Source organism: Pseudomonas sp. BO3-4, from assembly GCF_034044115.1.
GTDB lineage: Bacteria > Pseudomonadota > Gammaproteobacteria > Pseudomonadales > Pseudomonadaceae > Aquipseudomonas > Aquipseudomonas alloputida.
In genome coordinates this window covers 2,042,537-2,100,207 of the sequence record NZ_CP139018.1, presented here as the reverse complement: position 1 = coordinate 2,100,207, position 57,671 = coordinate 2,042,537, and the positions used below count along the sequence as shown (strand labels likewise).

At 61.9% G+C, this 57,671-nt stretch carries 40 protein-coding genes and 1 pseudogene; 30 read left to right on the top strand and 11 right to left on the bottom strand.

The window, feature by feature from the left end:
- Positions 1 to 428 precede the first annotated feature (428 nt).
- From glgA to REH59_RS09470, 7 genes are all read left to right on the top strand, one after another.
- Positions 429 to 1,988, top strand: coding sequence for a glycogen synthase GlgA (gene glgA, locus REH59_RS09500; RefSeq protein WP_012051800.1), 1,560 nt, complete (start codon positions 429 to 431; stop codon positions 1,986 to 1,988).
- 14 nt (positions 1,989 to 2,002) lie between these two features.
- On the top strand, positions 2,003 to 3,745 hold the full coding sequence (gene treZ / locus REH59_RS09495) for a malto-oligosyltrehalose trehalohydrolase (RefSeq protein ID WP_121783161.1): 1,743 nt from the start codon (positions 2,003 to 2,005) through the stop codon (positions 3,743 to 3,745).
- Positions 3,742 to 5,811 carry a 4-alpha-glucanotransferase gene (gene malQ, locus REH59_RS09490; RefSeq protein ID WP_014860818.1) on the top strand — a complete coding sequence of 690 codons (2,070 nt, stop codon included), beginning with the start codon at positions 3,742 to 3,744 and terminating at the stop codon, positions 5,809 to 5,811. Before treZ ends, malQ begins: the two co-directional genes overlap by 4 nt.
- Positions 5,808 to 8,582 carry a malto-oligosyltrehalose synthase gene (locus tag REH59_RS09485; RefSeq protein WP_014860819.1) on the top strand — a complete coding sequence of 925 codons (2,775 nt, stop codon included), beginning with the start codon at positions 5,808 to 5,810 and terminating at the stop codon, positions 8,580 to 8,582. The genes malQ and REH59_RS09485 overlap by 4 nt, the downstream gene beginning before the upstream one ends.
- A gap of 14 nt (positions 8,583 to 8,596) precedes the next feature.
- Entirely contained in the window at positions 8,597 to 8,863 is a 267-nt protein-coding gene (locus REH59_RS09480; protein WP_014860820.1) for a DUF2934 domain-containing protein, read from the top strand.
- Between the two features lie 134 nt (positions 8,864 to 8,997).
- A complete protein-coding gene (gene glgX / locus REH59_RS09475; RefSeq protein WP_012051795.1) occupies positions 8,998 to 11,151 on the top strand; it encodes a glycogen debranching protein GlgX in 2,154 nt (717 codons plus the stop codon).
- A gap of 121 nt (positions 11,152 to 11,272) precedes the next feature.
- A complete protein-coding gene (locus tag REH59_RS09470) occupies positions 11,273 to 12,067 on the top strand; it encodes an endonuclease/exonuclease/phosphatase family protein (RefSeq protein WP_014860821.1) in 795 nt (264 codons plus the stop codon).
- 3 nt (positions 12,068 to 12,070) lie between these two features.
- Here REH59_RS09470 and REH59_RS09465 read toward each other — a convergent pair whose 3' ends face one another.
- Positions 12,071 to 12,196, bottom strand: a complete 126-nt coding sequence (locus REH59_RS09465) for a hypothetical protein (RefSeq protein ID WP_014860822.1) — start codon at positions 12,194 to 12,196, stop codon at positions 12,071 to 12,073.
- A gap of 188 nt (positions 12,197 to 12,384) precedes the next feature.
- On the opposite strand from REH59_RS09465, the gene REH59_RS09460 reads away from it, so the two are divergent.
- A complete protein-coding gene (locus REH59_RS09460) occupies positions 12,385 to 13,461 on the top strand; it encodes an autotransporter domain-containing protein (protein WP_014860823.1) in 1,077 nt (358 codons plus the stop codon).
- 326 nt (positions 13,462 to 13,787) lie between these two features.
- On the opposite strand, the gene glgB is transcribed toward REH59_RS09460, so the two are convergent.
- From glgB to REH59_RS09445, 3 genes are all read right to left on the bottom strand, one after another.
- Entirely contained in the window at positions 13,788 to 15,998 is a 2,211-nt protein-coding gene (gene glgB / locus REH59_RS09455; protein WP_003251302.1) for a 1,4-alpha-glucan branching protein GlgB, read from the bottom strand.
- Positions 15,995 to 19,315 carry a maltose alpha-D-glucosyltransferase gene (gene treS / locus REH59_RS09450; RefSeq protein WP_014860824.1) on the bottom strand — a complete coding sequence of 1,107 codons (3,321 nt, stop codon included), beginning with the start codon at positions 19,313 to 19,315 and terminating at the stop codon, positions 15,995 to 15,997. The genes glgB and treS overlap by 4 nt, the downstream gene beginning before the upstream one ends.
- A 154-nt stretch (positions 19,316 to 19,469) precedes the next feature.
- The gene (locus REH59_RS09445; protein ID WP_014860825.1) at positions 19,470 to 21,488 is read right to left on the bottom strand and encodes an alpha-1,4-glucan--maltose-1-phosphate maltosyltransferase; all 2,019 of its coding nucleotides are present in this window, start codon (positions 21,486 to 21,488) and stop codon (positions 19,470 to 19,472) included.
- 139 nt (positions 21,489 to 21,627) lie between these two features.
- Here REH59_RS09445 and REH59_RS09440 point away from each other — a divergent pair, with 139 nt between their 5' ends.
- Positions 21,628 to 21,789: a hypothetical protein gene (locus REH59_RS09440; RefSeq protein ID WP_003251307.1), complete on the top strand. Its 162-nt coding sequence runs from the start codon at positions 21,628 to 21,630 to the stop codon at positions 21,787 to 21,789.
- A gap of 215 nt (positions 21,790 to 22,004) precedes the next feature.
- Here the strand turns inward: REH59_RS09440 and REH59_RS09435 are convergent, their stop codons facing one another.
- Positions 22,005 to 23,687, bottom strand: coding sequence for an AMP-binding protein (locus REH59_RS09435; RefSeq protein ID WP_014860826.1), 1,683 nt, complete (start codon positions 23,685 to 23,687; stop codon positions 22,005 to 22,007).
- A 324-nt stretch (positions 23,688 to 24,011) separates the two neighbouring features.
- Between REH59_RS09435 and REH59_RS09430 the strand changes: the two genes are divergently transcribed.
- Genes REH59_RS09430 through REH59_RS09415 form a run of 4 tightly spaced genes read left to right on the top strand, consistent with a single transcriptional unit; the run spans position 24,012 to position 29,570 of the window.
- A complete protein-coding gene (locus REH59_RS09430) occupies positions 24,012 to 25,175 on the top strand; it encodes an isovaleryl-CoA dehydrogenase (RefSeq protein WP_003251317.1) in 1,164 nt (387 codons plus the stop codon).
- Positions 25,176 to 25,194: 19 nt separating this feature from the next.
- The gene (locus REH59_RS09425) at positions 25,195 to 26,802 is read left to right on the top strand and encodes a carboxyl transferase domain-containing protein (protein ID WP_004576464.1); all 1,608 of its coding nucleotides are present in this window, start codon (positions 25,195 to 25,197) and stop codon (positions 26,800 to 26,802) included.
- A gap of 3 nt (positions 26,803 to 26,805) precedes the next feature.
- Positions 26,806 to 27,621 (top strand): gamma-carboxygeranoyl-CoA hydratase, encoded by an 816-nt coding sequence (locus REH59_RS09420; protein WP_014860829.1) that lies wholly within the window; start codon positions 26,806 to 26,808, stop codon positions 27,619 to 27,621.
- Positions 27,618 to 29,570, top strand: coding sequence for an acetyl/propionyl/methylcrotonyl-CoA carboxylase subunit alpha (locus tag REH59_RS09415; protein WP_014860830.1), 1,953 nt, complete (start codon positions 27,618 to 27,620; stop codon positions 29,568 to 29,570). The genes REH59_RS09420 and REH59_RS09415 overlap by 4 nt, the downstream gene beginning before the upstream one ends.
- A gap of 298 nt (positions 29,571 to 29,868) precedes the next feature.
- Here REH59_RS09415 and REH59_RS09410 read toward each other — a convergent pair whose 3' ends face one another.
- Positions 29,869 to 30,534: a LexA family transcriptional regulator gene (locus REH59_RS09410; RefSeq protein WP_014755936.1), complete on the bottom strand. Its 666-nt coding sequence runs from the start codon at positions 30,532 to 30,534 to the stop codon at positions 29,869 to 29,871.
- A 65-nt stretch (positions 30,535 to 30,599) separates the two neighbouring features.
- Positions 30,600 to 31,253 (bottom strand): LexA family protein, encoded by a 654-nt coding sequence (locus REH59_RS09405; protein WP_003251326.1) that lies wholly within the window; start codon positions 31,251 to 31,253, stop codon positions 30,600 to 30,602.
- 130 nt (positions 31,254 to 31,383) lie between these two features.
- Between REH59_RS09405 and REH59_RS09400 the strand changes: the two genes are divergently transcribed.
- Entirely contained in the window at positions 31,384 to 31,683 is a 300-nt protein-coding gene (locus tag REH59_RS09400) for a DUF6124 family protein (RefSeq protein WP_003251328.1), read from the top strand.
- Between the two features lie 448 nt (positions 31,684 to 32,131).
- Positions 32,132 to 32,647, top strand: a complete 516-nt coding sequence (locus REH59_RS09395; protein WP_014859055.1) for a DUF4880 domain-containing protein — start codon at positions 32,132 to 32,134, stop codon at positions 32,645 to 32,647.
- Here the strand turns inward: REH59_RS09395 and REH59_RS09390 are convergent, their stop codons facing one another.
- Genes REH59_RS09390 through vasI form a run of 4 tightly spaced genes read right to left on the bottom strand, consistent with a single transcriptional unit; the run spans position 32,648 to position 38,490 of the window.
- Positions 32,648 to 32,770, bottom strand: coding sequence for a hypothetical protein (locus REH59_RS09390; protein WP_014859054.1), 123 nt, complete (start codon positions 32,768 to 32,770; stop codon positions 32,648 to 32,650).
- A gap of 10 nt (positions 32,771 to 32,780) precedes the next feature.
- Positions 32,781 to 36,407 carry a type VI secretion system membrane subunit TssM gene (gene tssM / locus REH59_RS09385; RefSeq protein ID WP_014859053.1) on the bottom strand — a complete coding sequence of 1,209 codons (3,627 nt, stop codon included), beginning with the start codon at positions 36,405 to 36,407 and terminating at the stop codon, positions 32,781 to 32,783.
- Positions 36,404 to 37,870 (bottom strand): type VI secretion system protein TssA, encoded by a 1,467-nt coding sequence (gene tssA / locus REH59_RS09380; RefSeq protein WP_014859052.1) that lies wholly within the window; start codon positions 37,868 to 37,870, stop codon positions 36,404 to 36,406. Before tssA ends, tssM begins: the two co-directional genes overlap by 4 nt.
- Positions 37,858 to 38,490 carry a type VI secretion system-associated protein VasI gene (vasI, locus tag REH59_RS09375; RefSeq protein ID WP_173879779.1) on the bottom strand — a complete coding sequence of 211 codons (633 nt, stop codon included), beginning with the start codon at positions 38,488 to 38,490 and terminating at the stop codon, positions 37,858 to 37,860. Before vasI ends, tssA begins: the two co-directional genes overlap by 13 nt.
- A gap of 274 nt (positions 38,491 to 38,764) precedes the next feature.
- Between vasI and tssB the strand changes: the two genes are divergently transcribed.
- The 15 genes and pseudogenes from tssB to REH59_RS09300 form a co-directional block, all read left to right on the top strand.
- Positions 38,765 to 39,268 carry a type VI secretion system contractile sheath small subunit gene (tssB, locus tag REH59_RS09370; protein WP_004576457.1) on the top strand — a complete coding sequence of 168 codons (504 nt, stop codon included), beginning with the start codon at positions 38,765 to 38,767 and terminating at the stop codon, positions 39,266 to 39,268.
- Positions 39,269 to 39,285: 17 nt separating this feature from the next.
- A complete protein-coding gene (gene tssC / locus REH59_RS09365) occupies positions 39,286 to 40,773 on the top strand; it encodes a type VI secretion system contractile sheath large subunit (RefSeq protein ID WP_014859051.1) in 1,488 nt (495 codons plus the stop codon).
- Entirely contained in the window at positions 40,770 to 41,180 is a 411-nt protein-coding gene (tssE, locus tag REH59_RS09360; protein WP_014859050.1) for a type VI secretion system baseplate subunit TssE, read from the top strand. The genes tssC and tssE overlap by 4 nt, the downstream gene beginning before the upstream one ends.
- 3 nt (positions 41,181 to 41,183) lie before the next feature.
- On the top strand, positions 41,184 to 42,950 hold the full coding sequence (gene tssF / locus REH59_RS09355; protein WP_014859049.1) for a type VI secretion system baseplate subunit TssF: 1,767 nt from the start codon (positions 41,184 to 41,186) through the stop codon (positions 42,948 to 42,950).
- Positions 42,914 to 43,930, top strand: a complete 1,017-nt coding sequence (tssG, locus tag REH59_RS09350; protein WP_128573548.1) for a type VI secretion system baseplate subunit TssG — start codon at positions 42,914 to 42,916, stop codon at positions 43,928 to 43,930. Before tssF ends, tssG begins: the two co-directional genes overlap by 37 nt.
- Positions 43,927 to 44,139, top strand: coding sequence for a hypothetical protein (locus REH59_RS09345; RefSeq protein WP_128573547.1), 213 nt, complete (start codon positions 43,927 to 43,929; stop codon positions 44,137 to 44,139). The genes tssG and REH59_RS09345 overlap by 4 nt, the downstream gene beginning before the upstream one ends.
- Positions 44,136 to 44,933, top strand: coding sequence for a type VI secretion system lipoprotein TssJ (gene tssJ / locus REH59_RS09340; protein ID WP_014859046.1), 798 nt, complete (start codon positions 44,136 to 44,138; stop codon positions 44,931 to 44,933). Before REH59_RS09345 ends, tssJ begins: the two co-directional genes overlap by 4 nt.
- Positions 44,934 to 44,982: 49 nt before the next feature.
- Complete coding sequence (tssK, locus tag REH59_RS09335; protein WP_014859045.1) at positions 44,983 to 46,320, top strand: type VI secretion system baseplate subunit TssK; 1,338 nt, start codon at positions 44,983 to 44,985, stop codon at positions 46,318 to 46,320.
- Between the two features lies 1 nt (position 46,321).
- Positions 46,322 to 47,203 (top strand): type IVB secretion system protein IcmH/DotU, encoded by an 882-nt coding sequence (gene icmH / locus REH59_RS09330; protein ID WP_265536630.1) that lies wholly within the window; start codon positions 46,322 to 46,324, stop codon positions 47,201 to 47,203.
- A 133-nt stretch (positions 47,204 to 47,336) separates the two neighbouring features.
- On the top strand, positions 47,337 to 47,852 hold the full coding sequence (locus tag REH59_RS09325; RefSeq protein WP_003251355.1) for an Hcp family type VI secretion system effector: 516 nt from the start codon (positions 47,337 to 47,339) through the stop codon (positions 47,850 to 47,852).
- Between the two features lie 74 nt (positions 47,853 to 47,926).
- Entirely contained in the window at positions 47,927 to 49,912 is a 1,986-nt protein-coding gene (locus REH59_RS09320) for a type VI secretion system Vgr family protein (protein WP_014859032.1), read from the top strand.
- 47 nt (positions 49,913 to 49,959) lie between these two features.
- On the top strand, positions 49,960 to 50,391 hold the full coding sequence (locus REH59_RS09315; RefSeq protein ID WP_014859033.1) for a DcrB-related protein: 432 nt from the start codon (positions 49,960 to 49,962) through the stop codon (positions 50,389 to 50,391).
- 53 nt (positions 50,392 to 50,444) lie between these two features.
- A complete protein-coding gene (locus REH59_RS09310) occupies positions 50,445 to 55,031 on the top strand; it encodes an RHS repeat-associated core domain-containing protein (RefSeq protein WP_014859034.1) in 4,587 nt (1,528 codons plus the stop codon).
- Positions 55,021 to 55,539, top strand: a complete 519-nt coding sequence (locus REH59_RS09305; RefSeq protein ID WP_128573544.1) for a hypothetical protein — start codon at positions 55,021 to 55,023, stop codon at positions 55,537 to 55,539. Before REH59_RS09310 ends, REH59_RS09305 begins: the two co-directional genes overlap by 11 nt.
- A 312-nt stretch (positions 55,540 to 55,851) precedes the next feature.
- Positions 55,852 to 57,387, top strand: a pseudogene (locus REH59_RS09300) (RHS repeat-associated core domain-containing protein); the annotation flags it as partial.
- Between the last annotated feature and the right edge of the window lie 284 nt (positions 57,388 to 57,671).

Below are 57,671 nucleotides of genomic sequence, written 5' to 3'. Positions count from 1 at the left end.
ATGGGGCAATGCCGTCGCCCCTCACCCTCTTCGCGCGCCCTACGTTCACATCCGCTTCAATACGCCAACGTTTGCGTCTATTCCGCGGCATCACAATGGTGACCAGTGGGTCACCTTTTTATCTCTTTCTCTCCTACACTCAGGTTTCGGCCCGCCATTTGCTCAGTGGAAGAGTGACGAAAAAAGTCGAACTTTACGGAAAGCGGGCAGGTCAGGAACTAAGTAGGCCAAACGCAAAGGGACTTCCCAGCCACGGCCACCAACCCAACAGCCCAATCGCTTTCGGCCGGAACGCCGATCGCGCCGTGCGTGCGCGCACGACACTGGGGCATGGAACGCACTACGCAGCATTCAGCAAGCAGAGAGAACCAGCACGAAACATCGCCACGGGTGCCAGCACCCGACCAAGCATAGGGACGGAGAGAAGTATGATCAGTGCCGCTGTCGAGCCTCACGTAGACGCTTTCAAACCGGATAACCGCGAGCCGCTCACCCCGGATTTCGCCACGACAGGCAAGGCACCCGGCGCCCAGCGCCAGCAAAACCCGAACATGCGCAAGATTCTGTTCGTGACCTCGGAAATCGCTGATCTGGTGAAAACCGGTGGCCTGGGTGACGTGTCCGCTGCCCTGCCCCGTGCCCTGGCGCACCTGCACGATGTGCGGGTACTTATCCCCGGCTACCGCCAGGTGATGGAAAGCGACAACCCTATACATATCGTGGGTGAACTGGGTGGTCACGCGGCACTGCCGCCCTGCAAGATCGGGCGCATGGACATGGCCGACGGCCTGGTCATCTATGTGTTGATCTGCCCCGAACTGTACCAGCGCGACGGCACACCCTATGGTGCCAACAATGGCCGCGACTGGCCCGACAACCACATCCGCTTCGCCCGCCTGGGCCTGGCTGCCGCCGAAATCGCTGCCGGCGAAGGCAAGATCCACTGGACGCCGGAAGTGGTGCACGCGCATGACTGGCCCGCCGGCCTGGCCCCGGCCTACATGCACTGGCGCGGCCTGAATACGCCCACGCTGTTCACCATCCACAACCTGGCGTACCAAGGTGTGTACAGCCGCGGTTGCAGCCCGGAGCTGGCGATACCCGAACATGCCATGCAGCAAGAAGGCATGGAGTTCTACGGCAAGCTGTCGTTCCTCAAGGCCGGCCTGGCCTACTCCAGCCACATCACCACAGTCAGCGCCACCTATGCCCGGGAAATCACCACCCCGGAATTCGGCTGCGGCCTGGACGGTTTCCTCGCCAGCAAGGCCCAGCAAGGCCTGCTCGGTGGCATCCCCAACGGCATCGACGAAAGCTGGGACTCGGCCACCGACAAGCACCTGCAACACAACTTCAGCATCAATGACTGGGAGGGCAAAGCGCGTAACACCCAGGAGGTGCGCGAACTGTTCGGCCTGGACGATTCCGAAGGCCCACTATTCGCCGTGGTGTCGCGGCTGGTCTATCAAAAGGGCCTGGACCTGACCCTGGGCGTGGCCGACTACATCGTCGAGCAAGGTGGGCAGATCGCGATCATCGGCCGCGGCGAGCCGGAAGAGGAACAGGCCATGCGCGAGCTGGCGCTGCGTCACCCGGGCCGCATCGGTGTGCGTATTGGTTTCAATGAAACCGATGCCCGGCGCATGTTCGCCGGCAGCGATTTCCTGCTGATGCCGTCTCGGTATGAGCCCTGCGGCCTTAGCCAGATGTACGCGCAACGCTTCGGCTCGCTGCCGGTAGCACGCAATACCGGTGGCCTGGCCGACACCATCGAGTGCGGCGTGACGGGCTTCCTGTTCAACGAGTCCACCGTCGAGAGCTACCGCGAGGCACTCAGCCGCGCCTTCTATGTTTACGGCAAGAAGGACCTGCTGAACGCCATGCGCTGCCTGTCGATGACCCAGCCGTTCAACTGGTGCCAGGCGGTTGAACCCTATGCCCGCCTGTACGAGGACCTGGTCAAGCAGACACAACTGAGCCACTACTGAGCGGGGGTCAGAAGATGCACAGACATGGCGCACACTTGCTGGACGCCACGTCGGCGCGCTTCGCCCTCTGGGCGCCGGATGCGCGCAGCGTGAGCGTGGAACTGGAGCAGCAGCCGGCCATCGAACTGCTGCCGGATGATGAGGGTTGGTACAGCGGCGTGGTGCCATGCAAGGCCGGTGACCGTTACCACTACCGTATCGACGGTGAGCTGCAGGTGGCCGACCCGGCCTCGCGCTACCAGCCCGACGGCGTACACGGGCCAAGCCAGGTCGTGGATGTGGCCGGTTATGCCTGGCAACACCCGTGGCTGGGCCGGCCTTGGCATGAGGCCGTGATCCAGGAGGTGCATGTCGGCCTGCTCGGGGGTTACGCCGGGGTTGCCCGGCAACTGCCGCGCCTGGCCGAACTGGGCATCAGCGCGATCGAATTGATGCCGCTGGGGCAGTTCCCCGGCGAACGCAACTGGGGCTACGACGGCGTACTCCCTTACGCCCCACAGAACACCTACGGCAGCCCCGAGCAGCTGTGCGCACTGGTGGACCAGGCCCACGGCCACGGGCTGATGGTGCTGGTCGATGTGGTGTACAACCACTTCGGACCCGACGGCAATTACCTGCACCAGTACGCCAGCCCCTTCTTCCGTGAAGACCGGCAGACACCCTGGGGCGCGGCCATCGACTTTCGCCGCCCGCAGGTGCGCGAGTACTTTATCCAGAATGCCCTGATGTGGCTGTGCGACTACCGCTGCGACGGCCTGCGCCTGGATGCCGTGCATGCCATCGACCAGCCCGACTTCCTGATCGAGTTGGCCCAACGGGTACGCGCCGCCGTAGAACCAGGCCGGCACGTGTGGCTGGTGCTGGAGAACGAGCACAACCAGGCAGGCCTGCTGGAACAGGGTTACGACGCCCAGTGGAACGATGACGGCCACAATGCCCTGCACGTGCTGCTGACCGGTGAAACCGAAGGTTACTACGCCGACTACCAGCATCGCCCTATCGACCAACTGGCCCGGTGCCTTGGCGAAGGTTTCGTGTTCCAGGGCCAGGCCAACCGGCATGGCAAACCACGCGGCGAACCCAGCGGGCATTTGCCGCCCAGCGCCTTCGTGTTGTTCCTGCAGAACCACGACCAGGTCGGCAACCGCGCGCTGGGTGAGCGCCTGACCCGCCTATGCCCCGCGCCAGCTTTGCGTGCAGCCACCGGCCTGTTGCTGCTGGCCCCCATGATTCCGCTGCTGTTCATGGGCGACGAAGCCGGCAGCTGCCAGCCGTTCCTGTTTTTTACCGACTTCCATGACGCGTTGGCCGACGCCGTCCGCGAAGGCCGTCGTGGCGAGTTCGCCCACTTCACCGCGTTCGCCGACCCCACGCAGCGTGAGCACATTCCCGACCCCAACGCCGAACAGACGTTCGCGTCTTCACGCCCGCAGAACAAGGCGGTGATCGCCGGCTGGCACGGGCTTTACCAGCAACTGCTCGACCTGCGCCGCCGCCACATCATCCCGCACTTGCCCGGCAGCCGTGCGCTGGGCGCCGAGGTGCACGCTGACAAAGCGCTGACCGCGCGCTGGCGGCTGGGCAATGGCAACACACTGCGCATCGACCTGAACCTGGCCGACACCCCGCAGGCGGTCGAACTGCCCGCGCCATCCACACGGCTGTTCGACAGCAGCGACACCCGCCACCCGGATACCCACCTGTCTGCCTACAGCTGTGTGGTCAGCCTGCTTCCCCCTGCCCAGGAGCACCCATGAGCGAAACCGCCCTGCACCGTCTGGCATCCAGCGTCGGGCTGAGCCGCGACTGGATCGACGCCAATGCCAGGCCCCAGCGTGTCAGCGACGACGTGCTGCGCAACGTCCTCGAAGGCCTTGGCCACCCGGCCGGCGATGAAGCGGCCGTTGCCGCCAGCCTGCGTGCGGTGGAAACCGCCGAAGACAGCGAACACCTGCCGCCCTTGCTGACCGCCGACCTAGGCCAGCCGCTAGCGCTGTCGCGCTACTTCAGTGCCGCCAGCGTGGCCCACTGCACCCTGGAAGATCACACCTCGGTCACCCTCAGCCTCGATGACCAGGCGCGCCTGCCCGGCGAGCTGCCCATCGGCTATCACCAGGTGGAAATCGACAGCCGCCGCTTCACCGTGGCGGTGGCGCCAACACGCTGCCACAGCCTGGAAGACAAGGTGCAACAGCCGCCACCACGCTACTGGGGCCTGGCAGTGCAGCTGTACAGCCTGCGCCGCCCCGGCGATGGTGGCTTCGGCGACTGCCTGGCGCTGGAGCAGTTGGCCCGCTCGGCCGCCGAGCGCGGCGCCGATGCCTTGGCTATCAGCCCGATTCACGCCCTGTCGGCCATCGACCAGGAACACTACAGCCCCTACTCACCTTCCAGTCGCCTGCTGCTCAACACCCTGTACACCAGCCCCGCAGCCCTGCTGGGTGAACGGGAGGTGCGCATGGCCATCGAAGCCTGCGGGCTGGAGCAACAACTCGAAGAGCTGGAGCAGCGCCCTCTGGTCGACTGGCCACGCGCCGCCAGCGCTCGGCTGCGCTTGCTTGAAGCGCTTTACCAAGGCTTCAGCCAAGGCGACCACCCGCTACGCACTGATTTTGACAGCTTCCGCGAAGCCGGCGGCCAGACCCTGGAGCACCACTGCCGCTTCGAGGTGCTGCAGGCCCAGGCGGTGGAGCACGGCCTCGGGGCCGACTGGCGCAACTGGCCCAAAGCCTGGCACGACCCCTACCACCCGGAAGTGGAGGCTTTAGCCAATGCCTACCCGGCCAAGGTCGAGTTCCACGCCTTCTGCCAGTGGCTGACCGAACGTGGCCTGCAACGTGCCCACGAAGCGGCCCGCAGCAACGGCATGGCCGTGGGCCTGATCGCCGACCTGGCGGTGGGCGCCGACGGTGCCGGCAGCCAGGCCTGGAGCCGCCAGGACGAACTGCTGGCCGGCCTGAGCGTGGGTGCGCCGCCCGACATCCTCAACCACGTCGGGCAAGACTGGGGCATTTGCGCCTTCTCGCCCGAGGGCCTCAAGCGTAATGGCTATCGCGCCTTCATCGAGATGCTGCGGGCCAACCTCGCCCACGCTGGCGGCCTGCGCATCGACCATGTGATGGGCCTGCGCCGGCTATGGCTGATCCCGCAGGGGGCCAAACCCAGCGAAGGCGCCTACCTCGATTACCCGCTAGACGACCTGTTGCGCCTGCTGGCGCTGGAGTCGGTGCGTCACCAGGCGATCATCCTCGGCGAAGACCTGGGCACCGTGCCCGACAGCCTGCGCGAAAAGCTGGCCGAGAAAGCGGTGCTGGGCATGCGCGTGCTGCCGTTCGAGCAGACCCAGCCGGGCCAGTTCAAGCCCATTCTCGACTGGCCGGACAATGCCCTGGCCACAACCGGTACCCACGACCTGGCGCCACTGGCCGGCTGGCTGGCAAACCGCGACATCGACTGGAGACACCGCTTGCAACTGATTGATGCTGCTGCCGAATTGCACTGGCGACACGAGCGTCAGAAAGAACGCGACGGCCTGCGCCGCATCCTGGAGGCCAACTACGGCGAACTGAAGGACAACGACGCGCTGATCGATGCGGCCATCCGCTTCGTTGGCCATACCCGTGCGCCGCTGGTGCTGGTACCGCTGGAAGACCTGCTGGGCTGCGACGAGCAACCCAACCTGCCGGGCACCACCAATGGCCATCCCAACTGGCGGCGGCGCTTTGCCCTTCCAGTACGCGAACTGCTCGACGACGAGGATGCCGCACGGCGCCTGGAGCTGCTGGCCCAGGCCCGCGAACAGGCGTGGGAGCGCGACCGATGAAGCCACTGACCGCGACCCTGCGCCTGCAATTTCACAGCGACTTCACCCTCGATCACGCCGTACCGCTGGTGCCGTATTTCGCCCAGCTGGGCATCAGCCACCTGTATGCCTCGCCCATCCTCAAGGCCCGCGCGGGCTCGCGCCATGGCTACGACGTGGTCGATCCTACCTGCGTCAACCCGGAGCTGGGCGGCGAGGCCGCGCTGGAGCGCCTGGTTGCCGCCCTGCGCCAGCATGGCATGGGGCTGATCCTCGACACGGTGTCCAACCACATGGCCGTGGGCGGTGCCGACAACCCTTGGTGGCAAAGCCTGCTGGCCTGGGGACGGCGCAGCCCGTATGCAGCGTTCTTCGACATCCAGTGGCACTCCAGCGACCCACTGTTGGCCGGGCAACTGCTGTTGCCGTTCCTCGGCAGCGACTACGGCGTGGCGCTCAAGAAGGGTGAGATACCGCTGCAGTTCGACAAACAGCAGGGGCTGCTGCAAGTGGCCCATTACGCGCATCGTTTCCCGATCTGCCCGGTCGATTACGGCTGGATTCTCGCGCTCAGCCCAGAGCCTGCGCTAAAGGCTCTGGCCGAACGCTTCACTGCTTTGGGCGACTCGGCCAACCCGCTGGCCGATAGCCTGCCGCTCCAAGCCGAACTGGCACGCCTGGTGCGCGAAGGTGCCGACCTCGAATCGGCCCTGGTGGCCTTCGACAGCCGCAGCGAGGCCGGTTTCAAGCGCCTGCACCTGCTGCTGGAGCGCCAGACCTACCGCCTGGCCAGCTGGCGCACCGCCGCCGACGACATCAACTGGCGGCGCTTCTTCGACATCAACGAGCTGGGCGGCCTGCGCGTGGAGCGCGCCGTGGTGTTCGAAGCCACCCATGCCAAGCTGTTCGAACTCATCGAACGTGGCCTGGTGGACGGCCTGCGCATCGACCATATCGACGGCCTTGCCGACCCGCGTGGCTACTGCCGCAAACTGCGCCGGCGGGTTGATGGCCTGCTGGCGCGGCGGCCGCTGAATGCAGGGCTGGAGCACTTCCCCCTGTACGTGGAAAAGATCCTGGGTGCCGACGAGCACCTGCACCGCGACTGGCTTACCGACGGCACCACCGGCTACGAGTTCATGAACCAAGTGTCGCTGCTGCAGCATGATCCGGCCGGCGAAGCGCCGCTGAGCGAACTGTGGAGCAACGTCAGCGAGCGCCCGGCGTTCACCGAAGAAGTGCGCCAGGCCCGTCACCTGGTGCTCAACGCCAGCCTGGCCGGTGACTGCGAGTCGGTGGCCCAGGCACTGTTGCAGGTGGCGCGCAATGACCTGATGACCCGTGACCTGACCCTGGGCGCGATTCGCCGGGCCTTGCAGGCGTTGGTGGCGCATTACCCGGTTTACCGAACCTACTTCAATGCCTGCGGGCGCCCGGCGCAGGACGAAACGTTCTTCCAGCAGGCCCTGACCAACGCCCGGCAAGACCTTGCCGAAGCCGACTGGCCGCTACTGGACCAACTTGAACGGTGGCTGGGCGGGCAAGCCTGGCGGCACCTGCCACCCGGGCGCGCCCGCAAGCAACTGCGCCACGCCTGCGTGCGCTTCCAGCAGCTCACTGCCCCCAGCGCCGCCAAAGCCGTGGAAGACACCGCCTTTTATCGCAGCGCGCGGCTGCTGTCGCGCAACGACGTGGGTTTCGACGCCGAGCGCTTCAGCGCCCCACCCATGCATTTCCACAACGAGGCCCAGCGGCGCCTGCGCGATTTCCCCGACAACCTGCTGACCACCGCCACCCACGACCACAAGCGCGGCGAAGACACGCGTGCACGCCTGGCCGTACTCAGCGAGCGCGGCACGTGGCTGGCCAGCCGGGTGGAGCACTGGCGTGAGCTGGCCGCCCCCCTGCGCGCGCAGTTGGACGACGGGCTGGCACCCAGCCCCGGCGACGAGTTGATGCTGCTACAAACCCTGCTCGGCAGTTGGCCCTTGGACCTCGACCTGAACGACGACAATGCCCTGCGCCAATACGCCGAGCGTGTTCGCCAGTGGCAGCAGAAGGCCCTGCGCGAGGGCAAGCTGCGCAGTAGCTGGAGCGCACCGAACGAGGCCTACGAAGGCGCCTGTGCTCATTACCTCGACGGCCTGCTGCTGGACAGCGAGAACCAGCAACTGCGCAAGTCGCTGGCCGACGCGGCGCAGCTGCTGGCCTGCCCCGGCGCACTCAACGGCTTGGTCCAGGCCCTGTTGCGCATGACCACACCCGGTGTGCCCGACCTGTACCAGGGTAACGAATACTGGGACTTCAGCCTGGTCGACCCGGACAACCGCCGTGCCGTGGACTACGCGTCGAGGCGTCGCACGCTGGACGACGCCACGCCGGCAGCCGAGCTGCTGGCGCACTGGCGCGACGGCCGCGTCAAACAGGCCTTGATCGCGCGGGTGCTGGACTGCCGCCAGGCCCACGCCGAGCTGTTCCGCCGCGGTGCCTACCTGCCACTGACCGTACAGGGCCGGCACGCTGACAAGGTCATTGCCTTTGCTCGCCTGTGGGAAGGCGAGCACGCCATCGTCGTCGCCCCGCGCCTGGCCAGCGGCCTGCTCGGAGGTGCCGCTACACCGTTGATCCCGGCACAGAACTGGGACGACACCCGGCTGGTATTGCCGTTTGCCTTGTCACCTGCCAACTCGACGGGACTTTTCGCCTGTGCGGCGGTCAGCTCTTCAAAGGAGTTGCTGTTGAGCGCCGTGCTGGCGGAGTTTCCGGTCAACGTGTTGATACAACAATCTTGAGCATCAGGAGCGTCATGATGAGTGTCGATGAAAAGCGTATTCGCGAATTTGCCTACCAGATCTGGGAATCCGAAGGTAAGCCCGTAGGGGAGGAAGAGCGCCACTGGGAAATGGCCCGCAAGCTGGCCGAGGCCGAAGCACTGGCGCCCAAGGCAGCCCCGCGCAAGAAAGCAGCGGCCAAGCCGAAGGCGCCTGCAGAACCCAAGGCGTCTGCCCTGCCGGGGGTTAAACCCGCTGCAGCGAAAAAGCCCCGGGCGGTGAAAAAGCCTACTGCCAGTTAAACCTGTCCTGGCCTCTTCGCGGGTAAACCCGCTCCTACAGGCACCTGTGATGACCTGTAGGAGCGGGTTTACCCGCGAAGAGGCCATGCCGGACAGCCCAAATCCCCCTCCATCACGGCCACTCGAGGATCGTCATGAGCCCCCGCACCCCAAAGAAAACCCGCTCGGTCGCACCATCGCGCATCCGCGAAGGCATGCCCTTCCCCCTCGGCGCCACCTGGGATGGCCTTGGGGTCAACTTCGCCCTCTTCTCGGCCAACGCCACCAAGGTCGAGCTGTGCCTTTTCGACTCCACCGGCGAGCAGGAAATCGAGCGCATAGAGCTGCCCGAATACACCGATGAGATCTACCATGGCTACCTCCCCGACGCTCACCCCGGCCTGGTCTATGGCTACCGGGTGTACGGCCCCTACGAGCCGGAAAACGGCCACCGCTTCAACCCCAACAAACTGCTGATCGACCCGTATGCCAAGCAACTGGTCGGCAGCCTGAAATGGTCCGAGGCACTGTTCGGCTATACCATCGGCCACCCCGATGGTGACCTGTCGTTCGACGAGCGCGACAGCGCGCCTTTCGTGCCCAAATGCAAGGTCATCGACCCGGCGTTCACCTGGGGCCGCGACCAGCGCGTGCAGATCCCATGGGAGCGCACGATCATTTATGAAGCGCATGCCCGCGGCATCAGCATGCGCCACCCGGCTGTGCCTGAAGAACTCCGCGGCACCTTCGCCGGCCTGGCCAACGACGAGTTGCTCAAACACATCAAGGACCTTGGCGTGTCGAGCATCGAGCTGCTGCCGATTCACGCCTTCGTCAACGACCAACACCTGCTGGACAAAGGGCTGAACAACTACTGGGGCTACAACAGCATCGCGTTTTTCGCCCCGCACCCGCGCTACCTGGCCAGCGGCAAGATCGCCGAGTTCAAGGAGATGGTCGCGCACCTGCACGACGCCGGGCTGGAGGTGATCCTGGACGTGGTCTACAACCACACCGCAGAAGGCAACGAGCGCGGCCCGACCCTGTCGATGCGCGGCATCGACAACGCCTCGTACTACCGCCTGATGCCGGACGACAAGCGCTACTACATCAACGACTCCGGCACCGGCAACACCCTGGACCTGAGCCACCCCTGCGTGCTGCAGTTGGTCACCGACTCGCTTCGCTACTGGGCCGGCGAAATGCACGTGGATGGCTTTCGCTTTGACCTGGCGACCATCCTTGGCCGTTACCACGATGGCTACAGCGAGCGTCATGGCTTCCTGGTCGCCTGCCGCCAGGACCCGATGCTGAGCCAGGTCAAGCTGATTGCCGAACCATGGGACTGCGGCCCCGGCGGCTACCAGGTGGGCAACTTCGCCCCGGGCTGGGCGGAATGGAACGACCGCTTCCGCGATACCGCACGCGCCTTCTGGAAAGGCGACGAAGGCCAGTTGGCCGATTTTGCTGCCCGCTTGACCGCCTCGGGCGACATGTTCAACAACCGCGGGCGCCGGCCCTATTCCTCGGTCAACTTCATCACCGCCCACGATGGTTTCACCCTGCGCGACCTGGTGTCCTACAACCACAAGCACAACGAAGACAATGACGAAAACAACCAGGACGGCACCGACAACAACCTGTCCTGGAACTGCGGCGTCGAAGGGCCGACCGACGACCCGGGGATCAATGCCCTGCGCATGCGCCAGATGCGCAACTACTTCGCCACCCTGCTGCTGGCCCAGGGCACGCCAATGATCGTGGCCGGCGACGAGTTCAGCCGCACCCAGCACGGCAACAACAATGCCTACTGCCAGGACAGCGAGATCGGCTGGGTGAACTGGGACCTGGACCAGGAAGGCCAGGAGCTGCTGGCCTTCGTCAAACGCCTGACCCGCCTGCGCCTGGCCTACCCGGTGCTGCGCCGGTCACGCTTCCTGGTGGGTGACTACAATGAGGCAATTGGGGTCAAGGACGTGACCTGGCTGGCACCCGATGGCAACGAGATGAGTGTTGAGCAATGGGAAGACCCACACGGGCGTTGCCTGGGCATGCTGATAGATGGCCGAGCACAGGTCAGCGGTATCGCCCGGCCAGGTGCCGAGGCCACCGTGCTGCTGATCGTCAATGCCCACCATGACGTGGTGCCATTCAAGCTGCCGGCTGTGCCCGAAGGCGATTACTGGAGCTGCCTGGTCGATACCGACCGGCCGGAGTTGCGCAAGGGGCAGCACCTGCAGTTCGACAGTACCTTCGAGGTGAAGGGCCGGTCGATGCTGCTGATGGTGTTGCAGCGCGACGAGGAGTGAACCGTGATAACCCAGGCAGGTCTTACGTTTTGATCGCTACGCCATACCTGTGGGAGCGGGTTTGCCCGCTGCCACAGGTTTTAGCGGCGACAGTAAGGCAGGGTTAACTTCAGGAGGATTTGTGAGCCTCGAAGCCGGCAGTAATGGTTTCGCCAGCGTCAGCCAGGCCCCAGCCGTGAAACGCCTGCGGGTACTGACGGTGAACACCCACAAGGGCTTCACCGCCTTCAACCGGCGCTTTATCTTGCCAGAGCTGCGCGAGGCCGTGCGCAGCACCCAGGCCGACATTGTCTTCCTTCAGGAAGTGCTCGGCAGCCACGACCGCCACGCCGCGCGCTACCCCGGCTGGCCACAGACCTCGCAGTACGAATTCCTCGCCGACAGCATGTGGAGCGACTTTGCCTACGGCCGCAATGCGGTCTACCCTGACGGCCACCACGGCAATGCGCTGCTGTCCAAATACCCGATCGTCGAGCACCGCAACCTGGACGTGTCGATCACCGGCCCCGAACGCCGCGGCCTGTTGCACTGCGTGCTGGAGGTGCCGGGGCAAGGCCAGGTGCATGCGGTCTGCGTGCACCTGTCGCTGCTGGAAAGCCACCGGCAAAAGCAGCTGCAGTTGCTGCGTAAACTGCTGGACGCCCTGCCGGCCAACGCCCCGGTGATCATCGCCGGCGACTTCAACGACTGGAAAAGCCACGGCAACCGCACCCTTGGCCTGCAACGCGACTTGCACGAAGCCTTCGAACGCCACCACGGCCACCTCGCCCGCACCTATCCTGCCCGCCTGCCACTGCTGCGACTGGACCGCATTTACCTGCGTAATGCCGAAAGCCATGGGCCGCGGATTCTGGGGCACAAACCTTGGTCGCACCTGTCAGATCACCTGCCGCTGGCCGTTGAAGTGCGGCTTTAGCAATCATTCTTCATAGCCACGGCAGGGCAAATAGCGATCCCCGCTATACCCTGCTGTTTTTACCAATAAAACAACAGGTTGAGCGTTACGACGTACCTTGAACACTTCCTTCACGCTTTCTTGACGCAAGCGGCGACCTCTCCTTAGCTGAACAATACCAAGCTGTAAAAAACTTGCGCCGGGCCTCTAGCTCGCGCCTTCGTGCGAGTTTGCGATAACTGGCGTACTGGTTTGGGTCGCCCACTGTTTTTGCCGTACAGCTCGTGACAACAGGCCAGGTTTCTCGGGCTGCACCACAAAAACAAAGGAGATCCGCCATGAAAAGCACCTCGAACCCCTTGCGCTTCGACAGCATTTTCTACGCGGTTTCCACGTCGCTGCTTCTGGCAACCCCGGTGGAAACGATCGCGTACGAACTGCAGGGTGACCCCACCTCCCCCGGCTTTCTGCAGCAACCTTTAGCGGCGCAACTGTCGCTCGACCCGCTCAGTGCCAGTGGGTTGAGCCTCGGCACCCTCAATGCGTTTTCGCAGCAGATGAGCGAACGCCACCAGCAGCCGGCACCGGACCTGATTGCCAGTCAATGGGCGCAGTTCTTCCCCACCCGTGCGCGCGGCCGCGCGCTGCCCCCGGCACAGCTGGAGGCGCCCAGCCAGCAACTGATGATCGGCCCGGACCTGTTCGTGCGTGAAACAGCAGCGGGCGATGTGCACCGCGCAGGGATTTTCGTGGGGCACAACAACCTGCAAAGCAGCTTCAAAGGCATGCGCCCTCTGCTGGGCGACAAGCAGCGCAAAGCGGTGAACTTGAGCGGAGAAAGCCTGGGGGTGTACTGGAGCATGACCCATGAACAGGGTTGGCACCTGGATGCCGTGGCCATGGGCTCGCGGATCGACGTGATGGGCCGTGGCGAAAACGGCCAGCGCCTGGACGACAGTGGCCATGCAATGACCTTCTCGGTAGAGGGCGGTTACCCGATCCGCCTGGGTGGCAACTGGGTCATCGAACCCCAGGCACAGTTGATCAACCAGCAGTTCTTCCCTGGCAACCAGGTGCAGGAGGAGACCTTGCAAGCCTTCGACAGCCAGCCGAGCTGGAGCGGCCGGGTCGGTGCCAAGTTGTCCGGGCGCTACGAAGTGCGCGGCATGCCCATCGAACCCTATGTGCGGACCAACGTGTGGTATGACTTCAGCAATGCCGATGAGGTGAAGCTGGACCAGGTCGACAAGATTTCCAGCTCGCGCTACTCGACTACCGTGGAGTTAGGGTTGGGGTTGGTGGCGCGGGTGACGCCTTCGGTGGCCATGTTCGTCAGCGCCGATTACAGCAGCGATGTGGATGACAATGACCTGAACGGGTTGATTGGCAGCCTTGGGGTGCGGATGCGGTGGTAGCCAGGGCCGGCCTCTTCGCGGGTAAACCCGCTCCTACAACGATCACCGCCGGGTGCGGTACCTGCGTAGGAGCGGGTTTACCCGCGAAGGGGCCCGTACAGCCAACCAATCACGCGAGCTTCATCACCAAGCCCCCAAGCGGCGTCAGTGGCGGCTGGTGGCGCGGGTAATGAACTGAACGGTTTGATTGCCAGCCTTGGTGCGGATGCGGTGGTAGCCAGGGCCGGCCTCTTCGCGGGTAAACCCGCTCCTACAACGATCACCGCCGGGTGCGGTACCTGTGTAGGAGCGGGTTTACCCGCGAAAGGGCCAGTACAGCCAACCGATCAGGCGGGCTTCATGATCAACACCCCCAGCGGCGGCAGGTTCAGGGCCAGCGATAATGGCTGCCCGTGGCTGGCCACTGCCTCACTGGCCACCGCCCCCAGATTACCCACGTTCGACCCGGCATACAGCTCGGCATCACTGTTCAGCAGCTCCTGCCAACGCTCGCCGAACGGCACGCCAATGCGGTAACCCTCACGGGGTACCGGTGTGAAGTTGGCCACCACCAGCACCGGCTCGCCGCTGCTGCTCCAGCGCAGCCAGGCGTACACGCTGTTCTGCGCGTCGTCACCGATCAGCCACTGGAAGCCCTGCGGCTGGCAATCCTGCTCGTGCAGCGCCGGCACTTCGCGGTACAGGCGGTTGAGGTCGCCCACCAGGCGCTGCACGCCCTGGTGCTCGGGATACTGCAGCAGGTACCAGTCCAGTTCGCTGTCGTGGTTCCACTCACGCCACTGGCCGAACTCGCAGCCCATGAACAGCAGCTTCTTGCCCGGGTGTGCCCACATGAAGGTGAGGTAGGCGCGCAGGTTGGCGAACTTCTGCCAGCGGTCGCCGGGCATCTTGTCGATCAGCGAATGCTTGCCGTGCACCACCTCATCATGGGAAATGGGCAGGATGAAGTGCTCGGAATAGGCATAGATCAGCCCGAAACTCATCTCGTTATGGTGGTAGGTGCGGTGCACCGGATCGTTCTGGATGTAGTGCAGGGTGTCGTGCATCCAGCCCATGTTCCACTTGTAGGCAAATCCCAGGCCGCCCTGTTGGGTAGGCTGGCTGACCCCAGGCCAGGCGGTGGACTCTTCGGCGATGATCAGCGCACCCGGGGCCTCGTGGGCAGCGACGCCGTTAAGGTGGCGGATGAAGTCGATGGCTTCCAGGTTCTCGCGCCCGCCGTGACGGTTGGGTACCCATTCGCCAGCCTTGCGCGAGTAGTCGCGGTACAGCATCGAGGCCACCGCATCGACGCGCAGGCCGTCGATGTGGAAATGCTTCAACCAGTGCAGCGCCGAAGCCATCATGAAGCCGCGCACTTCATTGCGCCCGAGGTTGTAGATCAGCGTGTTCCAGTCCTGGTGGTAGCCCTCCAGGGGGTTGTCGTATTCGTACAGCGCAGTGCCATCGAAGCGCGCCAGGCCATGTTCGTCGGTGGGAAAATGCGCCGGCACCCAGTCCAGCAGCACACCAATGCCTCCCTGGTGGCAGGCGTCGATGAACGCGGCGAAATCCTCGGCACTGCCATAGCGCGAGGTGGGCGCGAACATCGACAGTGGTTGATAGCCCCAGGAGCCGCCGAACGGGTGTTCCATGATCGGCAGCAGTTCGATGTGGGTAAAGCCCAGTTCCTGCACATAGGGCACCAGCCGTTCGGCCAGTTCGCGCCAGTTGTAGAAACGCCCGACTTCGCCCGCTTCGTCCAGCTCGCAGCGCCATGACCCTGGGTGCAGCTCGTAGATCGACAACGGCGCGTTGTAGGCATGGCGCTGGGCGCGTTGCGCCATCCAGTCATGATCCTGCCAGGCGTGGCTGAGTTCACCGGCTACCTTGGACGCCGTGCTCGGCGGCAGCTCGGTGGCACGGGCCAGCGGATCGGCCTTCAGCGGCAGTATGCCGTCCTTGCCAAGCACTTCGAACTTGTAGGTTTCGCCCACGCCCAGGCGCGGAATGAACAGCTCCCACACCCCCGCGCCATGCCGCAGGCGCATGGGGTGGCGGCGGCCATCCCAGTTGTTGAAATCACCCACCACCGACACCCGCCGGGCATTCGGCGCCCAGACCGAGAAACACACACCGTCGATGCCATCGACTTGAGTCGGCTGGGCACCGAAGCGCCCGGACAAATCGCGGTGATTGCCTTCCGCGAACAAGTGAAGGTCCATGTCACCCAGTTGCGGGCCAAAGCTGTAGGGGTCTTCGGTAACCTGTTCGCCACCGGCCCAGACGATATGAAACTGGTAGGGCTGTGCCTCATCGAGGTGCGCACTGAACAACCCAGGCAGGCTGCCCTGCTCCATTTCGGCAAGGACCCGCCCGTCATCCCGGGCCTGAACGCGCACTTTCAGGGCATTGGGCAGAAAGGCGCGGACCACCTGCCCGCCTGCACCGTCGCCGTGGGGGCCGAGTACCGCAAAAGGATCGGCGTGTTCGGCGCGGGCCAGGGCGTCGAGGTCCCGTTGCCGAAGGCCACCGTTTTCACGCGTTGTAACGTTCATTCTGACTCTCCCCAGGTACTGATCAGTCCATGCAGACCATGCAAAGGCACGGCCAGCCAGCTCGGACGGTTTTCGGCTTCGTATGTAATCTCGTAGGCGGCTTTTTCCAGGCAGAACAGTTCCAGCGCCGCGCGCTCGCCCTCGGCGTGCTGCCAGGCGTGTGGCATGGCTGCGGTGGCCAGGCCATAGGCTTCGACAAAGGCATGCCGGGACTGGTGCAGGTACTGCCGGGCAACCCGCTGCCGGGCTTGCCGCGCCGGCTCGGAAAGGTCCACCGCAGACGCGCTGCGCAAGATCATCGCAGCAGCATAGTCGAAGGAACGCAGCACGCCGCTGACATCCTTGTAGGGGCTGTGTTTTGCCCGGCGCTCTTCAAGGGGCCGGGCGGGTTCACCTTCAAAATCGATGAGGTAGGCATCACCCTGCACCACGAGCACCTGGCCCAGGTGCAGGTCGCCGTGCACACGCATCAGCAGGCCACCCTGAGCCTGCTCGGCGAGATTGTCGATGTGCTGTGCCAGGCCGTCACGCTGTTGCTGCAGATCGTCGACCAAGGCCTGGCTGTCGCTGTCCAGCGTGTCGCGATGCTGGGCCAGCAGGTCGAGGGCGTGGGTCAGTTCAGTGCTGATCTGTGCACACCAGCGCTCGCTGTCCTGCGCATCGCTGGGGCGCGGCTGGAAGGCCGGGTCTTCGGTGGGGGCGGCCAGCAGCAGGTGCATCTCGCCCAGGCGCTGGCCAAGCAAGGCCGCAAAGCCGCTGAGTTCGGCCAAGGCGTCAGTGTGCGCTTCGGCGTCGTTGCGGGTGGGCTCCATCTGGTCGCGAATGGCCCTTTCCAACGTGTTCTGGGTCCAGCCCCAGGCGTCGCCCTGGTTACTCAGGTAACCCTGGGCAATCATCAGCAGGTGCGGCGCGTGTTGTTCGTCCACCCGGCTGACCCAGGCCAGCAGCGGCGAAATGTTGGCAAAGCCGGCGGCGGTCAGGTAGGCACTCATTTCCAGCTCTGGATGGATGCCCGGGTTGACCCGGCGGATCAGCTTGAGCACCATGCGGTCGCCGATGACCACCGAACTGTTGGACTGCTCGGCGCTGAGGTAGCGCACTTCGCTCTCCTCGTCGAGCGCCAGGCCGGCCAGCTGCTCTGTGCATTCGAAGCGCAATTCACCCTCAGCGTCGCCACACGGCAGACGCAGGCCATCCTGGCAGGCTTGCATCACGGCGTGAATGAACGGCTCGAGGACGAAGGCGTCTGTGATCAAGCCAACCTGGTGGGTACGGCGCACCCGCGACAATGCCAGTTGCTGCGGCAGCGCGGTGTGGATCTGTTCCTCACGCAGCAGGCCGAAAGGCAGCTGGTAGCGGGTAGCCGTGCCGTCGCTGAGTACTTCGATTTCGCTGAGCAGCACCGGCGTGGTGGCGGTGCCGAAACGCACGCCGTAACACAGGCGCACGGCATCAATCGGCCCTTCCTTGCCGGCGAACCAGCGGCGCTTGGGCAGGTACTGCGGCAGGATGGTGCTTTGCAGCGTATCGCTTGCGGGGGCTTGCAGCAGTTCTTCCATGCGCTTGCGCAATACCAATGTGGTCAATTCGGGTAACCCCTCGGAGGGCTGGATGTGCCAGCTGGGCATGCGATCGCGGCTGGCCAGCAGGAACCAGTAGAACGCATAAGGTGGCAAGGTCAGCAGAAACGGCAGTTGGCCGATTGGCGGGAACGCGCTGCCGCCCAGCATCTCCACCGGTACTTTGTCGGCGTATTGTGACAATTCGAGTTCGGCAGCCTGGGCGGCGCGGGACACGTTGGCCACGCAGAGGATGACCTCGGTATTGCCGTCGGCATCGGTGTACTCGCGGATATAGGCAAGGATGCGCCGATTGCTGGGCGTGAGGGTGCGCAGGCTGCCGCGGCCAAAGGCCTTCTGCTGCTTGCGCACCGCCAGCATGCGCCGGGTCCAGTTCAGCAGCGAATGCGGGTCGTGGCTTTGCGCCTCGACGTTGACCGTCTGGTAACCGTAGAGCGGGTCCATGATCGGCGGCAGCACCAGGCGTTGCGGGTCGGCGCGGGAAAAACCGCCGTTGCGGTCTGGCGACCACTGCATGGGTGTGCGAACGCCATCGCGGTCACCCAGATAGATATTGTCGCCCATACCCAGTTCGTCGCCGTAATACAGGGTTGGCGTGCCGGGCATCGACAACAGCAGGCTGGTCAGCAGCTCTATGCGCCGACGGTCACGCTGCAGCAGGGGCGCCAGGCGCCGGCGAATGCCCAGGTTGATGCGCGCGCGGCGGTCTTCGGCGTAGTAGTTCCACAGGTAGTCGCGCTCGCGGTCGGTGACCATTTCCAGGGTCAGTTCATCATGATTGCGCAAAAAGATCGCCCACTGGCAGTTGGCCGGGATTTCCGGGGTCTGGCGCAGGATATCGGTGATCGGGAAGCGGTCTTCCATGGCCAGGGCCATGTACATGCGCGGCATCAACGGAAAGTGGAAAGCCATATGGCATTCGTCGCCGTCGCCTTCACCGAAGTACGGGCGCGTGTCTTCCGGCCACTGGTTGGCTTCGGCCAGCAGCATGCGATCGGGGTAGTTGGCGTCGATCTCGGCGCGGATCGCCTTGAGCACGTCGTGGGTTTCGGCGAGGTTTTCGTTGTTGGTGCCGTCGCGCTCGATCAGGTAAGGGATCGCGTCCAGCCGCAGGCCATCTACACCCAGGTCGAGCCAGAAGCGCATGACGCCGATCACCGCCTTGAGCACCTGCGGGTTGTCGAAGTTGAGGTCCGGCTGGTGCGAGTAGAACCGGTGCCAGAAGTACTGGCCAGCGACCGGGTCCCAGGTCCAGTTGGACTTTTCGGTGTCGAGGAAGATGATGCGCGTGCCGTCGTACTTCTGGTCGTCGTCCGACCACACGTAAAACTCGCGCGCCTTGCTGCCGCGCTTGGCGTGGCGGGCGCGCTGGAACCACGGGTGCTGGTCGCTGGTGTGGTTGATGACCAGCTCGGTGATCACCCGCAGGCCGCGCTTGTGGGCCTCGGCGATGAAACGGCGGGCGTCGGCCATGCTGCCGTAGTCCGGGTGCACGGCCTTGTATTCGGCGATGTCGTAGCCGTCGTCACGGCGTGGCGAGGGATAGAACGGCAGCAGCCACAGGGTGTTGACGCCCAGCTCGGCGATATAGTCGAGCTTGCTGATCAGGCCGGCGAAATCACCGATGCCATCGTTGTTCGAGTCGAAGAATGACTTGATGTGCAGCTGATAGATGACAGCGTCCTTGTACCAAAGCGGGTCGTCGATGAAGGCTGCCGGGCGGGAACGCTTGGCCATGTGCGACTCCTTTCAATTGCATGTTTGCCCCTTCTTGCACCATCGCTGTGGGAGCGGGCGTGCCCGCGAATCAGCCACCGCGGTGCTTGGCACCGGCTCTGCCGGTGTTCGCGGGCGTGCCCGCTCCCACAGGGGAAAAGGCTACAGACCGGTTTTACCCGGCTTTCGCGATGCGCCAGATGCCGAACGGCAGGTGCCAGGGCTCTATGCGCATCCATTGGGTCTTGCCGTACCACGACCAGCGGTGGCCGTTCATCAGGTCTTCACCCTGGGTTTCGGCGTTGTCGTCCAGCCCCAGCTCCCACAGCGGCAACTCGAAGTGCGCCTCCTGGGCGTTGTGCGGGTCGAGGCTGACGGCCACCAGGATGTAGTTGTCACGCTCGGGCGTACGCTTGGCGAAGTACAGGATGTTGTCGTTCCAGCAATTGAAGAAGGCCACACCCAGGTGGGTTTGCAAGGCGCGGTTCTGCCGGCGGATGCGGTTGAGCTGGGCGATCTCGGCGATGATGTTGCCGGGCTGGGTGAAGTCGCGTGGGCGGATTTCGTACTTCTCCGAATCCAGGTACTCCTCCTTGCCCGGCAACGGCGTGCCCTCACACAGCTCGAAGCCCGAATACATGCCCCACAAGCCTGAGCCCATGGTCGCCAGCGCGGCACGGATAAGGAAACCTGCGCGGCCGGAGGTGTGCAGGAAGAACGGGTTGATGTCCGGCGTGTTGACGAAGAAGTTGGGCCGGTAGCACTGGCTCCACGGCGGCTGGTTGAGCTGCTCGAAATATTCGCGCAGCTCCTGCTTGTGGTTGCGCCAGGTGAAATAGGTATAGCTCTGTGCGTAGCCGACCTTGCCCAGGCGCGCCATCATCGCCGGTTTGGTAAAGGCTTCGGCAAGGAAGATGACGTCGGGGTGCTGGCTGCGCACATTGGCGATGAGCCATTGCCAGAACGGCAGCGGCTTGGTGTGCGGGTTGTCGACGCGGAAAGTCTTTACGCCCTCCTCGACCCAGCCGACCACCACATCGCGCAGGGCCAGCCACAGCGAGGGCACGGCCTCCGGCGCATAGAAATCGACGTTGACGATGTCCTGGTACTTTTTCGGCGGGTTTTCAGCGTAGCGGATGGTGCCGTCCGGGCGCCAGCTGAACCAGCCCGGGTGCTCCTTGAGCCAGGGGTGGTCCTGGGAGCACTGGATGGCGAAATCGAGGGCAATTTCCAGGCCGTGTTCCGCCGCTGCGGCCACCAGACGGCGGAAGTCATCGCGGCTGCCCAGTTGCGGGTGAATAGCCTCGTGGCCGCCTTCCGGGCTGCCGATGGCATAAGGGCTGCCCGGGTCGCCCGGCTCGGCCTTGAGGGCGTTGTTGCGGCCCTTGCGATGTTGCATGCCGATGGGGTGGATGGGCGGGAAGTACAGGACGTCGAAGCCCATGTCGCGGATCATCGGCAGCCGTTCGTGCACGTCGTTGAAGGTGCCGTGGCGCTGCGGGTCGTCGGTCATCGAGCGCGGGAACAGCTCGTACCAGCTGGCGAACAGGGCGGCCGGGCGGTCGACATCAAGGGGAAACTCAGGGCTGCGGGTCAGGTAGCTGCGGTGTTCGGCTTCACCCATCAGGCGGGCGGTGGTTGGGTCGAGAAACACGGCCACCTGGTCATCGGTACTGAGGGTAGCCAGGCGGAGCTGCACGGCCTCGAGCGCCTCGCGCAGGGCGCCGCTGCACAGCTCGATGCCTTTGCCCAGCATCAAACGGCCTTCTTCCAGCTCCAGTTTCACCTCGACGCCGGCGTGGTACTTCTTCTCCAGGTCGTGGCAATAGGTGGCAAACGGGTCGATCCAGGCCTCGATACTGAACAAGTGCGGGCCCAGCTCGGTGGGGGTGAATTCGGCCAGCCACAGGTCGTTGCCCGCCGCCTGCATCGACACGCAATGCCAGCGCCTGCTGTGCGCCTGGCGCCAGTTGAGCATCACCGCCAGGCGGTCGTGGCCGTCGCTGTAGGCCTTGGTGCTGACGGCCACAGGCTGGCCGCTGACGGCCTTGGCGGCGAAGCTGCCGGCGTCGAGCACGGGTTGGGTGTCTTCGATCACGATGCGTGGCGCCAGCAGCGCCTGGGCCAGGCTAATGGCCTGGTCGGGGTGATCGTTCGCCATGGGCACGCTTTCAAAGGGCTCGTTTCGTGACATCGACCTTGCTCCCTCAGGCTGGTGGCGGTAAGGGTTCAGAGCCGGGCACAGGCGGGGGGTTCAAAATAATTGAGCGAACGGCAGCTGCCAGCGGTCAGAGCCTACAGCACCTCTTCACCCACCCACGCGAGGTCAGGCCATGAACATTCCCATTCCACCGGAGACACCCGATCCCAACATCGACGACCCGAGCTTGCCGCCACCCGTACCGGAAGAAGACCCGGACGAGCTGCCGATCAAGCCGACCGTGCCGCCGACAGTGGGCGACCCGCCGAGCCAGGAGCCACCGGTGAAGGCTTAAGGGTAGACCACGGCACCGGCATGAACAGCGATCTCCACTGCTCCGTTGAGAGGTTGAGGATGACCAGGTGCTTGGCAAGGTGAAGATCTTGCATTGATCGGGCCGGCCTCTTCACGGGTAAACCCGCTCCTACGAGGGACCGTGCCGGCCTTGAATGCGGCGCGGTCCCTCGTAGGAGCGGGTTTACCCGCGAAGAGGCCGGCCGCGCCAGCACATCAACCCGCAGATGCAGCCGCAATCTCCGCCACACTGATCTCACGCATCCGGAACTTTTGCACCTTCCCCGTCACCGTCATCGGGTACTCGTCGACGAAGCGGATATACCGCGGCACCTTGAAGTGGGCAATGCGCGCCTTGCACCAGCCCTGCAGTTCCTCGGTCGTGGCGCTGTGCCCAGGGTGCAGCTTGATCCAGGCGACGATCTCTTCGCCATAGCGGCTGCACGGAATGCCGATCACCTGCGCATCGGCCACCGCCGGGTGGGTGTAGAAAAACTCTTCCAGCTCACGCGGGTAAATGTTCTCGCCGCCGCGAATGATCATGTCCTTGTTGCGCCCGACGATGCGCACATAGCCCTGCTCGTCCATCACCGCCAGGTCACCCGAATGCATCCAGCCGGCCGGGTCGATGGCATCCGCCGTGGCCTGGGGATTGTCCCAGTAGCCCAGCATCACGCTGTAGCCGCGGGTGCACAGTTCGCCGATCTCACCGCGCGCGACGATGCAGCCATCAGTGTCCACCAGTTTGTTTTCCAGCTGAGGCTGGGTGCGGCCGACGGTGGTCACGCGCAGCTCCAGGTCATCGTCCGGGCCGGTCTGCAGCGACACCGGGCTGGTTTCGGTCATGCCGTAGGCGATCTGCACTTCAGCCATGTGCATCTGGTCGATGACCCGGCGCATCACCTCGATCGGGCAGGTGGCGCCGGCCATGATGCCGCTGCGCAGGGTCGACAGGTCCATCTGCGCACGCGAGGGATGATCGAGCATCGCGATGAACATGGTCGGCACGCCGTACAGGATGCTGGCACGCTCCTCGGCCACGGCGCGCAGGGTGAGCTCGGCGTCGAAGGCGTCGTTGGGGTAGATCATGGTGCTGCCGTGGGTGATGCAGCCGAGGTTGGCCATGACCATGCCGAAGCAATGGTACAGCGGCACCGGGATCACCATACGGTCGCGGGCCGTCAGGCCTAGGCTTTCACCCACCATGAAACCGTTGTTGAGGATGTTGTAGTGACTGAGCGTGGCACCTTTGGGCGCACCGGTGGTGCCTGAGGTGTACTGGATGTTTACCGGCTGGTCGAATTGTAGGCTTTGCTGACGGGCTGTGCAGGCCTCAACAGACGTCTGCCCTGCCCGCTCGGCCAAGGCGTGCCAGGGCAGGAAGCCGGCAGGCGGGTTGGCGGCCAGGCTGATGACACCACGCAACTGGGGCAGGCATTCACTGGCCAGCTCACCAGGCCGGGCGCTGGCCAGTTCAGGCACCAGCGCCTGCACCATGGCGTGGTAATCAGACGTCTTGAAGGCTTCAGCGCAGACCAGCCAGCGGCAACCGGACTGGCGCAACACGTATTCCAGCTCACCCACACGGTAGGCCGGGTTGATGTTGACCAGGATGGCGCCGACCTTGGCACTGGCCAGCTGCAAGATGCACCACTGGGCGCAGTTGGGCGACCAGATGCCAACACGGTCGCCGGTGTTCACGCCCAGTGCGATCAGCGCGCGGGCGTGTATTTCGACCTGTTCGGCCAACTGCCGCCAGCTGTAACGCAAGCCCTGGTGGCGGGACACCAGGGCCTCGCTGTCGCAACAGCGGGCCACGGTGGCATCGAAGGCCTGGCCGATGGTCTGGGTCAGCAAGGGTCGGTCCTGGCGACCGCGGGTATAGCTCGGTTGACTCATGGGTGTCCCTTCTTGTGGTTGTTTTGGGCACGGCTGAAGCAAGCGGGAATACTCTGGCGCAGATTTACGTTTACGTAAAGGTGACGAGTGGATTGACAGTGCCTTCCCGCAGGTTTACGTTAACGTAAAGGTGATGAACGATACCGGAACCTCCGGCATGACGCCGACCCTTGCAGGAGCGGGCTTGCCCGCGAATGCGATCACCCAGGCAATGACGGTGGTCCTGCTGACGCATTCGCGGGCAAGCCCGCTCCTACAGGGGTCAGCGGTTAGCCTTTGAGCTACGGTGTTACCCAATTTCCAAGAACAAGAAGGTGCCCCAGCATGCATTACCCCTCCCTGAACTTCGCCCTGGGCGAGACCATCGACATGCTCCGCGACCAGGTGCGCACCTTCGTCGCCGCCGAACTGGCCCCGCGTGCCGCGCAGATCGACCACGACAACCTGTTCCCCGCCGACATGTGGCGCAAGTTCGGTGACATGGGCCTGCTGGGTATCACCGTACCGGAAGAGTACGGTGGCGCTGGCCTGGGCTACCTGGCCCATGTGGTGTCGATGGAAGAAATCAGCCGTGGCTCCGCCTCGGTGGCGCTGTCCTACGGCGCCCATTCCAACCTGTGCGTCAACCAGATCAACCGCAACGGCACCCACGAGCAGAAGCTCAAGTACCTGCCCAAGCTGATCAGCGGCGAGCACATCGGCGCCTTGGCCATGAGCGAGCCCAATGCCGGCTCCGACGTGGTGTCGATGAAACTGCGCGCAGAAAAACGCGGCGATCACTACGTGCTCAACGGCAGCAAGACCTGGATCACCAACGGTCCCGACGCCAACACCTACGTGATTTACGCCAAGACCGACCTGGACAAGGGTGCGCACGGCATCACCGCGTTCATCGTCGAGCGTGACTGGAAGGGCTTCAGCCGCAGCAACAAGTTCGACAAGCTGGGCATGCGTGGGTCCAACACCTGCGAGCTGTTCTTCGACGGCGTGGAAGTGCCGGCAGAGAACATTCTGGGCCAGCTTAACGGCGGCGTGCGCGTCCTGATGAGCGGCCTGGACTACGAACGTGTGGTGCTGTCCGGCGGCCCGACCGGCATCATGCAAAGCTGCATGGACCTGGTGGTGCCGTATATCCACGACCGCAAGCAATTCGGCCAGAGCATCGGCGAGTTCCAGCTGATCCAGGGCAAGATTGCCGACATGTACACCCAGCTGAACGCCAGCCGCGCCTACCTGTATGCCGTGGCCCAGGCCTGCGACCGTGGCGAGACCACCCGCAAGGATGCTGCCGGGGTGATCCTGTACACCGCCGAGCGCGCCACGCAAATGGCCCTGGAGGCGATCCAGATTCTTGGCGGCAACGGCTATATCAACGAATTCCCGGCTGGGCGCCTGTTGCGCGACGCCAAACTGTACGAAATCGGTGCCGGCACCAGCGAAATCCGCCGGATGCTGATCGGCCGCGAACTGTTCAACGAAACCCGCTGAACATAAGGGACGGGCGCACATGGCTACCTTGCACACCCAGATCAACCCGCGTTCGGCAGAATTTGCCGTCAACAGCGCGGCCATGCTCGAACAGGTCCAGGCCCTGCGCGGCTTGCTCGCCCAGGTTGCCCAGGGCGGCGGGCCCAAGGCCCAGGAACGGCATACCTCGCGTGGCAAACTGCTGCCGCGCGAGCGTATCGACCGCCTGCTGGACCCGGGCTCGCCGTTCCTCGAAATCGGCCAGTTGGCCGCCCATGAGGTGTACGGCGAAGACGTGCCAGCGGCGGGCGTGATTGCCGGCATCGGCCGCGTGGAAGGCGTGGAATGCATGATCGTGGCCAACGACGCCACGGTAAAAGGCGGTTCGTACTACCCGCTGACGGTGAAGAAGCACCTGCGTGCACAAACCATCGCCCTGCAGAACCGCCTGCCGTGCATCTATCTGGTGGACTCCGGCGGCGCCAACTTGCCACGCCAGGACGAAGTGTTCCCCGACCGCGAGCATTTCGGGCGCATCTTCTTCAACCAGGCCAACATGAGCGCGCAAGGCATCCCGCAGATCGCCGTGGTGATGGGCTCGTGCACCGCTGGCGGCGCCTACGTGCCGGCCATGGCCGACGAAGCGATCATGGTGCGCCAGCAGGCGACCATCTTCCTCGCCGGGCCGCCGTTGGTAAAAGCCGCCACCGGTGAAGTGGTGAGCGCCGAAGACTTGGGGGGCGCCGATGTGCATTGCCGCACCAGCGGCGTGGCCGACCACTATGCCGACAACGACGAACATGCCCTGGCCCTGGCCCGGCGCAGCGTGGCCAACCTCAACTGGCACAAGCAGGGCAAGCTACAACGCCTGGCACCGGTGGCACCGCTGTATGCGGCCGATGAGCTGTACGGCGTGGTGCCGGCCGATGCCAAGCAACCGTTCGACGTGCGCGAGGTGATCGCCCGCCTGGTCGATGGCTCGGTGTTCGATGAATTCAAGGCGCTGTTCGGTACCACCCTGGTGTGCGGTTTCGCCCACCTGCATGGCTACCCGGTGGCGATCCTGGCCAACAACGGCATCCTGTTCGCCGAAGCCGCGCAAAAAGGTGCGCACTTCATCGAACTGGCCTGCCAACGCGGCATCCCGCTGCTGTTCCTGCAGAACATTACCGGTTTCATGGTCGGCAAGAAGTACGAAGAAGGCGGCATCGCCAAGCACGGCGCCAAGCTGGTCACCGCCGTGGCCTGCGCCCAGGTGCCGAAGTTCACGGTGATCATCGGCGGCAGCTTTGGTGCCGGCAACTACGGCATGTGCGGCCGCGCCTACGACCCGCGCTTCCTGTGGATGTGGCCCAACGCACGGATTGGCGTGATGGGCGCCGAACAGGCCGCCGGGGTGCTGGCCCAGGTCAAGCGCGAGCAGAGCGAACGCAGCGGCCAGCCATTCAGTGCCGAAGACGAAGCCAGGCTCAAGCAGCCGATCCTCGACCAGTACGAGCGTCAGGGCCACCCCTATTATTCCAGCGCCCGCCTGTGGGACGACGGCGTCATCGACCCGGCACAGACCCGCGACGTCCTCGGCCTGGCGTTGTCTGCCGCGCTGAACGCGCCGATCGAACAGAGCCGCTTCGGCATTTTCCGGATGTGACCCATGAGCGATTTCAGCACCCTTGAAGTGATCCGCGACCCGCGCGGCTTTGCCACCCTGTGGTTAAGCCGCGAGGACAAGAACAACGCCTTCAACGCGCAGATGATCCGCGAGCTGATCGTGGCCATCGACCAGTTGGCCGAAGACACCAGCCTGCGCTTTGTGCTGCTGCGTGGCCGTGGCCGGCATTTCAGCGCCGGTGCCGACCTGGCCTGGATGCAGCAGTCGGCGCAACTGGACTTCAACACCAACCTGGATGATGCCCACGAACTGGGCGAGCTGATGTACGCCCTGCATCGCCTCAAGGCCCCGACCCTGGCCGTGGTGCAAGGCGCAGCCTTTGGCGGCGCGCTGGGCCTGATCAGCTGCTGCGACATGGCCATCGGCGCCGAAGACGCCCAGCTGTGCCTGTCGGAAGTGCGCATCGGCTTGGCACCGGCGGTCATCAGCCCGTTCGTGGTCAAGGCCATTGGCGAACGCGCCGCGCGCCGCTACGCCCTCACCGCCGAGCGTTTCACTGGCGTGCGCGCCCGCGAGCTGGGCCTGCTGGCCGAGGTGTACCCCGCCAGCGAACTGGACGACCACGTCGAAGCCTGGGTAAGCAACCTGCTGCAGAACAGCCCACAAGCATTGCGCGCCACCAAGGACTTGCTGCGCGAAGTGGACGACGGCGAACTCAGCCCGGCCCTGCGCCGTTACTGCGAAAACACCATCGCCCGTATCCGCGTCAGCGCCGAAGGCCAGGAGGGCCTGCGCGCTTTCCTGGAAAAACGCCGCCCTGCCTGGCAAACCGTTGACAAGAAGGAGCCGCGCCCATGAGCCGCCCCGCTTTGACCACCCTGCTGGTCGCCAACCGCGGCGAAATCGCTTGCCGGGTGATGCGCACCGCCAAGGCCATGGGCCTGACCACTGTCGCCGTGCACAGCGCCACCGACCGTGACGCCCGTCACAGCCGCGAAGCCGACATCCGCGTCGACCTGGGCGGCACCAAGGCTGCCGAAAGCTACCTGCTGGTCGACAAGCTGCTGGCCGCCGCCAAGGCCAGCGGCGCCCAGGCCATCCACCCAGGTTATGGCTTTCTGTCCGAGAACGCAGGTTTCGCCCGCGCCATCGAGCAGGCCGGGCTGATCTTCCTCGGCCCACCGGCCAGCGCCATCGACGCCATGGGCAGCAAATCGGCAGCCAAGGCGCTGATGGAGGCCGCCGGCGTGCCGTTGGTTCCGGGCTACCACGGCGAGGCCCAGGACCTGGACACCTTCCGCGCCGCGGCCGAACGCATCGGCTACCCGGTGCTGCTCAAGGCCAGCGCTGGCGGCGGCGGCAAGGGCATGAAAGTGGTCGAGGAAGAAAGCCAGTTGGCCGACGCCCTGGCGTCGGCCCAGCGTGAGGCACAGTCGTCGTTCGGCGATGCGCGCATGCTGGTGGAAAAGTACGTGCTCAAGCCACGCCACGTGGAGATTCAGGTGTTCGCCGACCAGCACGGCAACTGCCTGTACCTCAACGAGCGCGACTGTTCCATTCAGCGCCGCCACCAGAAGGTGGTGGAAGAGGCCCCGGCCCCCGGCCTGTCGCCCGAACTGCGCCGGGCCATGGGCGAAGCGGCGGTGCGAGCCGCCCAGGCTATCGGTTACGTGGGTGCCGGCACCGTGGAGTTTCTGCTTGATGCACGTGGCGAATTCTTCTTCATGGAGATGAACACTCGCCTGCAGGTGGAACACCCGGTCACCGAGGCCATCACCGGCCTGGACCTTGTTGCCTGGCAAATTCGCGTGGCCTGCGGCGAAGCCCTGCCGATCACACAGGAACAAGTGCCGCTGATCGGCCATGCCATCGAAGTACGCCTGTATGCCGAAGACCCGGCCAACGATTTTTTACCCGCGACCGGCAAATTGGCGCTGTACCGTGAATCGGCACCTGGCGAAGGTCGGCGGGTGGACAGTGGGGTCAGCGAAGGCGATGTGGTGTCGCCGTTCTACGACCCGATGCTGGGCAAGCTGATTGCCTGGGGTGAAAACCGCGAACAGGCACGCCTGCGCTTGCTGGCCATGCTCGACGAGTTTGCCATTGGCGGATTGAAGACCAACATCGCCTTCCTGCGCCGCATTCTCGCGCACCCTGCGTTCGCGGCGGCAGAGCTGGACACCGGCTTCATTCCCCGCCACCAGGATGTGCTGCTGCCGGCGCCACGTGCGCTGCCGGCCGGCTTTTGGGAGGCGGCAGCCGAAGCCTGGCTGCAGGGCCAGGCGGGGCATCAGCGCGAAGACGATCGCCATTCGCCGTGGAGCGGGCGTAATGGACTGCGCTTGGGCCTGCCGGCACGCAGCAGCTTGCATCTGGTGAGTGCTGGGCACGATCAGGCAGTGGCCCTGGAACGCAGCGCTGCTTCTACCTGGCAGCTGCAAGGTGAGCAGTTGGTGCATGACCAGAACGGCGTGCGTCGCCAGCATCTGGCAATCCGTCGGGGTGGCACGCTGTACCTGCACTGGGATGGCGAAATGCATGCCATCGAGGCCTTCGACCCGATTGCCGAGGCCGAAGCCAGCCACAGCCATCAGGGTGGGCTGGGTGCGCCCATGAACGGCAGTATCGTGCGGGTGCTGGTCGAACCTGGGCAGGTGGTGGAAGCCGGTACTGCGCTGGTGGTACTGGAGGCCATGAAGATGGAGCACAGCATTCGTGCGCCGCATGCCTGCACAGTGAAGGCGCTGTTCTGCCTGGAGGGGGACATGGTCAGCGAAGGGACTGTGCTGGTCGAACTGGTGGAATAACGGTGCCGGAGGGCCGCTTTGCGGCCCTAACGCAACACAAGGCCGCCCCTGCAACAGCCCGTAGGAGCGGGTTCACACGCGAAGAGGCCGTGCCTGCTGGCCAATTTCCACCCGCCGTTCACGGTTGCCGCCGCTACCGTATTCGCGGGTAAACCCGCTCCTACGCAGATTGGTGGTGGACACACACCGGAGGTTGGACACAGCCCGTCCTGTAGGAGCGGGTTCACCCGCGAAGAGGCCGTGCCTGCTGGCCAATCTCCATCCGCCGTTCACCGTTGCCGCCGCTACTCAAACCCTTTCAAAAGGCCCCATGCACCCGCACGACCACCCCAAGAAATTCGCAACCCTCTTCGCACAACAGCGCCGGGTAGTTACTGTTCAATGCCTTCAGATAACGCTGCCCACCTTCCTCGGCCAGCTCGCGGAAAATCGCCGGTTTGCCGGGCTGACGAGCGATAACCAAACGCCCCGCCTCAGCCTCTACACCTGGGTCCACCAGCATCCGCATGCCCTGCGGCACACTGCGGCCACTGACAGCGCTCATGGCATCGTTTTCCACGGTTAGCCAGAACGCCTTGCCCTGTGCCAAGTAGTCAGTCTGCTCGAAAACAGCAGGCTCTACAGCCGTTGCAGCCTCTAACTCACTCCAACCCAGCACCGGGTAACGGAAGCAGACGATGTATCGCATGAGGTCGGGTTCGTCATCATCGTCATCCACCCCAGAAACACAACGTTCACCATCAGCCTGCCCGTGAATACGCAATTGCAAGCGGACGCAGTAGTGGGGCATGCCAATCTCAACCAAAGTGCGGTTCATCGACTCGAGCTTCGGTTGGCGCCGCTTGTTCACCCAATGTCCTACACTGCCTTGCGACACGCCTACGCGCTCGGCAAGCTGCTCTTGGGTAAGCCCTAATTCCTCCATCCGGTCGCGAACGAGGGCAATCCACTTATCCATGTTCATGGCTGGCATGCCCCTCACGTATAGCGGCCTTGTGGCGTGACACAGCTTCGCAGCAACCCGGCAGCCTAGAAGGCCCCATGTACCCGCACCACCACTCCCAGAAACGCGCAGCCTTCTTCACACAAAACCGTCGGATAGCGCGTATTCAGTGGCCTGAGCATCTTGTCTCCACCCTCTTCGACCAACTGCCGCAATACCGCCGGGCGCCCCGGCTGCCGTGCAATGACCAACCTGCCGGGCTGTGCCTCCAGCCCGGTATCCACCAGCACGCGCATGCCCTCGGGCACGCTCTTACCACTGGCCGCGTTCATCGAGTCGTTTTCCACCACCAGCCAGAACGCATTGCCGGCGGGCATATAGTCCGTCTGCTCATGGGACGTGCTCGTTTCAGGCAATGGCCCCTGCAGGTCAGCCCAACTCAGCACCGGGAAGCGGAAGCTGGCATAGAGCAGCGCCTCGGCTGAAACCGGCTGCTCGGCCGTATAGAGCCCTTGCGCTTCACGCACGATGTCGCGCTCGACCACCATGACCTGGGCTTCCAGAAACACCAGCCCAAGCTTCTCCAGCTTTTCATTGATGGTTTCCAGCGTCGGCCGACGCGTGCCACGCAGCCAATGCCCCACGCCCCCCTGCGTCATGCCCAGGCGCTCGGCCAGTTGGAGCTGACTGAGGTTATGTTCGCGCTTGTAGCGCTTGAGAAATGCGTTCCAGTTTTCCATGAGCGGCAACAATACGGACTGTATTAACCGCTGCAATACACAATCTGAATTATTTATTTGGCACTACATAGTACAGCTTGACCTATTCTGTGATTCCAGTGTGCTTGAAGGGAAATCAGCAGGTATTGCCATGAAACCATCGAAAAACGACGAAACAGATCTCGACAGCGAAGCCGCACGCCGCGCGCTCGACTATTACCTCAACCCCAACCCACCGCGGCCCACCCTGGACAACAGAATCTGGACCCTGCACGAAGGCGTAACCGGCGACCAGGCCCAGGAACACGCCATCGCCCTGCTGCGCTGCGCTGCGGCCACCGCCCAGGAAACCGCCACTCACCAGCACGGCAGCCAGCGAGAACTGACGTTCGCGTTGATGCACATGATGGACATGGCTCGCGCACTGCTGGAGCACAAACGCACCGAGTGAGCGGGTTTATAGACAAAAAAGAAGGGAGAGAACGTGATGGCCAGGTAACGGCAAAGGCCCCGATTGCCGGGACAAGGAAGCGCGCCGGTAAAACTTTTTTACCGGATTAGCGAAAATTCATTTGACTGGCAAATGATAACGATTATTATTGCACTCAGCTGATCGCGAGATCCGCTGGATAACCTGAAAGCTTAGGTCGCTCTCAGATTATCTCCTCATCAGGCTAATCACGGTTTTTGACCCGGCTTTTTTGCCGGGTCTTTTTTTTGGCTCTTCAGGCTAATGAAGATCGTGATGGCGCGCATGATAGCAAAGGTGTTTCAGGGCGTGAACGCTCGTTACAAAACTTTGCGGAATCAGCACTTGAGAATCAATCTCGTTTCGCCTACGCTGTTTCCGCATCAAGGAAGATGCCCCCTCCTCCCCTTTACAGAGCAAGGAGCTGTCCATGACCCGTCTGCTGCTGCCCCTTGAGCACCCCACGCCTGCTGCCGAGCACGATGCCGACGATGCCCTGCTGCATGCACTGAAGCGGCTACCACGGCGCGTACAGCAAGTATTTCTGCTCAACCGCCTCGATCAGCTGGACTTCGCCAGCATCGCTGCGCGCCTTGACCTGCCACTGGCGACTATCGAGCGCAACATGGACCAGGCGCTGCAGGCTGGCCGCTCGCGCCGGGATGTGCTGGCGAGCGTGGCCGGGCAATGGTATGTGCGCTTGCAGAGCCCGCAGGTGACGGCGTGCGAGCGTATCGACTTCCGCCGCTGGCTGGATGCCGATACGGCAAACTTGCAGGCGTTTCACGATACGGAACTGCGGTGGCGCAGCCTGCTGGCGCCGGCACGGCAACTGGGCCATGACGGCTGGTATCGGCAAGGCCGGGCGGCGCTGTCGCTGGGTGGCTGCTCGGTTGCGGTCGGGCTGGGTGTGGCGGCGTTGGTGCTGGTTGGGTTCTGGGCTTGATCAGCGCTTCAGCATGCCTGTACGTCCCCGCCCCTGAGCATCCACCGTGCGCATGTCCGACTTCAGCTGCTCGATAGCGTGGGTACAGTCATGCAGTGCCTGGACGCGCTCTTCGTTTCGCACCGCCTCCTGCTTACATGACAGGCACATCCGCCTGTTCGACCAACGCCACCCTGGCTGGCTGTTGTAACAACCCTCGGGGCAACCTAAAACCTTTGAACGGTTGTTGAGTAATTGGGTTGAAGGCCTTTTCCGCGTTCAGCCGATAGCGCATCACACCATCACCCGTTTTGAAGCTCAGGTCCACGCTGGTTGCCGTACGTCCATTGAGCGCACCGCGGCTGAGCAGGCGGAACATCGACCAAGGCCCTCGATACTCCAGGCTGCTGCTATTGCCGTTCTGCCTGAGCAGGGTCAGGTTGCTGCGCACGTGTTGCCCCAAGGTATTGGGCCAGACAATGCCGGTGATCTGGCTTGGGCCGTGGGTGTAGGAAATCAGCTGGCCATCCAGATCCAGCAGGCTGGTGCGTTGATTTGCACTGAGCCCCAAAGGCTCGATGCTGAACTGCACGCTGAGGTTACCGCGCTGATCAAAGAACGTTTCGCGGATGCGATCAGCCAGTGCCAGCTGCTCGATCACATCGGGACGGATCAGGGAACGCCCCTGCAGACCAGCCTGCAAGGCTTCCAGATTGTCCTTGAGGAAAAGCTTCAGGTATTGATCCTGGAAATGCTGCAGTCGCCCCTTCGGTCCGAAGAACGCTTCAAAGTCTTCCAGCGAAGCGTCGGGTGCCCTGACGACGAATGGGTAGCGCTCGGCCAGGCGCTGCTGGAAGAAGCTGTAGACTTCAGCATCCCACCGTCGCTCCAGCTCGCGCAGCGCTTCAACGTTCAGCACTTGCGCCGTTTGCTCTGCCACCTTTCTGACGTGATGGTTGATTGGCTCCGGCAAGCCAGTGGCGATGCGTTGCAAGGTGCCGATGGGGTCGTGCCCGGTCATTGAAAAGCGCTGATGCACCGCGTGCAGCGCGGCCTTGCCCCGGTCTGGGCTACCCTGTATCGCCTTGGCATAGTCGTGGACGGCAGCTATGGCTGCGTGCATTTCATCGTAGTAGCTCGGTTTTTCGCCTGCAGCGTGCAACATGGCGCTCAAGCCTGCAAACGCCCGCTGGATGGCCAGCGCGTGTTGTTGCTCGGGCTTGCTGTTGACCGAAACAAGCGAGGGGGCCTCATCCGCCACGCCAACATTCACCGGTGATGACAGCGAACTGTTGTCGCGAACCGTCTCCAGCAATCGGTACACCGGCGCCGCTGGCCCGGCCAACTGTTCAAGGATCGTGACGCCATGATCCAGGTCTCGAAAATCCGCCACGGAGAATGCGTTCAAGGCGCGGCGCCAGCTGTCGATGTAGTCGGCGCTGTACAGGTTGCGCAGGCGCTCGTTCAGCGCAGCCTGGTCGGCATCGGAGTAGTCCAGTTGAGCACGTTCCCCCAGTGCCCACTGGTCGATCATTGCCATTTCCGTAAAGCGCTGACTACGCGGTTCAAAATACTCCTTGAAGCCTTTGGCGGTGAGCATGGCCGCCAGCAAAACACCGTTGTCGCCCTGGCTCGAGCCGGAAGACGGCTGGTAAACGACATCGAACGCAGGCCCCACCTGATGACGCAGGTCCAGACCAGTATGCAACTGCTCCTGGGCCTGCTGCTTCAGGCCCGCATACACGCGTTGTGGCAACGGCACCTTACGCAGGGTCTGCTGCACGTCGCTGACCCGCTGGCGATACTGCGGCAGGTCGGTATCCGCGTAGGCCAGGGCATACTTCAGGTGCTGCATGAGGTCACGTTGCAGCTGCCCCTGGCCGGGGAAGGCCTGTTGCCACTGTCGCGCCATCCAGTCCTCGACCCATTCCGCTCGGCGGTTCCGGCGATCCTCGAGCATCCGGTAAACCCGGAGCGCGGCCATTTGCTGCTCGCTGCCGGGGGGCGCCGCATCCATGGTATCGATCACGCCACTGGCCAACGCAGGCAGGAAGCGCCTGGACAACAAACTGAGGTACGCCTCATCCACGGTCGGCCCGATGGCACGGCCCTGATACAGCCCCAGATCAGCAACACCCGGCCACGCAGCGCGGTAGTCGCCAAACACTGCTACCGCATCGCGGATCTGGTCCAGCGGCGCCAGCAAGTTGCGCCCGGTCGGGTCCAGACGCTGATCCACTTCGTGATGGCTGTATTCCCGGCTCTTGGCCAGCACGCTGGCGGCCTTGACGCCATTGATGTCGAAGTAACGATGCCAGCTGGCGATGGCGACGCAGAAGGCCAGGACGCCTACAGAAGCACCCACCCACAGCAATTGTCGCTTGCGCCGTGCCACCCTGACGTTGTCGCCGGCAAGGCCGGCCTCTTTGTAGATGACCCGCCCAAAGGCCTGTTGAATGAAGTAGGCCAACGCCTTGGCCTGCGGCTTGCCCTCAAGCAAGGGGAGGCTGGTCTTGTAAGGCTGCGCCGCCTCACGGACAAAGGCGTTGCGCACGTCACCGTGCTGTACGACCGACGACCAATACACACCGCGCACCAGCGCCGGGGTGGTGAAACGGTCACTTGCCAAGGTCTCGCGCAGAAAGCTCAACAGGATTGGACGCAACCCAAGGAACTGCCTATGCAGTGAGTAGAGACGTGAGCGCAACCCAGGGCTACCCTGCACGTCCAGATGATCGATCACCTGCTCGAACAGCTGCTCCAGCAACCGATCGTAATGTTCGCCATACTCGCCCAGCCAAGCGTCGAAGGTGTCGACGGCATCCAGCTTGAACGTGAATCCAAACAGGCTGTTGCGCTTGGCGGCCGAAAGCTTGCTGTAGAATGGGTCGAAGCCGTCCAGCAGATCGAATTTGCTCAACACGACATACAGCGGCAAGCGCGAGCCCAACTGGCTGCTCGCCTCATAAAGACGTGTGCGCAGCAGGTGGGCAAGTGCCGTGCGTTGCTCGACGGTACCGTGCAGTAGCGCGGGCAGGTCGACAACCAGCACCAGGCCGTTGAGGGCTCTCTGGCTTCGATTGCGCTGCAGCCAGCCCAACAGATGCTGCCACAATTTGGCTTGGGTTCCAGGCGGTACCGAAGACTCAACGTCTGTGGAGTCACTGCCCAGCGAATCTACGAGGCCGGTCTGGCTGATAAAGGCACCGGGCGGGTCGATGATCACCGCATCATTGCTGATCCACCACCCCACGGGGTAGGCGAGCGCCTGCGCTGGCCGGCCCCGTGCCTGCGCCTTGTCGATGCGGGTCAACGAGAAACTTTGATCGGTGCAGTCAATAAAGCTGCTCTTGCCGGCCTGCCTGGCGCCCAGCACGAGGTACCACGGCAATCGGTACAGCGCGCGACGCCCACCGGCATTGTCCAGGTAGCGTGCAAGCGCTTGGCTCAACGCCTTCTCTTGTGCATGAACGAACGGTTGCGCCGGATCCACCTCGGCAGCCATCGCCTGCTGACGCTCTGCTTGCAACCGGCGAAAGCGCGTTCTCAACACGATCAGCCAGCACAACAGCGCCACCAACACGAACACCAGGCTGGCCACACTACGATGCGCCACACTGGCCAACGGCTGCTGATCGCGCCACGTCCATTGCGGGCCGAGCCACCAGATGGCGACCAGCATCAGCACAGCGCCAAGCCCAAGTAGCAGCGGCATTGCCAGACCGATACGGGTCATCAGCGGCCAGCCCCAACGTTTGAGGTACTTCCAGAGTTGATTCATCGAGGCTCCTGCTCCTTGTTCCTATCGGCCAGCACGTGGGAGGACGCGTATTGTTGAAGCCGCTCAAATACCTCGGGCTCCCAGTCGCTGGCGGTGGTTTGCTGCATCGTGCGCACTACCCCAGCGCACAGGTCCTGGGCTAACCAGGACACGCCTCGTGCGGCCAACAGGTCAGCTGCGATGACGGTGGTATGGCAGCGCTCGCGAGGGGCTCGAAAATCTGCCTGCATCCCCTGCAGCCTTAGCAACACCGGTTCTACGCCGCCGCTTTCCAGCTGGCTGACCAGTTCTTCGCGAAGGTTGGTGAACGCTTGGGAAGCTCCGGCTTGCCCGGATTGCCCGTCTGCCCCTTTGAGCCAGGCCAGGCATTGGTCGTCGACAAACACCCGACCGTCGCTGAAGCACAGCTGCTGCAGCGCTGGCATGCGCAGCACGAAACGAGCGGTCGCCGCACGGATGGCCTCAGCCACTTCGCCCATCGCCAGCCGCGACGCGGCAGATGCGGCAAGAAAGCTGCCGCGAATCCAGAAAGGCGAAGCCGACACACTTTTTTCGACCCGCTGGAGCAACGCTGCGTCGATTACCGTGCCGGCGATGGCCTCCTCATAGTCGCTGGCAATATCCCGCGGCACTGCCATCAACTCTGTACGGTTGCCCTGCCGGGTTTGCGGTGCGGCCTGAATGTGGGCCCACAGACCGAAGCGCCGCAGTTGATAGCCGGTCGGGTCGTAAGGGTCCTGCTGATTGATCAGCTCGGCCATGCTCAAGATGGCTCGGCGCGTCTCGCGCTCGTTACCGCCCGACAAGCAGGGTTTCGGGGTGGCGATGACATCCGCCAGCGGCGCAGGTTGGGGGCTCTCCACCGGGGCCTTGGGCGCATCGCACTCACCAATACCGTTGGCAAGCGCCGTGTGTTTGTGCAAAAGGCGCTCCAGCTCAACCAGAACAGCCGGGTCAAGCTGGGCGGCTTCCTGCTGACGTAGCAAACGGGCCAATGCACCCTTCGCCGCTGCGGCGTGAGCCGGGGTGTACGTGAAACGATCAAGGCGCGGCAGCGCATCGATCAAGCGATTGAGCACCAGGCCAACGACCTTGCGCTTGGTCAGGAAGCCCTTCGGACCAGGCGCTGGATGAGCGGTTTCCCAATAGCCCTCGATCATTCCGCCCAGTAACGCCAAGGTGAACCCCCAGCGCTCCCAACAACCACTGCGCAGCCACGCAACGCTCAAGTGCGCGACGATCCGCAGATGCTTGCACTGTCGCTCCAGATACTGACCAGAGGCCTCCTCGATGTAGTCCCAATCGATAGAGGCTTCCTGTAGCCCACCCAGCTTGACCATCTCCTGGTCAATGGCTTGGTAGGTTTCGTCTTCCACATCGAACAGCCCCGCCGGCACCTGGGTATCAATGGGTGCGAGCAAGCGTGTGATTTCTTGCGCCTCGACCTCAGCTACCAGCGACATGTCTTGCGAGCCTCGTCGATAAGCGGGTCCAGCCCCTGAGCGTCAAAAACGAGCCCATCAACAGCAGGGTTGTCGCTCTCTACGTGAATGCGATGGGCCCCGATCAATTGCTTGATCTGCTCGATACCCGGCAAGCCTCTGCCGGCGTCGAGCACTTGGCCGTTTTCCATCACTTGCCACGGTGTGGGTGCAGTAGCGCCCCGCTCCCCTCGCAACTGCACCTGCACTCGGCTGGCATCGACGGGTTGGGCGGTGACCAGTTGCAACCTCGAGATGTTTTGCACGCAGCTGATGATCAGGTAGGGGTGCGGTGCAACTGAAGCAATCGCAGGTGCTGAGATCAGGAGCCCGCCCTCTTCAGACCTGAGGCGAAACATCAAGTCCTCGGGCGCCCGCCCCGTCTCATGGATCAATACGCGACGCACCGTGGGCGCCTCCAGCTCCTGCGCTGACCACTGTCGCTGCGGCGTGAATCCCGGCGTACCCGCCGCCTGATCGAAACACGCCAGGCGCTCGATATTGGACACGATCCGTGGGCAATCCTGCGATGCGCGGGTTAAGGCAGGCATTAACAAAAACAGTAATGAAACGCCGAGGCCACCTGCATAACGAATAATCATCGCACCTTAACGCTCCCACTCAATCGTACACATGCCCCTGCATTAACCCGGCCACTCCAACCGCGAAAAAGAGGCTAGTACATACATTCAACTTTATTCAAGAAATTATTTTGTTACATATTCGAACTCGACGCTTGACGATTATCCAGCGCATGGTTTTTACGCAACGCACAATTCAAATCTCAGGAATCATGTTTATTAAACGTTTAACGCGCAAGCTTACTTGTAGGAAGCGCCCTACATATAAAACCCACACTAAAAAAGATATATAACCATGACTAAACCCTCCGACTCCGTTGCACCCAAAGAACGCATCAACATCAAGTATGTGCCCGCCACCGGTGACGAGCAGGCCGAGGTAGAACTGCCGCACAAGATGATGGTGCTGGGCGACTTCGGCCTCGATGACAGCCGCTCCCTCGAAGACCGTCAGGTCATGCGCATCGATAAACACACCTTCAACAACGTGTTGAACGACGCCGATGTGAGCCTGGCCATGTCGGTGCCCTCCGCGCTTGGCGCTACTCCGGATGCAGAGCTGGCAGTCAACCTGCAATTCAAGTCCATCCAGGACTTCGGGCCAGACCGCATCGCACGCCAGGTGCCCGAGCTGAACAAGCTGCTGCAGCTGCGTGAAGCGCTGGTCGCCCTGAAAGGCCCGCTGGGCAACGTGCCCACCTTCCGCAAACAGCTGCAGCACCTTCTGAACGACGCGCATGCCCGCAAGCAACTCGCGCAAGAACTGGACCTGGTGCTTGAAGCGCCAAAAGCCGACTGAGACAACGGAGCGTCCCCATGCCAAAGCCAAGCACAACTGTCACTGTTGAAACACAGGCCGAAACACTGAGCAATGCCACCTTGCTCGACCAGATCATGGCAGAGACCAAGTTGGTTCCCACACAAGAGGGTTACCAAGTGGCCAGGCAGGGTGTATCCGCCTTCATTGCCGAAATTCTAAAAAGTCATGACCCAGATCAATTGATCAACAAACATCGCGTCGACCAGATGATTGCCGAGCTGGATCGGGTCCTCAGCAAGCAGATGGATGCCATTCTGCATGAACCCGCGTTCCAGCAACTTGAATCCGCGTGGCGCAGCCTCAAACTTCTGGTCGACCGTACGGACTTTCGCGAGAACATCAAGCTCGAAGTCTTGCACGTCAGCAAGGAAGACTTGCTCGATGATTTCGAGAACGCCGCCGACATTACCTGCAGTGGTATTTATAAACACGTCTATACCGCCGGTTACGGCCAGTTCGGTGGCGAGCCGGTCGCGGCCATGGTTGGCAATTACAACTTCGGCCCCTCTTCGCCTGATATCAAACTGTTGAGCTACATGGCATCCGTCGGCGCCATGTCGCATGCGCCCTTCATTGCGGCACCCTCCCCCGAGTTCTTCAACCTCAGCAGCTTCGAAGCGCTACCCAATCTGAAAGAAATCAAAGACATCTTCGCCGGCCCACGGCATGCCAAGTGGCGCGCGTTCCGCGAGAGCGAAGATGCCCGCCACATCGCGCTGACCGGGCCGCGCTTCATGCTGCGCTCCGCCTACCATCACCAGGACCAGCCGATCAGCAGCTTCCATTACGATGAGAACATCAACGGCCGGCACGACAATTACCTGTGGGGCAGCTCAGCCTTCCTGTTGGCCAGCTGCATCAACGACAGCTTTGCCCGCTACCGCTGGTGCCCCAACATCATCGGCCCGCAATCGGGAGGTGCCGTCGAAGGCCTGCCGGTGCATCTGTACGAATCGCTGGGCCAGCTGCAGGCCAAGATTCCTACCGAGGTACTGATTTCCGACCGCAAGGAATTCGAGCTGGCCGAAGAGGGCTTTATCGCCCTGACCATGCGCAAGGACAGCGACAACGCCGCGTTCTTCTCAGCCAACTCGGTGCAAAAGCCGAAAAACTTCCCCAAGACACCCGAAGGCCTGCAGGCACAGACCAACTACAAGCTCGGCACCCAACTGCCCTACCTGTTCATCGTCAATCGCCTGGCCCACTACATCAAGGTGTTGCAGCGCGAGCAGATCGGCAGCTGGAAGGAGCGACGGGACCTTGAGTCCGAACTCAACAAATGGATCAAGCAATACGTCGCCGACCAGGAAAACCCTTCGGCCGATGTGCGCAGCCGTCGGCCGTTGCGTGCTGCCAGGGTCGAGGTCTCGGACGTGGCGGGTGATCCGGGCTGGTACCAGGTCTCGCTCGCCGTGCGCCCGCACTTCAAGTACATGGGCGCGAACTTCGAAATTTCCCTGGTAGGCCGGCTCGACACGCAATGAGTGGTTTCTTCGATCGCTTGATGGCGGACCCGTCCGCCATCCGGGAGCCGTCTCGCCAGGAAAGCGCTTCGCACAAGTTCGCGGCCATCAAGCGCCACCTCGAAACGTTGCTGAACGCTCGCCAAGGCTGCTCCCAGAGCAGCCCCGAGCTTGGCCTGCGCGACTTCAATGGGCATGACGTCAGCAGTGGCGACCTGCTGCAGCAAGTGAGCGCCGATATCCGCCGTACCCTCCAGCGCTTTGAACCGCGCATCCACGTGCGCGCGCTCAAAGCGGTACCGGATTGTCACGCCCCGTTGGAACTGCATTTCAGGCTCGACTGCCAGGTGCAGGTCAACAACCAGGCAGAGCAGTTGCAGCTGGAGCTGCTGGTAAACGGACACAACCGCTGCACCCGAGTGAGGTGACCCATGTCACTGAAGGACAGATTCAGCGAAGAACTGCGTTACCTGCACGAGTTGGGAAACGACTTCGCCAAGGACAACCCCCAGCTTGCCCGGCTGCTAGGCAAGGCGGGCAGCGACCCCGATGTCGAGCGGTTGATGGAAGCCTTTGCGTTTCTAACGGCCAAGCTTCGGCTGAAGCTGGAAGATGACCTGCCAGAACTCACCCACCCCATGCTGCAGATACTGTGGCCCAACTACCTGCGCCCGTTGCCCAGCGCCACGATTATCCGATTCTCGCCACGCAAACAATCGCTCAGCCAGTCACAGCACATTCCCAAAGGTGCAAGGTTGTTCTCGAAACCCGTGGACGCCGTGCCCTGCGAGTTTCGGACCTGCACGGGAGTGAGCCTTCATCCGTTCGAAATCAGCGCCGTCAGCGCAACCCAGACACTCGACAGCTCTGTGGTTCGCATCGGCCTGCAAACCTTGGTCGAACGGCCACTGAATACGTTGGGCTGCGCCCGTCTGGATTTCCACCTGAGCGGCGACAACCGCACCGCTCTGACGCTTTATCTATGGATTGCTCAATACCTCAAATACGTCAGCGTGATCATGGACGGCGAGGTGCGCCGGCTACCGGCCAACAGCATCGCGTTCCCGGGTTTCAGCCCTGAGGAGGCCTTGCTGCCCTACCCGCGGAACGTGTTCGATGGCTACCGGATCCTGCAGGAATACTTCGTGTTCCCGAAGCGCTTCCACTTCTTCAGCATTACCGGCCTGGAAAAGCTGTGGCCGGCACAAGCCTGCCCGCAGGTGGGCATCGAGTTCCATTTCACGCGTCAACTGCCAGACACCCTTCGCGTTGGCACAGAAGATTTCAGCCTGTTCTGCACCCCGGCTGTCAACCTGTTCAAGCACAGTGCCGAGCCCATCGACCTGGCCAGCGAGGCTGCCCAGGTCGACCTGAAGCCCAGAAGCGAGGCGCAGTCCGCTTACGAAATCTTCAGTGTCGATGAAGTCATCAGCACCCGAACGACCACTGACGGAAGTACCGGTGAGCACCTGCGGACTTTTCGCCCTTTCGAATCGTTCGCCCACGAAATCGAGCATGTCCAAGGCCGCACGGCGCTGTACTACCGCTGCCAACTCGAAGAGTCCCTGCGCGGCGATGGCGTGACCCACCGCATCGCCTTCGTGCGCGCCGATGCCAACAGCTACATAGGCGAGCTTGAAACGGCATCCATCGACCTGACCTGCACCAACAGGGACTTGCCGCTGGCGCTGGGCGTGGATGACATCAACGTCCTCACCGAAGTCACGCCGCCCCTGGCGACCTATACCAACATCTGCGCCCCCACCCGCCCCTACCGGCCCGTGCTGGATGGCCAGTTGCAGTGGGCGTTGATCTCCAACATGTCGCTCAACTACCTGTCGCTGCTGTCGGTCGAGCCGCTCAAGGCGGTGATTCGCACCTACGACTTCGCGGCGTTGCACGACATCCAGCAAGCGCGCACCACCGGCAAACGCCTCGACGGTATCCGCGAAATCCACACGCAGCCCATGGACTGGCTGATCAAGGGGCAACCCATCCGAGGCCTGCACACCCAACTGAAGCTGGACCAGACGGCCTTCCTCTGCGAAGGCGACCTCTACCTGTTCGGCTGCGTGCTCGCGCACTTCTTCGCCCTGTACGCCAGCATCAATTCCTTCCATCAACTGGAAGTGATCAACGCCACCAACAACGAGCACTACACATGGCCCATCCAGACCGGCAAGCAACCGCTGATCTAGCCGACAAGCTGCTCGCCAATGCGCACCAGTACAACTTCTTCCAGTTGCTGGAGCGGTTGCATGGCCTGCACGGCGACAACCTGGAACCGCGTTGGGCGGATGAGGCCACCCGGCTGCGCGTGCGTCTGGCCAGCGACCCGCGCCTGACCTTTCCCGTCTCTGATGTGTACAAGGCCGAGCGGATGCCAGGGGAGGATGAGCGCTATCGCGTGTGCACCACGTTCATGGGGCTGCACGGTACCGACTCGCCCTTGCCCACCTATTACCTGGAACAGGTGGCCTATGAACATGCCCAGGGTGTAGGCGTGCGGCCGGCCTTCTTCGACTTCTTCAACCATTACCTGCTCAGCCTGCTGCACCGGATCTGGCGCAAGTACCGCTATTACATCCGTTTTCAACCTGGTGCGCGCGACGGCTTCTCCCAGTACATGTTTGCCCTGCTCGGGCTGAACGACAAACAGCTGCGCGGCGACACGACACTGCCCTGGAGCCGCCTGCTCAGCTTTGCCGGGGTTATCGCCAGCCGCAGCCGCGCACCGGGGACCGTCGCCGGCATCATCGCCCACTGCTTCGATCTGACGCACGTGCAGATCCGCGAATTCGAGACGCGCACGGTCACCACCAACAGCAAACAGCTTGTAAGCCTCGGGCGCAGCAACGGCGAGCTTGGCAGCACGTTCATGGTCGGCACCCGCACCCGCACCCGCAGCAGCAAGTTCACCATCGTCATCAGCGAACTCGACCAGGCGCAGCTGCATGACTTGCTGCCCAGCGGCATCAACTTCGGTCGCCTGCGCGCCTTGATTGATTTTCTGCTGCGCGATGGCCTGGCGTATGACCTGGAGCTGCACCTGAAACAAAACGCACTGTCACCGTTCTGCCTGCACCGCAGCCAAGGCGCCTACCTGGGCTGGACCAGCTTTGTCGATGACCACGATGGCCAGATCAGTCCCGTTGTCCGTTTCCGGGGGCGCTCATGAGCACATTGACCTTGTGCATCATCAATCTCGACCAGGTGCAGCATACCGTCACCCTGCGTCATCGGTTTGATCGCACGGGCGGCACCATCGGCAGCGACGGGGCCGATTGGGTGATCAAAGACCCCATGGCGGCGTTCAAGGCGCTGGCTGAGGCGGCGCCATCAACCACGGCCCCGCTGCAACAGCTGACGGCGGGAGAGCGCCCATGAGCCGCCTGGCTTTCTTGATGGCGTCTCTGCTGATCGTGCTGGTCGGGCTGCCAGGTTGCACGTCCTTGAGCAGAGCCACCAAGGTGGTGCTGGATCACTCGTTACCAATCGGGCCGCCCAAGGACGCCCCCACCCAAGTCGCGTTCAGCATCAACGTCAGCCCAACGCTCAACAGCAACCCGAACAGTGTCGACGTGGCGGCCATCCCTGAGAGCATCCTGGAACCCAGCCCCTACGCAGTCACCTTGAGTGCCGGCGATCCGCACGCACTGACCGACAAAGTCGGGACCTTGCTCGCATACCTGCAAGCGCAATTCCCCGCGATGTCCCGCGTGGAAACCGGCGAAGAGGACCAAAGCGAATGGGCTCGCTCCCCGATGGAAGAAAGCTCGCCCGGCAGCTATGACGCCCCCACGGTGGTGCTCACGCTGCCGGGCAGCAAGGCCGAAGCCAGCGGGCCTGTCGCCACACCGATTGCCATCAAGATTCTGCAACTGCGTGATGACTCCCTGCTGCGCAACAGCGTGTACCAACTGCTGGACGATGACCCCGCCAAGGCACTGCGCAGTACCTACATCCGCGATGACGATTACCTGCTGAACCCAGGCCAGTTCAAGTTCATACCGTTTGAGCCCATCGAGCCCGAGACCCGCTTCGTCGCGGTGATCGGCGACTACAGCAACCAGCAAAACGCGACCTGGCAGCACGTGTTGCGAATTCCGCCACGCGGCCACCAGATCATTCTCTCAGTGCTGGTCAATGACGCGCAGATCCTGCTCAAGGAGGAGGAATGACAGCGCCTCTGCACCCTATCCCCCCTACTCACGCTGACACGGAGCGCCCATGAGTTCACGTAACCCCGTTCTGTGGCCCGAAGGCCTGTTCGTCAAACCGCAGCATTTCCAACAAGCTGCGCGGGCCAGTGAAGCGGCCTTGCATCAACGCCTTGGCAGCCTCAACGCGGCCTTCTACGGCTTCAGCGAACTGCAGCTGAGCACCGAATACCTGAGCCTGGGCAAGGTCGCCATCACCAAGGCGCGCGGCATCATGCCCGATGGCACAGTGTTCGATATTCCTGCCGATCTGCCGCCGCCGCCGCCCCTGGAAATCGAGGACGACGGTTCGAAAGACAGCGAGATATTCCTGTGCTTGCCGCTGCGGACCGAGGGCGGCCGTGAAGTGAGCTGGCCCGACAATGCCGCCAACTTCCGCTACAACGCTCAGGCAGAGGAGATCAAGGATACCCACAGCGCCGACGGTGACCTGGTGCAGGTCGACCTGGCCGTGCCCAACCTGCAGCTCAAGCGTAAAGCCGATGACAGCAGTGCCTACACCCGCCTGGCCGTGGCTCGTATCCTGGAACGGCGCCCCGACGGTAGCCTGCAATTGGATGAAACGTTCTACCCCACCAGCGTTTCGGTGCGGGCAGTGCCGGCCCTTCAGCGTTTCCTTGAAGAGATCACCAACACCCTGCGCGAGCGTGCGCGCAATCTTGCCGCCCGCATCGGCGCTTCGGGCCAGTCGGGTATCGCCGACATCCGCGACTTCAACCTGCTGCAGGCCATGAACCGCTGGTGGCCGTGCTTCAACCACCTGGCCAGGCAAGGACAAACACACCCCGAGCAGTTGTACCTGTCCATGAGCCAGGCGTGTGGCGAATTCGTCACCTTCACCGACGAGAACCGGCTGCCGCAGGAATACCCGGCCTACCACCACACCGCACTGCGTACCTCGTTCAAGCCCCTGGAGGATACGCTCCGTCGAGCCCTGAGCACGGTCCTGCAACCCCGCGCCGTGTCACTGCCGCTGGAGACCCTGGACTTTGGTGTGATGACGACCACGCTGGAAGACCGGCGCCTGATCAACGAAGCCGATTTCATCATCGCCGTGCGCGCCGACCTGCCGCCGCAAACGTTGCGCCAGATGTTCATACAGAAAGCCAAGGTCACCTCACTCGAATCCTTGAATGACCTGGTGCCTTTGCAACTGCCGGGCATCCCGCTGCTGCCCCTGCCGGTTGCTCCACGCGACCTGCCCTTCCATGCGGGCTTCAGCTACTTCGAACTGGACCGCCGTGACCCCGCCTGGGCCTGCATGAAGACGGCCAACGGCTTCGGCTTCCACGTTGCAGGTGAGTTCCCAGGGCTTGAACTGCAGTTCTGGGCGATCAGGGGTGAATGATATGGAAAACAGTAACCCTACCCTCAACGACGCGAAGCACGTTGCGGATACGGATTTGCACGCGATGCTCGAGAAGTCGCTGCCCAACGACGCACCCGCACCTGCAACTTCCACTGCATCTGCACAGGAGCAGAAGCCGGAGCCGGAGCCGGAGCCTGCATATCAGGGCTACCCCGCGGATCCGGAGTTTCAGCTCAGGGGTGGCTGCGCCAATCTCATGCTGGATGCCGCGGCGCCCTTGTTCGGGCTGGTCATGCGCCTGCGCACGCTCGATGAACTGCCCAACATCAAAGATGTGCATCAGCAAGTACGTATTCAGATCGACAGCATCCGGGAAGAAATACGCCAGCACGGCTATGAGCCCGCTCAGTTGCTGGCGTACTCCTACGGCCTGTGCCTGTACATCGATGAAGCGGTGATGGATCGGCCCTGGGGCAAAAGCAGTTGCTGGAGCCACGAGCCGCTGCTCAGCATCTTCCACGATGAAACCTGGGGCGGGGAAAAATTCTTCACCGTGCTTTCCCGCCTGATGCAGGAACCCAAGCGCTATCAGGACGTGTTGGAGTTCATGTACTTCGCACTGTGCCTGGGTTTGAAGGGCAAGTACGCCATCGCCCCCAAGGGCGAAGAGTCACTGAACGCCCTGATCCACCAGCTCCACGGGATCATCCGCGAACTGCGCGGCCCCACCCCCGAAGAAGTCTGCGACCCCTACACCAACGTCGCCCCCAGAAACTTCCGCATGAGCCGGATATGGCCGTGGTGGAGCCCGTTGGTCATCTCCGCCATCGCCATGGCGGTGGCCTACGGGATCTACAGCTACCGCCTGCACCTGATCACAACCGAGGTGCTGGAGTCGCTGAACGGCATCTTGCAGCAATAGCCAACCGTGACACAGCACCACTGAATTCAACGAATTCGCGAGGTTTTTGCCTCGCTGACAAGCCCATCGCTCCCGATGGCCACGCCACCCGTGGTGCGCGTGCTTTACCCACATGGACGCAGGAGTAACTGCCATGCCAACACCCGCTTACATCAAGATCATAGGCCAGACCCAAGGCAACATCACCGCGGGCGCCTTCACCGCTGACTCCGTCGGCAACGTGTTCCAACAAGGCCATGAAGATCAGATTCTGGTTCAGGAAATCAAGCATGAGGTGACTACGCCCACTGACCCCCAGAGCGGTCAACCGAGTGGCCAGCGCGTGCATAAGCCTTTCATATTCACCAGTTCACTGAACAAAGCTACCCCCCTGATGTATCAGGCACTTGCCACCGGCGAAATGCTGCCAACGGTCGAGGTCAGCTGGTATCGCACCTCGTCGGAAGGCAAACAAGAGCATTTTTTCACCACCACGCTCGAAGACGCCACCATCGTCAGCATCAATACCGTGCTTCCCCACGCACTCGACAAAGACAATGAAAACTACACCCAACTGGTTGAAGTATCGCTGGCGTATCGAAAGATCACGTGGGCTCACGATGTAGCCAATACCGAAGGCTCTGACGACTGGCGCGCACCTGCCGCCTGACCTGTGCAAATGCCCCGGGCAGGCCATGCCCGCCCGGGCTTTGTGTTGATTCAGACGGCGGACAAGGATCTTTTATGCCTAGCCAATCTGATTTGCGCTACAGCTTTGAGGCTCTCGTTGGCAAAGCTGAATTCGAAGTGGTGTCGTTCGAACTCCGAGAGGGCATCAGCGCACCCTTTGAACTGGAGCTGAAACTGATCAGCTTCGAAAACGATATCGACTTCGGCCATTTGCTCGACAAACCCGTGCTCTTCACCATCCTGGAGGGCGAACGCCCGGTACGGTACGTGCACGGCCTTGTCAGCCGTTTCAGCCAGGCTGAAAGCGGCTTCTACCGCACCTATTATCACGCGCTGGTCGAGCCCCAACTGGCACGGGCCAAACTGCGCTCGAACTGGCGCATCTTCCAGCACAAGACCGTTCCGCAAATTCTCGAGCTGATGCTCAAGCGCCAGGGCATTGACCAGTACGAACTGCGCGCCAGCATGGACCATCAGGTGCGCGAATTCTGCGTTCAGGCCGGTGAGACGGACTTGGCGTTCATCGCCCGCCTGGCCGCTGAAGAAGGCTTCGTCTACCGCTTCGCGCACAGTGAAAAGCTGCACAAGCTGATCATCACCGATCGGCTGCAGTCCCTCGGCCTGATCAGCCATGGCGCCATCAAGGCCGACGATGAAGACGAGGGCTTCTGCGATGACGACGAGCCGGTAGGCCCTGACAGCGTGCTGTACCAAGCCAACAGCGGTGGCGATCAAGCCATACCCTGCCTTCGCCGCTTGCGCTACACCGAGCAGGTGCGCACCGCTCGTCAGGTGCAGCGCGACCACACCTTCACCCACCCGGCCTACCGCCAGGAGCACAGAGCCGCCGGGCCCTTCCTGGAGCATCAGAGCAAAGAGTACGAATACTTCGATTACCCAGGCCGCTATAAACGCGATGCCGTGGGCAAGCCGTTCACCGAAAACCGCATCACAGCGCTGCGCCATGATGTGCGTATTGCCGAGGTCCAGGGCGATGACGTGCGTCTGCAACCGGGGCTCAGTTTCACCCTGACCGGTCACCCACGTGACGACCTCAATGCGCATTGGCGGGTCAACACGGTTACCCATAAAGGCCACCAGTTCACCAGCCTGCAGGAAGAAGCCGCCGGCGCCGATGTAAGCACGCGCTACGAGCAGACCGCAGTGCTGGTCCCCGGTCGGACCGAATGGCGCCCTGCGCCATTGAAAAAACCACGAATCGACGGGCCGCACATGGCCACCGTCGTCGGCCCGCCTGGCGAGGAAATCTACTGCGATGAATGGGGCCGGGTAAAAGTCAGTTTCCCCTGGGACCGCGAAAGCCAGAACAACGAGTTCAGTTCGTGCTGGTTGCGGGTGTCTCAAGGCTGGGCGGGTAGCAGTTGGGGCTCGATGGCCATCCCTCGGATCGGCCAGGACGTGATCATCCATTACGTCAACGGCGACCCCGACCAGCCAATGATCACCGGGCGCACTTACTGCGGTGACCAACTGCCGCCTTACGACCTGCCCGATCACAAAACACGCATGACCATCAAGAGCCAGACCCACAAGGGGGAAGGTTTCAACGAGCTGCGTTTCGAGGATGAGCTGGGCAAGGAGGAAGTGTTCATCCATGCCCAGAGAGATCAGAACACTCTGGTCAATCACAACCAGTCCCTCTCTGTGGGCGTCGATCGCACCCAACAGGTTGGCCAGGACGAATCGGTCGCCATTGGCCGCAATCGTCTGCGCGTCGTCAAGGCCAACGACACCGTGAAAGTGGGGGGTGGCAAAAACGACCTCATCGCAGGCGACTACGAAGTCGAAGCGGGCAACTCGCTACGCCTCAAATGCGGCAAGACCCTTATCGAAATGCATGCCAACGGCACGCTGAACATCACCTGCGAGACCTTCAACTTCACCGCACAGCAGACCGGGCAGATCAACACCCTGGCGGCAAAGCTCGACCTCAACCCAACGGGTGGTTCGGCGGGCGCGGGCGCGAACGGGCGCGACAGTGACTCACTCAAGGCTGACGTGGATGGGCATTTCGACTAGCGCTCGCCCAGCCACCCTGCACTGAACTCAAAAAGGACTTACCCAAGATGACCCGATACCTGACGCACGATGTAATCCTCAATCTGGGTGATGAAGCCCACGAGGACCCGACGCTGAACATGCTGCGCTTTCCCGACAGGCAAACCACGTTGGTGATCGCTCGCAGCCCTGTTGCAACCACCAAGACCCTGGATGAGGCCTTGGAGGACCAACTGAACCTATTACGGAAGAAGTCAAAGGCGCTGACCATTACGCCCGCGAAAGTGACCCGCCTTGGAAGCAATGAGCATCCGGTCGACAGTCGGGAAATGGCAATCCAGTTCATGGTCGGCGACAAGCCCCACTACCAGCTTCAGGCGGCCTGCCTGATACCGGGGCAGCAACGGATGATGGTGCTCAACTACAGCAAGCCAGGGCCTTTGAGTGACGACGATATCAGCCACTGGCGCGCTCTCAAAGACGAGCTCCGATTTGCCTGAGCCTCTCCACGCACCAGGACAAGGACTTTCGGATTGCTAGGAGCTTACCGCCAATGGCGCAGACCGTTCACGCCGCCCGAATGGGCGACGCAATTCTTCATCCATCGCTTGCCGCTGAAATGATCAGCGCAGTTGCCGAGGCCGTTATCTATGCAGCGGCCACCGCGGCCGTCGCCGCAGCCATCAGCTTGGCCGTGGTTGGCACCGTAGCCACTGGCGGTGCGGCTGGAGTCGCCATCGCCGCAGTCGCGGGTGTAGCAGTCGGCGCAATGAGCACCCTTTCCGTCGGCGAAGACCAGACTGTCGGCGATGCCATCTCCAGCTTTTGCGACAGCCTTGGCAACAGCGTGGACTCGCCCGATCCCTACGGAAAAATCGAGAGCGGGTCAACCAATGTGCTCATTAACAGTGAGCCCGCTGCGCGCGCGGCCGGCATCACTGGCCCACCGGGAGGCGGCGCAGCCGATACTGAACAAGAGGAACCGTCCATCCTGGAGAACGTCGGTTCCATGGCCATGGCTGCGGTGCCTTATCTCGTCCCGTTCGTGGGGCTGGGGATGGCCATACGTGACATCTTCAACCCGCCCGTGACCACACCGGCCGACCCAGGCTCGGAGCCCGCGGAAGGAGACAAGATCAGCTGTTCGCGCCACCCGCCCCTGCCCGACACCTTCATTGCGCAAGGCTCGGACAAGGTATTCATCAATGGCCAACCCGCAGCGCGTTCAGGTGACAAGACCACCTGCGATGCCACGATTGATGTGAATGAAAACGTATCGCCCAATGTGCGCATTGGTGGCGGTACGGCGACGGTCCGGGACATTCGCAACGGCAAGAGCAAGATTGCGATGTTTACCGGGATTATTGCGGGGATGCTTATCTCCCGAAGGTTTGGCCGCATCAAAGGGTGCACATTAGGTAACCCGGTTGCCGTTGCCACCGGGAGCAAGCTGCAAGAGGGTCCGGAGGACATCGACTTCAATCTCCCAGGCTTGCTGGGCATCCAATGGGCACGGCGCTACGACAGCAGGGACATGCGTAGCGACGGTCTACTGGGGATGGGTTGGAGCGTCCCCTATGAAGTGGAGCTGGCCCGCGTCCCACATCCTCAAGGCGGTACGCTGTGGATCTACATCGACAACGACGGTAACCGACTGGAACTGGGCCGCCTCAGTGCCGGTGATGCCTTCATCAGTGCCGTGGACGGCTTGGCCTTCTTCCAGCTGGAGGACGGCCAGACCGTTGTCGAAGATATCAATGAAGGGCTTTATCGGGTCTTCGATACCGACCCGCTGAATCCGAAACGCTCACGGCTGATCAGGCTCGGCGACCGCAATCTCAATTGCCTCGACCTGCTGTACGACGAACAAGGGCGCCTGAAAGCCCTCTATGACAAGCACGGCCAAACGGTCGTGCAGCTTCACTATGCCGCCAGGCATCCCCAGCGTGTCAGTGAGGTATCACGGGTGTTCCTGAAAAACGGTGGAACACCTACGGTAGAACGCAGCGAACTGCTGGTCAGCTATCGCTACACCGACAACGGGCAACTGCATGAGGTATTGGATGCGACGGATCAACGAGTCCGCCGCTTCACTTACACCCCCGAGGGCTATCTCAATAGCCATCAACTGGCTAGCGGTGCTGTCCGCGAATACGAATGGGCGCGCTTCGCCATTCCTGAAACGCGCCCTGCCCCCAAGCGCCTGGACGGTACGCCCTACCGCTTGCCTCCACTGCTGGAGCCCCAACCCGATCACGAGTGGCGGGTGATTCGCCACTGGGGCAGCGATGGTGAAGAGTACCGGTTCGAGTACAACCTGGAAGCCGGTGAAACCCTCGTCACGGACAACCTCGGCCGCCGTGATCACTACTACTGGGGGCCACTGTACGAGGTCTATAAGCACATCGACCCTCAGGGCAACTGCTGGCTGGCGGAAGTTATCGCCGGACAGCTGATCAAGCGCATCGACCCGCAAGGGGGTGAATGGCGCTACAGCTACGACGACATCGGCCGCCTGATCGAAACCCGCGATCCCCTCGGCCGCCGCGAACACATCAAATATTTGCGACATTGGGCACTGCCCGTCCAGGTCACCGATACAGCCGGACGGACTCGGCAATACGGCTACGACAGCCACGGCAATCTGCTCTGGCAGCAGGACCCGCTGGGGCGCGAGACACAGTACCAATACGACCCGGAAGGCCGTGTTATCCAGGTCACCGATGCCCTCGAAAAGAGCAAATACCTGAGCTGGAACACGTGCGGTCAGTTGCTCAGCTACCGCGACTGCAGCAATGCCCAGACGCTGTATCACTACGACGCCCATGGCCGCTTGCGTGAAAGCATCAATGCCCGGGGTGAACACACCCACTTCCGCTACGACGCACGTGGCTATCTGGTCGAAAGCGAACGCCCGGACGGTCGCATTGACCGCTATGAGATTGATGTCGCGGGTCAACTGACGCGCTACGTCGACCCTGCACAGAAAACCCTGCAATTTCGCTACGACCCCAGCGGCCGGCTGGTCGAACGCACGGACGCCATGGGCTACAGCGTGAAGTTCCGCTACGACGCCTATGGTCGGCTACTGCAACTTACCAACGAGAATGACGAGTCATACCGCTTCGGCTGGGACGAACTGGACCGGCTGGTGGCACAAAAAGACCTGGATGGCAGTGGCCGCCTCTATGCCTACAACGTGCTGGATGAGGTCATTCGTCTTACCCATGTGCCCTCGCCTGACGAGCAGCCCCCCCTGTCCGACAACGCCCCACCGACACGGACGGCTGCCATCCGCCACGACTTCGAGCGGGACGCCATCGGCCGGCTTGTCAGCAAGCGCACCGAAGATGGCACCACCGACTACCGCTACGACGCGGCCGACAATCTGCTGTCCATCACCTTCACTGACAACAAAGGAGAAAAACAGCAACTCGACTACACCTACGACGCCAACGGGCAACTGCTCAGCGAAACCAACAGCGCTGGCTTGCTGCAGTACCGCTACGACGAACTGGGTAACCTGCAGACGCTAGTCCTGCCCGACCAACGCGAACTCAACCACCTGTACTACGGCAGCGGGCACCTGCACCAGATCAACCTGAACGGCCGGGTGATCAGCGATTTCGAGCGTGATGCGGTGCACGACGAGGTCCTGCGGACCCAAGGCAAACTGGTCACCCGCACGCGCTACGACACCAGCGGTCGCTTGGCCGGCAAGGCTATTCACTACCGCGATGCCCCTGCTGAAGTGCTGCCGCTGCTGGACAAGGCCTATCGCTACGATGCCAGCGACAACCTGATTGCCGAGGTACTGACCCAGACACAGCGCCGAGGGATGTCCAACGCTGCCAATGACGAAAACGCTAACCTCGAACAGATCATCGGTCGCTTCCTTGACCTACCCCACACGGGCAAGACCTATTCGGGACACAACCGCTACGGCTACGACCTCAACGAGCAACTGCAGACCGTTCACCAGTCACGCCCCAACTGGCAGGCCACGCAGGTCGAGGATTACAAGTACGACAAGGCCGGCAACCTGTTCGACGGCCCCAAACTCAATGGCCTGATCAAGCACAACCGGGTGTTGGTGTATCAGGACAAGCGCTATCGCTATGACCGCTTTGGGCGGCTGTGCGAGAAGCGGATCGGCAGCAACTGGGTGCAGTATTTCGAGTACGACGCTGAGCAGCGGCTGGTTTGCGTGGAGCAGTACCGCAGTGGCGAGCGTGAGCGGGTGGTGTTTGCCTATGACCCTTTGGGGAGGCGGATCAGCAAGGAGGTTTATCAGAGGGAGTATCCAGAGCCGCGTCGGCGGGTGCTGTTTCACTGGCAAGGGTTGCGCTTGCTTCAAGAAGTGCAGAGTGGGCTGGCTAGCTTGTATGTGTATGCCACTCCGGACAGTTACGAAGCCCTGGCACGCATTGACGGGCGGCCCGGCAGCGAAGAAATCAATTACTTTCATACTTCTTTACCAGGTTTACCTGAGCAACTTACAGATAGTAAAGGGCGCACCATTTGGCGGAGTGAGTTCCGGGGATGGGGAACCCCTACAGACGAATGGCATTCTCAGGAAGAAGCGAGGGAACAAAATTTAAAATACCAAGGACAATACTACGATCGCGAAATAGCACTTTCCTACAACACATTCAGATTTTACGATGCCCACAGCGGTCATTTCACGCAACCTGATCCAATAGGAATTTCCGGCGGCGCAAATCTCTACAGATATGCACCGAGCACAACAAACTGGATAGACCCACTCGGTCTATCCTGCAATCAATCTACCCCAACAATACCTACTTTAATTTTGCGCCTACGTGCCACCCTAAGGCTTTACCCTAAAATTACAGATCCGAGAACTGGGCGCAGCATTCCATTCCCAACCCAAATAGACGGCAAAGTACCTCTCTCACATCGCGTACCATGGGGCGCATCCGAACGTGGTGCATTCATTAAAGAATGGTATGATCGGGGGTATGCGACGCCTCGCGGAGGTTGGGGCGAGTATGATATACATCACATAAAACCCCGTGAATATGGTGGCGATAATAAATTCTGGAACCTAGTTCCCGTTCAGCGTAAAACCCACCAAGAAATGTATAACAAATTCTGGCGAGAATATAATGAACCATGAAAAATTAAGATTGATAGTAAAAAAAATAAAGTCCGAATGGAGCAGCCCACGAACCGCCTTCCACTTCGGAGAAGAGTGCCCCTTTCTACTAACCTCCTCGTTTTCCGCTGGGGCCACCGAACAAAAAATATCTAAGATACCCACACAGATGCGTAGCGAACTTAAAGAGCTTTGGAGAATCAGCGAAAAAACAGAGTTATTTAAGGATCAGCTATACCAGCAGTGGGGAATTGAAATACTTACCCCAGAAGAGTGCATCACTGAAACAAGCAACCAGCAATACACAAGAGCCAAGGACGCACACGAAAACGACCTTATATTTGGCCGTTTTTACGGCGACTCCGAGCTTTTATTGATAACTGATAAAGGTAATATTTTGTTATGCATGCCTTTAGACCCAAGGAAAGAATGGCCAGAACTTGCGAAAACCTTGTCAGACTTCTTGGAAAATTTAACAAACTCCCAAGGAGCCAAATATTGGGAACCCCCAAAACCCAAGAATCATTGAATCATTGAAACATTGAAACATTGAAACATTGAAACATTGAAACATTGAAACATTGAAACATTGAAACATTGAAACATTGAAACATTGAAACATTGAAACATTGAAACATTGAAACATTGAAACATAAAAGCACTGAAGCAATCTTCAAAATAGTGCTAAATAACTGAGTCGCCTGAGCCCGAGTGATGCCTTTCGTCATTGACTTAGAAAGCTTGATCCTCTTCCATTTGTAGGTCGTTGAGAATATAACTAAAGAGCTGAACCGGGCTTTCGACATCGGTCCATTGAATTCCAGTGCTCTCGCCTGAATTTCCAGACGAGCAGCCGCCGCTGTCCGACAACGCCCCGCCGACACGAACGACTGCCATTCGCCATGACTTCGAGCGGGACGCCATCGGCCGGCTTGTCAGCAAGCGCACTGAAGATGGCACCACCGACTACCGCTACGACGCGGCCGACAATCTGCTGTCCATCACCTTCACGGACAACCAGGGCAAGAAGCAGCAACTCGATTACACCTACGACCCCAACGGGCAACTGCTCAGCGAAACCAATAGCGCTGGCTTGCTGCAGTACCGCTACGACGAACTGGGCAACCTGCAGACGCTAGTCCTGCCCGACCAACGCGAACTCAACCACCTGTACTACGGCAGCGGGCACCTGCACCAGATCAACCTGAACGGCCGGGTGATCAGCGATTTCGAGCGCGATGCGGTGCACGACGAGGTCCTGCGCACCCAGGGCAAACTGGTCACCCGCACACGCTACGACTCCAGCGGTCGCCTGGCCGGCAAGGCTATTCACTACCGCGACGCCCCGGTTGAAGTGCTGCCGCTGCTGGACAAGGCCTATCGTTACGATGCCAGCGACAACCTGATTGCCGAGGTACTGACCCAGACCCAGCGCCGTGGGATGACCAACGCCGCCAATGACGAAGACGCGCATCTCGAACAGATCATCGGCCGCTTTCATGACCTACCCCACACGGGCAAGACCTATTCGGGACACAACCGTTACGGCTACGACCTCAACGAGCAACTGCAAACCGTCCAGCAGTCACGCCCCAACTGGCAAGCCACGCAGGTCGAGGATTTCAAGTACGACAAGGCCGGCAATCTGTTCGACGGCCCCAAGCTCAATGGCCTGATCAAGCACAACCGGGTGTTGGTGTATCAGGACAAGCGCTACCGCTACGACCGCTTTGGGCGGCTGTGCGAGAAGCGGATCGGCAGCAATTGGGTGCAGTATTTCGAGTACGACGCCGAGCAGCGGCTGGTTTGCGTGGAGCAGTACCGCAGTGGCGAGCGTGAGCGGGTGGTGTTTGCCTATGACCCGTTGGGGAGGCGGATCAGCAAGGAGGTTTATCAGAGGGACTATCCAGAGCCGCGTCGGCGGGTGCTGTTTCATTGGCAAGGGTTGCGCTTGCTTCAAGAAGTGCAGAGTGGGTTGGCTAGCTTGTATGTGTATGCCACTCCGGACAGCTATGAGCCGCTGGCACGGGTCGACGGTAGATCGGGTAGCGAAACGATTTACTACTTTCACACCAACTTGGCAGGTCTACCAGAGCAGCTAACTGATCCTAGTGGCCTGACTATCTGGCAGAGCAATTATAAAGGTTGGGGAAAAGCACCTGATGAGTGGGGCAGCCCGCAGCAGGCGCGAGAGCAGAATTTACGACTTCAAGGCCAATATCTAGATAGAGAAACAGCTCTACACTACAATACATTTAGATTCTATGACTCAGACATAGGACGCTTTACACAACCTGACCCCATACACCTCAAGGGAGGCACAAATCTTTACCAATACGGGCCGAACCGCTTAATCTATATCGACCCACTCGGACTCAACCGCTTACCGATAATTTTCCTTCCCGAAGGCGGAGATGTTCTTCATCCGGGGTCAGTTAACCCTGGTAATCCGGAAGGGATTTACAAAATCAAAGCCACTGGAAATTATGCTGACGATAAGGCAGCTCTCTACAAAAAGGCAAAAATCAATGAACCAATGTCTTCACGATGGATCGGCCACCACATTGAATATCACCCAAAATCCAATGAAATGTCCATGCAACTTGTTAATCCAAAGTATCATCGGCATCCCCACATAGGTGGCGCACATGAATTCAGCTT

Coding starts and splice junctions, on each gene's coding strand:
- tssM (WP_014859053.1), bottom strand. CDS start 36,407: ATGAATCAACTCTGGAAGTACCTCAAACGTTGGGGCTGGCCGCTGATG.
- REH59_RS09425 (WP_004576464.1), top strand. CDS start 25,195: ATGGCTACCTTGCACACCCAGATCAACCCGCGTTCGGCAGAATTTGCC.
- REH59_RS09305 (WP_128573544.1), top strand. CDS start 55,021: ATGAACCATGAAAAATTAAGATTGATAGTAAAAAAAATAAAGTCCGAA.
- glgX (WP_012051795.1), top strand. CDS start 8,998: ATGAGCCCCCGCACCCCAAAGAAAACCCGCTCGGTCGCACCATCGCGC.
- treZ (WP_121783161.1), top strand. CDS start 2,003: ATGCACAGACATGGCGCACACTTGCTGGACGCCACGTCGGCGCGCTTC.
- REH59_RS09435 (WP_014860826.1), bottom strand. CDS start 23,687: ATGAGTCAACCGAGCTATACCCGCGGTCGCCAGGACCGACCCTTGCTG.
- tssC (WP_014859051.1), top strand. CDS start 39,286: ATGCCAAAGCCAAGCACAACTGTCACTGTTGAAACACAGGCCGAAACA.
- REH59_RS09460 (WP_014860823.1), top strand. CDS start 12,385: ATGAAAAGCACCTCGAACCCCTTGCGCTTCGACAGCATTTTCTACGCG.
- REH59_RS09405 (WP_003251326.1), bottom strand. CDS start 31,253: ATGGAAAACTGGAACGCATTTCTCAAGCGCTACAAGCGCGAACATAAC.
- REH59_RS09345 (WP_128573547.1), top strand. CDS start 43,927: ATGAGCACATTGACCTTGTGCATCATCAATCTCGACCAGGTGCAGCAT.
- REH59_RS09440 (WP_003251307.1), top strand. CDS start 21,628: ATGAACATTCCCATTCCACCGGAGACACCCGATCCCAACATCGACGAC.
- REH59_RS09395 (WP_014859055.1), top strand. CDS start 32,132: ATGACCCGTCTGCTGCTGCCCCTTGAGCACCCCACGCCTGCTGCCGAG.
- glgB (WP_003251302.1), bottom strand. CDS start 15,998: ATGAACGTTACAACGCGTGAAAACGGTGGCCTTCGGCAACGGGACCTC.
- REH59_RS09415 (WP_014860830.1), top strand. CDS start 27,618: ATGAGCCGCCCCGCTTTGACCACCCTGCTGGTCGCCAACCGCGGCGAA.
- REH59_RS09325 (WP_003251355.1), top strand. CDS start 47,337: ATGCCAACACCCGCTTACATCAAGATCATAGGCCAGACCCAAGGCAAC.
- tssJ (WP_014859046.1), top strand. CDS start 44,136: ATGAGCCGCCTGGCTTTCTTGATGGCGTCTCTGCTGATCGTGCTGGTC.
- tssA (WP_014859052.1), bottom strand. CDS start 37,870: ATGTCGCTGGTAGCTGAGGTCGAGGCGCAAGAAATCACACGCTTGCTC.
- REH59_RS09480 (WP_014860820.1), top strand. CDS start 8,597: ATGATGAGTGTCGATGAAAAGCGTATTCGCGAATTTGCCTACCAGATC.
- REH59_RS09445 (WP_014860825.1), bottom strand. CDS start 21,488: ATGTCACGAAACGAGCCCTTTGAAAGCGTGCCCATGGCGAACGATCAC.
- REH59_RS09420 (WP_014860829.1), top strand. CDS start 26,806: ATGAGCGATTTCAGCACCCTTGAAGTGATCCGCGACCCGCGCGGCTTT.
- REH59_RS09310 (WP_014859034.1), top strand. CDS start 50,445: ATGGCGCAGACCGTTCACGCCGCCCGAATGGGCGACGCAATTCTTCAT.
- tssB (WP_004576457.1), top strand. CDS start 38,765: ATGACTAAACCCTCCGACTCCGTTGCACCCAAAGAACGCATCAACATC.
- REH59_RS09400 (WP_003251328.1), top strand. CDS start 31,384: ATGAAACCATCGAAAAACGACGAAACAGATCTCGACAGCGAAGCCGCA.
- malQ (WP_014860818.1), top strand. CDS start 3,742: ATGAGCGAAACCGCCCTGCACCGTCTGGCATCCAGCGTCGGGCTGAGC.
- treS (WP_014860824.1), bottom strand. CDS start 19,315: ATGGCCAAGCGTTCCCGCCCGGCAGCCTTCATCGACGACCCGCTTTGG.
- tssF (WP_014859049.1), top strand. CDS start 41,184: ATGTCACTGAAGGACAGATTCAGCGAAGAACTGCGTTACCTGCACGAG.
- tssE (WP_014859050.1), top strand. CDS start 40,770: ATGAGTGGTTTCTTCGATCGCTTGATGGCGGACCCGTCCGCCATCCGG.
- tssG (WP_128573548.1), top strand. CDS start 42,914: ATGGCCCATCCAGACCGGCAAGCAACCGCTGATCTAGCCGACAAGCTG.
- glgA (WP_012051800.1), top strand. CDS start 429: ATGATCAGTGCCGCTGTCGAGCCTCACGTAGACGCTTTCAAACCGGAT.
- REH59_RS09485 (WP_014860819.1), top strand. CDS start 5,808: ATGAAGCCACTGACCGCGACCCTGCGCCTGCAATTTCACAGCGACTTC.
- REH59_RS09315 (WP_014859033.1), top strand. CDS start 49,960: ATGACCCGATACCTGACGCACGATGTAATCCTCAATCTGGGTGATGAA.
- tssK (WP_014859045.1), top strand. CDS start 44,983: ATGAGTTCACGTAACCCCGTTCTGTGGCCCGAAGGCCTGTTCGTCAAA.
- icmH (WP_265536630.1), top strand. CDS start 46,322: ATGGAAAACAGTAACCCTACCCTCAACGACGCGAAGCACGTTGCGGAT.
- REH59_RS09320 (WP_014859032.1), top strand. CDS start 47,927: ATGCCTAGCCAATCTGATTTGCGCTACAGCTTTGAGGCTCTCGTTGGC.
- REH59_RS09430 (WP_003251317.1), top strand. CDS start 24,012: ATGCATTACCCCTCCCTGAACTTCGCCCTGGGCGAGACCATCGACATG.
- vasI (WP_173879779.1), bottom strand. CDS start 38,490: ATGATTATTCGTTATGCAGGTGGCCTCGGCGTTTCATTACTGTTTTTG.
- REH59_RS09410 (WP_014755936.1), bottom strand. CDS start 30,534: ATGAACATGGATAAGTGGATTGCCCTCGTTCGCGACCGGATGGAGGAA.